The sequence below is a fragment of the Citrobacter sp. CK199 genome (assembly GCF_030333285.1).
Lineage (GTDB): Bacteria > Pseudomonadota > Gammaproteobacteria > Enterobacterales > Enterobacteriaceae > Citrobacter_B > Citrobacter_B koseri.
Map to the genome: position 1 here is coordinate 345214 of NZ_JAOWGF010000026.1, position 57671 is coordinate 402884.

The 57671-nt window shown below is 55.4% G+C and carries 56 protein-coding genes, 1 pseudogene and 1 riboswitch (1 of these 58 running past the window's edge); of the genes and pseudogenes, 32 read left to right on the top strand and 25 right to left on the bottom strand.

All coding sequences use genetic code 11. From position 1 onward, the window contains the following. Positions 1-15 precede the first annotated feature (15 nt). The gene (gene metC / locus OGX75_RS12730) at positions 16-1203 is read left to right on the top strand and encodes a cystathionine beta-lyase (RefSeq protein ID WP_024130955.1); all 1188 of its coding nucleotides are present in this window, start codon (positions 16-18) and stop codon (positions 1201-1203) included. 131 nt (positions 1204-1334) lie between these two features. Beyond that, positions 1335-1994, top strand: coding sequence for a DedA family general envelope maintenance protein YghB (yghB, locus tag OGX75_RS12735; RefSeq protein ID WP_012135142.1), 660 nt, complete (start codon positions 1335-1337; stop codon positions 1992-1994). 47 nt (positions 1995-2041) lie between these two features. On the opposite strand, the gene OGX75_RS12740 is transcribed toward yghB, so the two are convergent. Next, complete coding sequence (locus OGX75_RS12740) at positions 2042-2941, bottom strand: AraC family transcriptional regulator (RefSeq protein ID WP_137675730.1); 900 nt, start codon at positions 2939-2941, stop codon at positions 2042-2044. A 193-nt stretch (positions 2942-3134) separates the two neighbouring features. Here OGX75_RS12740 and yqhD point away from each other — a divergent pair, with 193 nt between their 5' ends. From yqhD to OGX75_RS12755, 3 genes are all read left to right on the top strand, one after another. Next, the gene (gene yqhD, locus OGX75_RS12745; RefSeq protein ID WP_012135145.1) at positions 3135-4298 is read left to right on the top strand and encodes an alcohol dehydrogenase; all 1164 of its coding nucleotides are present in this window, start codon (positions 3135-3137) and stop codon (positions 4296-4298) included. Positions 4299-4401: 103 nt separating this feature from the next. Then, positions 4402-5229 carry a 2,5-didehydrogluconate reductase DkgA gene (gene dkgA / locus OGX75_RS12750; protein ID WP_012135146.1) on the top strand — a complete coding sequence of 276 codons (828 nt, stop codon included), beginning with the start codon at positions 4402-4404 and terminating at the stop codon, positions 5227-5229. Positions 5230-5341: 112 nt separating this feature from the next. Further along, positions 5342-5803: an HIT family protein gene (locus tag OGX75_RS12755; RefSeq protein WP_012135147.1), complete on the top strand. Its 462-nt coding sequence runs from the start codon at positions 5342-5344 to the stop codon at positions 5801-5803. 57 nt (positions 5804-5860) lie between these two features. Here OGX75_RS12755 and OGX75_RS12760 read toward each other — a convergent pair whose 3' ends face one another. The 5 genes from OGX75_RS12760 to OGX75_RS12780 form a co-directional block, all read right to left on the bottom strand. Next, positions 5861-8032, bottom strand: a complete 2172-nt coding sequence (locus OGX75_RS12760; protein WP_286451112.1) for a YgiQ family radical SAM protein — start codon at positions 8030-8032, stop codon at positions 5861-5863. Between the two features lie 104 nt (positions 8033-8136). After that, positions 8137-9549 carry a cell division protein FtsP gene (ftsP, locus tag OGX75_RS12765; protein WP_012135149.1) on the bottom strand — a complete coding sequence of 471 codons (1413 nt, stop codon included), beginning with the start codon at positions 9547-9549 and terminating at the stop codon, positions 8137-8139. A 70-nt stretch (positions 9550-9619) separates the two neighbouring features. Beyond that, positions 9620-10357, bottom strand: a complete 738-nt coding sequence (gene plsC, locus OGX75_RS12770; RefSeq protein ID WP_047461176.1) for a 1-acylglycerol-3-phosphate O-acyltransferase — start codon at positions 10355-10357, stop codon at positions 9620-9622. A gap of 240 nt (positions 10358-10597) precedes the next feature. After that, on the bottom strand, positions 10598-12856 hold the full coding sequence (gene parC / locus OGX75_RS12775) for a DNA topoisomerase IV subunit A (protein ID WP_047461173.1): 2259 nt from the start codon (positions 12854-12856) through the stop codon (positions 10598-10600). A gap of 131 nt (positions 12857-12987) precedes the next feature. Next, positions 12988-13380 (bottom strand): YgiW/YdeI family stress tolerance OB fold protein, encoded by a 393-nt coding sequence (locus OGX75_RS12780; protein ID WP_012135152.1) that lies wholly within the window; start codon positions 13378-13380, stop codon positions 12988-12990. A gap of 153 nt (positions 13381-13533) precedes the next feature. Here OGX75_RS12780 and qseB point away from each other — a divergent pair, with 153 nt between their 5' ends. The 4 genes from qseB to OGX75_RS12800 all read left to right on the top strand — a co-directional run bounded on the left by qseB (position 13534) and on the right by OGX75_RS12800 (position 16575). Next, positions 13534-14193 (top strand): quorum sensing response regulator transcription factor QseB, encoded by a 660-nt coding sequence (gene qseB / locus OGX75_RS12785; RefSeq protein WP_012135153.1) that lies wholly within the window; start codon positions 13534-13536, stop codon positions 14191-14193. Next, entirely contained in the window at positions 14190-15539 is a 1350-nt protein-coding gene (gene qseC, locus OGX75_RS12790; protein WP_012135154.1) for a quorum sensing histidine kinase QseC, read from the top strand. The genes qseB and qseC overlap by 4 nt, the downstream gene beginning before the upstream one ends. Positions 15540-15648: 109 nt before the next feature. Further along, on the top strand, positions 15649-16230 hold the full coding sequence (locus OGX75_RS12795; protein WP_047461170.1) for an NAD(P)H-dependent oxidoreductase: 582 nt from the start codon (positions 15649-15651) through the stop codon (positions 16228-16230). 30 nt (positions 16231-16260) lie between these two features. Continuing rightward, positions 16261-16575, top strand: a complete 315-nt coding sequence (locus tag OGX75_RS12800) for a putative quinol monooxygenase (protein ID WP_012135156.1) — start codon at positions 16261-16263, stop codon at positions 16573-16575. 115 nt (positions 16576-16690) lie between these two features. Here the strand turns inward: OGX75_RS12800 and OGX75_RS12805 are convergent, their stop codons facing one another. From OGX75_RS12805 to OGX75_RS12815, 3 genes are read right to left on the bottom strand one after another with little or no spacing between them, the layout of a single operon-like run. Next, positions 16691-17881, bottom strand: coding sequence for a glycoside hydrolase family 88 protein (locus OGX75_RS12805; protein ID WP_286451111.1), 1191 nt, complete (start codon positions 17879-17881; stop codon positions 16691-16693). Between the two features lie 34 nt (positions 17882-17915). Beyond that, positions 17916-19184, bottom strand: coding sequence for an oligosaccharide MFS transporter (locus OGX75_RS12810; protein ID WP_012135158.1), 1269 nt, complete (start codon positions 19182-19184; stop codon positions 17916-17918). Between the two features lie 32 nt (positions 19185-19216). Next, positions 19217-21037, bottom strand: coding sequence for a DUF2264 domain-containing protein (locus tag OGX75_RS12815; protein ID WP_286451110.1), 1821 nt, complete (start codon positions 21035-21037; stop codon positions 19217-19219). Between the two features lie 165 nt (positions 21038-21202). Here OGX75_RS12815 and OGX75_RS12820 point away from each other — a divergent pair, with 165 nt between their 5' ends. Further along, the gene (locus OGX75_RS12820) at positions 21203-22054 is read left to right on the top strand and encodes a helix-turn-helix transcriptional regulator (RefSeq protein ID WP_012135160.1); all 852 of its coding nucleotides are present in this window, start codon (positions 21203-21205) and stop codon (positions 22052-22054) included. Positions 22055-22129: 75 nt separating this feature from the next. On the opposite strand, the gene parE is transcribed toward OGX75_RS12820, so the two are convergent. From parE to nudF, 5 genes are read right to left on the bottom strand one after another with little or no spacing between them, the layout of a single operon-like run. Further along, positions 22130-24022 (bottom strand): DNA topoisomerase IV subunit B, encoded by a 1893-nt coding sequence (gene parE / locus OGX75_RS12825; protein ID WP_012135161.1) that lies wholly within the window; start codon positions 24020-24022, stop codon positions 22130-22132. 28 nt (positions 24023-24050) lie between these two features. Further along, the gene (gene yqiA, locus OGX75_RS12830; RefSeq protein WP_012135162.1) at positions 24051-24632 is read right to left on the bottom strand and encodes an esterase YqiA; all 582 of its coding nucleotides are present in this window, start codon (positions 24630-24632) and stop codon (positions 24051-24053) included. Beyond that, on the bottom strand, positions 24632-25459 hold the full coding sequence (gene cpdA, locus OGX75_RS12835) for a 3',5'-cyclic-AMP phosphodiesterase (RefSeq protein ID WP_012135163.1): 828 nt from the start codon (positions 25457-25459) through the stop codon (positions 24632-24634). The genes yqiA and cpdA overlap by 1 nt, the downstream gene beginning before the upstream one ends. Positions 25460-25483: 24 nt before the next feature. Continuing rightward, on the bottom strand, positions 25484-25906 hold the full coding sequence (locus tag OGX75_RS12840; protein ID WP_012135164.1) for a DUF1249 family protein: 423 nt from the start codon (positions 25904-25906) through the stop codon (positions 25484-25486). Then, positions 25903-26535 carry an ADP-ribose diphosphatase gene (gene nudF / locus OGX75_RS12845; protein ID WP_024130957.1) on the bottom strand — a complete coding sequence of 211 codons (633 nt, stop codon included), beginning with the start codon at positions 26533-26535 and terminating at the stop codon, positions 25903-25905. Before nudF ends, OGX75_RS12840 begins: the two co-directional genes overlap by 4 nt. 199 nt (positions 26536-26734) lie before the next feature. Between nudF and tolC the strand changes: the two genes are divergently transcribed. From tolC to OGX75_RS12860, 3 genes are all read left to right on the top strand, one after another. After that, complete coding sequence (gene tolC / locus OGX75_RS12850; RefSeq protein ID WP_012135166.1) at positions 26735-28204, top strand: outer membrane channel protein TolC; 1470 nt, start codon at positions 26735-26737, stop codon at positions 28202-28204. 215 nt (positions 28205-28419) lie between these two features. Next, entirely contained in the window at positions 28420-29088 is a 669-nt protein-coding gene (locus OGX75_RS12855) for a DUF1190 family protein (protein WP_286451109.1), read from the top strand. 5 nt (positions 29089-29093) lie between these two features. Beyond that, positions 29094-30254: a glutathionylspermidine synthase family protein gene (locus OGX75_RS12860; protein WP_012135169.1), complete on the top strand. Its 1161-nt coding sequence runs from the start codon at positions 29094-29096 to the stop codon at positions 30252-30254. A gap of 85 nt (positions 30255-30339) precedes the next feature. Here OGX75_RS12860 and ygiD read toward each other — a convergent pair whose 3' ends face one another. After that, entirely contained in the window at positions 30340-31128 is a 789-nt protein-coding gene (gene ygiD / locus OGX75_RS12865; RefSeq protein WP_047461156.1) for a 4,5-DOPA-extradiol-dioxygenase, read from the bottom strand. A 141-nt stretch (positions 31129-31269) separates the two neighbouring features. On the opposite strand from ygiD, the gene zupT reads away from it, so the two are divergent. Further along, positions 31270-32043 (top strand): zinc transporter ZupT, encoded by a 774-nt coding sequence (gene zupT / locus OGX75_RS12870; RefSeq protein ID WP_024130960.1) that lies wholly within the window; start codon positions 31270-31272, stop codon positions 32041-32043. Between the two features lie 19 nt (positions 32044-32062). Here zupT and OGX75_RS12875 read toward each other — a convergent pair whose 3' ends face one another. Both OGX75_RS12875 and ribB read right to left on the bottom strand, forming a co-directional pair. Further along, complete coding sequence (locus OGX75_RS12875; RefSeq protein WP_012135172.1) at positions 32063-32239, bottom strand: hypothetical protein; 177 nt, start codon at positions 32237-32239, stop codon at positions 32063-32065. Positions 32240-32532: 293 nt separating this feature from the next. Continuing rightward, positions 32533-33186 carry a 3,4-dihydroxy-2-butanone-4-phosphate synthase gene (gene ribB / locus OGX75_RS12880; RefSeq protein WP_012135173.1) on the bottom strand — a complete coding sequence of 218 codons (654 nt, stop codon included), beginning with the start codon at positions 33184-33186 and terminating at the stop codon, positions 32533-32535. Between the two features lie 106 nt (positions 33187-33292). Then, positions 33293-33498: riboswitch (FMN riboswitch) on the bottom strand. A gap of 132 nt (positions 33499-33630) precedes the next feature. Between ribB and ubiK the strand changes: the two genes are divergently transcribed. After that, positions 33631-33927, top strand: a complete 297-nt coding sequence (ubiK, locus tag OGX75_RS12885; protein ID WP_024130961.1) for a ubiquinone biosynthesis accessory factor UbiK — start codon at positions 33631-33633, stop codon at positions 33925-33927. 34 nt (positions 33928-33961) lie between these two features. Here the strand turns inward: ubiK and glgS are convergent, their stop codons facing one another. The 4 genes from glgS to OGX75_RS12905 all read right to left on the bottom strand — a co-directional run bounded on the left by glgS (position 33962) and on the right by OGX75_RS12905 (position 40210). Next, positions 33962-34171, bottom strand: coding sequence for a cell surface composition regulator GlgS (gene glgS, locus OGX75_RS12890; protein WP_012135175.1), 210 nt, complete (start codon positions 34169-34171; stop codon positions 33962-33964). A 174-nt stretch (positions 34172-34345) separates the two neighbouring features. Further along, positions 34346-35779, bottom strand: coding sequence for a bifunctional D-glycero-beta-D-manno-heptose-7-phosphate kinase/D-glycero-beta-D-manno-heptose 1-phosphate adenylyltransferase HldE (gene hldE, locus OGX75_RS12895; protein WP_012135177.1), 1434 nt, complete (start codon positions 35777-35779; stop codon positions 34346-34348). Positions 35780-35838: 59 nt separating this feature from the next. Then, complete coding sequence (glnE, locus tag OGX75_RS12900) at positions 35839-38679, bottom strand: bifunctional [glutamate--ammonia ligase]-adenylyl-L-tyrosine phosphorylase/[glutamate--ammonia-ligase] adenylyltransferase (RefSeq protein WP_286451108.1); 2841 nt, start codon at positions 38677-38679, stop codon at positions 35839-35841. Between the two features lie 229 nt (positions 38680-38908). Next, on the bottom strand, positions 38909-40210 hold the full coding sequence (locus OGX75_RS12905; RefSeq protein WP_286451107.1) for a CYTH domain-containing protein: 1302 nt from the start codon (positions 40208-40210) through the stop codon (positions 38909-38911). 241 nt (positions 40211-40451) lie between these two features. Between OGX75_RS12905 and OGX75_RS12910 the strand changes: the two genes are divergently transcribed. From OGX75_RS12910 to OGX75_RS21310, 3 genes and pseudogenes are all read left to right on the top strand, one after another. Then, positions 40452-41072, top strand: coding sequence for a TIGR04211 family SH3 domain-containing protein (locus tag OGX75_RS12910; RefSeq protein ID WP_012135182.1), 621 nt, complete (start codon positions 40452-40454; stop codon positions 41070-41072). Between the two features lie 64 nt (positions 41073-41136). Beyond that, a complete protein-coding gene (locus OGX75_RS12915) occupies positions 41137-42378 on the top strand; it encodes a multifunctional CCA addition/repair protein (protein ID WP_058668122.1) in 1242 nt (413 codons plus the stop codon). After that, positions 42374-42487 (top strand): annotated as a pseudogene (locus OGX75_RS21310) (hypothetical protein); the annotation flags it as partial. The gene OGX75_RS12915 and the pseudogene OGX75_RS21310, both read left to right, overlap by 5 nt. Before the next feature lie 91 nt (positions 42488-42578). Here OGX75_RS21310 and bacA read toward each other — a convergent pair. Both bacA and folB read right to left on the bottom strand, forming a co-directional pair. Then, the gene (gene bacA, locus OGX75_RS12920) at positions 42579-43397 is read right to left on the bottom strand and encodes an undecaprenyl-diphosphate phosphatase (RefSeq protein ID WP_012135186.1); all 819 of its coding nucleotides are present in this window, start codon (positions 43395-43397) and stop codon (positions 42579-42581) included. 90 nt (positions 43398-43487) lie between these two features. Further along, complete coding sequence (gene folB, locus OGX75_RS12925) at positions 43488-43856, bottom strand: bifunctional dihydroneopterin aldolase/7,8-dihydroneopterin epimerase (RefSeq protein ID WP_012135187.1); 369 nt, start codon at positions 43854-43856, stop codon at positions 43488-43490. A gap of 106 nt (positions 43857-43962) precedes the next feature. Here folB and plsY point away from each other — a divergent pair, with 106 nt between their 5' ends. Further along, the gene (gene plsY / locus OGX75_RS12930; RefSeq protein ID WP_012135188.1) at positions 43963-44580 is read left to right on the top strand and encodes a glycerol-3-phosphate 1-O-acyltransferase PlsY; all 618 of its coding nucleotides are present in this window, start codon (positions 43963-43965) and stop codon (positions 44578-44580) included. Positions 44581-44683: 103 nt separating this feature from the next. Here the strand turns inward: plsY and ttdR are convergent, their stop codons facing one another. Further along, on the bottom strand, positions 44684-45619 hold the full coding sequence (gene ttdR / locus OGX75_RS12935; RefSeq protein ID WP_012135189.1) for an L-tartrate utilization transcriptional activator TtdR: 936 nt from the start codon (positions 45617-45619) through the stop codon (positions 44684-44686). A 210-nt stretch (positions 45620-45829) separates the two neighbouring features. Between ttdR and ttdA the strand changes: the two genes are divergently transcribed. The 10 genes from ttdA to ureG all read left to right on the top strand — a co-directional run bounded on the left by ttdA (position 45830) and on the right by ureG (position 53912). Continuing rightward, positions 45830-46741 (top strand): L(+)-tartrate dehydratase subunit alpha, encoded by a 912-nt coding sequence (gene ttdA, locus OGX75_RS12940; RefSeq protein ID WP_394817929.1) that lies wholly within the window; start codon positions 45830-45832, stop codon positions 46739-46741. Next, positions 46738-47343, top strand: coding sequence for a L(+)-tartrate dehydratase subunit beta (ttdB, locus tag OGX75_RS12945; protein WP_104868172.1), 606 nt, complete (start codon positions 46738-46740; stop codon positions 47341-47343). Before ttdA ends, ttdB begins: the two co-directional genes overlap by 4 nt. A gap of 48 nt (positions 47344-47391) precedes the next feature. Continuing rightward, on the top strand, positions 47392-48855 hold the full coding sequence (locus OGX75_RS12950; protein ID WP_058668123.1) for an anion permease: 1464 nt from the start codon (positions 47392-47394) through the stop codon (positions 48853-48855). A gap of 123 nt (positions 48856-48978) precedes the next feature. Continuing rightward, positions 48979-49803, top strand: a complete 825-nt coding sequence (locus OGX75_RS12955) for an urease accessory protein UreD (protein ID WP_200029912.1) — start codon at positions 48979-48981, stop codon at positions 49801-49803. Between the two features lie 10 nt (positions 49804-49813). After that, a complete protein-coding gene (locus OGX75_RS12960; RefSeq protein WP_042289336.1) occupies positions 49814-50116 on the top strand; it encodes an urease subunit gamma in 303 nt (100 codons plus the stop codon). Between the two features lie 10 nt (positions 50117-50126). After that, complete coding sequence (locus OGX75_RS12965; RefSeq protein ID WP_012135195.1) at positions 50127-50447, top strand: urease subunit beta; 321 nt, start codon at positions 50127-50129, stop codon at positions 50445-50447. Beyond that, entirely contained in the window at positions 50440-52143 is a 1704-nt protein-coding gene (ureC, locus tag OGX75_RS12970; protein ID WP_047461135.1) for an urease subunit alpha, read from the top strand. The genes OGX75_RS12965 and ureC overlap by 8 nt, the downstream gene beginning before the upstream one ends. A gap of 9 nt (positions 52144-52152) precedes the next feature. Then, a complete protein-coding gene (ureE, locus tag OGX75_RS12975) occupies positions 52153-52611 on the top strand; it encodes an urease accessory protein UreE (RefSeq protein ID WP_200024199.1) in 459 nt (152 codons plus the stop codon). Continuing rightward, complete coding sequence (locus tag OGX75_RS12980; RefSeq protein ID WP_047461132.1) at positions 52611-53285, top strand: urease accessory protein UreF; 675 nt, start codon at positions 52611-52613, stop codon at positions 53283-53285. Before ureE ends, OGX75_RS12980 begins: the two co-directional genes overlap by 1 nt. Before the next feature lie 9 nt (positions 53286-53294). Continuing rightward, entirely contained in the window at positions 53295-53912 is a 618-nt protein-coding gene (gene ureG / locus OGX75_RS12985; protein WP_200053356.1) for an urease accessory protein UreG, read from the top strand. An 87-nt stretch (positions 53913-53999) separates the two neighbouring features. On the opposite strand, the gene tsaD is transcribed toward ureG, so the two are convergent. Then, positions 54000-55013: a tRNA (adenosine(37)-N6)-threonylcarbamoyltransferase complex transferase subunit TsaD gene (gene tsaD, locus OGX75_RS12990; protein ID WP_047461129.1), complete on the bottom strand. Its 1014-nt coding sequence runs from the start codon at positions 55011-55013 to the stop codon at positions 54000-54002. A 237-nt stretch (positions 55014-55250) separates the two neighbouring features. On the opposite strand from tsaD, the gene rpsU reads away from it, so the two are divergent. The 3 genes from rpsU to rpoD all read left to right on the top strand — a co-directional run. Next, the gene (gene rpsU / locus OGX75_RS12995; protein ID WP_001144069.1) at positions 55251-55466 is read left to right on the top strand and encodes a 30S ribosomal protein S21; all 216 of its coding nucleotides are present in this window, start codon (positions 55251-55253) and stop codon (positions 55464-55466) included. Positions 55467-55630: 164 nt separating this feature from the next. Next, on the top strand, positions 55631-57376 hold the full coding sequence (gene dnaG / locus OGX75_RS13000; protein WP_012135203.1) for a DNA primase: 1746 nt from the start codon (positions 55631-55633) through the stop codon (positions 57374-57376). A gap of 200 nt (positions 57377-57576) precedes the next feature. After that, positions 57577-57671, top strand: the beginning of a protein-coding gene (gene rpoD / locus OGX75_RS13005; protein ID WP_256372597.1) for an RNA polymerase sigma factor RpoD. Its footprint extends 1780 nt past the window's final position; the window shows 95 of its 1875 coding nt (coding positions 1-95); the start codon lies at positions 57577-57579; the stop codon falls past the right edge of the window.

Genomic DNA, 57671 nt, shown 5'->3' on the forward strand with positions numbered 1-57671 from the left:
AATGGGTACTCCAACATGGCAGAAAAACATCTTGAAACCAAACTGGTGAGCGCAGGACGCAGCAAAAAATACACGCTGGGATCGGTGAACAGCGTCATTCAGCGCGCCTCTTCGCTGGTATTTGACACCGTAGAAGCCAAAAAGCACGCCACCCGCAACCGCGCCAATGGCGAACTTTTCTATGGCCGTCGCGGAACGCTAACCCATTTTTCGCTACAGGAAGCCATGTGCGAACTGGAAGGCGGCGCCGGATGCGCGCTCTTCCCCTGCGGCGCGGCGGCTGTCGCCAACACGATTCTGGCCTTTGTGGAACAGGGCGATCACGTCCTGATGACCAACACCGCTTACGAACCCAGTCAGGATTTTTGCACCAAAGTTCTCGCCAGACTCGGCGTGACGACCGGCTGGTTTGATCCGCTGGTCGGCGCGGATATCGTGAAGCATATTCAGCCCAATACGAAAGTAGTGTTTCTCGAATCCCCTGGCTCCATCACGATGGAAGTGCATGACATCCCGGCGATTGTCGGCGCGGTAAGACGCGTTGCGCCAGACGCTGTCATTATGATTGATAACACCTGGGCGGCGGGCGTGCTGTTTAAGGCGCTGGATTTCGGGATCGATATCTCCATCCAGGCAGGAACGAAATATCTGATTGGTCACTCGGATGCGATGGTCGGCACAGCCGTGTCTAATGCGCGTTGTTGGGAGCAATTGCGTGAAAACGCCTATCTGATGGGGCAAATGCTGGACGCGGATACCGCTTATATGACCAGCCGTGGGCTACGTACGCTGGGCGTGCGCTTGCGCCAGCATCATGAAAGCAGCCTGAAAGTCGCCGAGTGGCTGGCGAATCACCCTCAGGTCGCCCGCGTTAATCATCCCGCCCTTCCTGGCAGCAAAGGCCACGAATTCTGGAAGCGCGATTTCACGGGCAGCAGCGGGTTGTTCTCGTTTGTGCTGAATAAAAGGCTGAGTAATGAGGCGCTTTCCGCTTATCTGGATAATTTCAGCTTGTTCAGCATGGCTTACTCCTGGGGCGGCTTTGAATCCTTAATTCTGCCTAACCAGCCGGAACATATCGCCGCCATTCGTCCCGAAGGCGACGTTGATTTCACCGGCACGCTGATCCGTTTGCACATCGGTTTAGAGAATGTTGACGATCTGATTGCAGATTTAGCCGCAGGATTCACGCGTATTGTGTAAAGTTTCCAGTCATGGACAGAATTGCAGACACTCCGGGCAGAAAAGTCTGCATTTGTTGCGTCCGGGATCAAGGCATCCCGGGCAATTCAGGAGTACAATAGCCCCATAAACGCGGTTCCACAGGAAAGTCCATGGCTGTCATTCAAGATATTATCGCTGCGCTCTGGCAACACGATTTTGCCGCGCTGGCGGACCCACACGTTGTTAGCGTTGTCTACTTTGTGATGTTTGCCACGCTATTTTTAGAAAATGGCCTGCTCCCGGCCTCTTTTTTACCCGGAGACAGCCTGCTCTTACTGGCAGGCGCGCTGGTTGCACAAGGTGTCATGGACTTTGTCCCCACGATCCTTATTCTGACGACAGCCGCCAGTCTCGGCTGCTGGCTGAGCTATATTCAGGGGCGCTGGCTGGGAAATACGCAAACGGTGAAAGGCTGGCTGGCGCAGCTTCCCGTTAAATACCATCAGCGCGCGACCTGTATGTTCGACCGGCACGGCCTGCTGGCGCTGCTTGCCGGGCGCTTTCTGGCGTTTGTGCGCACCCTGCTGCCCACAATGGCGGGGATTTCAGGGCTGTCCAGCCGCCGGTTTCAGTTTTTTAACTGGCTGAGCGGGCTGCTGTGGGTCGGCGTGGTGACCAGTTTCGGCTACGCGCTCAGCATGATCCCATTCGTGAAACGTCATGAAGATCAGGTGATGACGTTTTTGATGATCCTGCCGATTGCCCTGCTGGCCGCCGGTTTGATCGGCACATTATTCGTCGTGATCAAGAAGAAGTATTGCAGCGCCTGATTTGCTGATTGCCGGATGGCGCTTACGCCTATCCGGCTTACACATGATTAGCTTCCCTGCATCATTCTCATTCGTGCCGCATCCTCCCCCGGCGTTACGCCAAAATAGCGTTTGAACTCCCGACTGAACTGCGACGCGCTCTCGTAGCCAACGCGCATCGCAGCGGCGCTGGCTTTCATCCCGTCGTGAATGATCATCATCCGCGCTTTATGCAGACGATAGGTTTTCAGGTACTGCAACGGCGAGGTACTGGTAACGGATTTAAAATTATGATGGAACGCCGAGACGCTCATGTTGGCTTCCGCAGCCAGTTGCTCAACGTTCAGGTTCTCGGTGTATTTGGTTTCAATCCGCTTCAGCACCCGGCTAATCAGGCTGAAATGGGTCTGACGGCTGACCAGCGCCAGCAGCGCGCCGCCACGCGGCCCCATCAGAACGTGATACAGAATTTCGCGAATAATCTGTTTCCCCAGAATACGCGCATCCAGCGGCCTTTCCATCACATCTAACAGGCGTTCCGCCGCACAAAGAATGTCATCCGACAGCGTGGCGGAGTTAATCCCGCTTGCCGCCATCGACGGTTGAAACAGATCGTCCTCGCCAATGTCCATCAGCAACTCCTGCAATTGCAGGATATCAACATTCAGACGAATCCCCGCGAGCGGTACTTCCGGCGTCGCATAAGTTTCACATTCAAAGGGTAAAGGTACGGTCAGCAGCAGATATTCATTGGCATCGTACTGAAATACGCGTTCATTGATATAACCGATCTTATGCCCCGAAAAGAGAAATATGATGCCAGGCTGATACATCACAGGCGTACGCAGCCCCGGCTCCGTGCCGTAGAGCAGACGCACGTCGGGCAGGCAGTCATTCAGGTTATTTTGATTGTTTATCAGCTGCTTAATTTTATCTGTCAGCAACAGGCAGATGGCTTCACGGTTCATGGCGCGCTTTTTTCTCATCGGTTTACGACGCGTTGATTGTGCGCAAATTTATCTTTTTTCTCCAGCGCTCTGGAGAAATGGGCAAGACATTGGCAGAAATGAGCATTGAGAGGAAGGCGGCTGGCGACCACAATGTTCACCATCAGGCAGACATTCGCCTGCCCACTTTTTTACCCACATAAGGGAACGAGCAATGAACAACTTTAATCTGCATACCCCAACCCGCATTCTGTTTGGTAAAGGCGCGATTGCCGATCTGCGCGATCAAATCCCTCAGGGCGCCCGCGTATTGATCACCTACGGCGGCGGCAGCGTGAAAAAGACCGGCGTACTGGATCAGGTACATGACGCGCTGAAAGGTCTGGACGTGCTGGAATTTGGCGGCATCGAGCCAAACCCGTCTTATGAAACGCTGATGAACGCCGTCAACATTGTACGTGATGAGAAAGTGACGTTCCTGCTGGCGGTCGGCGGCGGTTCCGTGCTGGATGGCACTAAATTTATCGCGGCGGCGGCGCAATATGACGAAGGCGTGGACCCGTGGCGCATTCTGGAAACCCGTGGCAACGACGTGAAAAGCGCCGTACCGATGGGATCGGTGCTGACGTTGCCGGCAACGGGTTCAGAATCTAACTCCGGGGCGGTGATTTCCCGTAAAACCACCGGCGATAAGCTGGCCTTTATGACACCGTTCGTCCAACCCGTGTTTGCGGTGCTCGATCCGGTTTATACCTACACCCTGCCGCCGCGCCAGGTTGCTAACGGCGTTGTGGATGCATTCGTTCACACCGTTGAGCAGTATGTCACTTATCCGGTTGACGGAAAAATTCAGGATCGCTTTGCCGAAGGTATCCTGCTGACGCTTGTCGAAGAAGGCCCGAAGGCGCTGAAAGAGCCGGAAAACTACGATGTTCGCGCCAACGTAATGTGGGCGGCCACTCAGGCGCTGAACGGTTTGATCGGCGCGGGCGTCCCGCAGGACTGGGCAACGCATATGCTGGGTCATGAGCTGACGGCGATGCACGGCCTTGATCACGCGCAGACGCTGGCTATCGTCCTGCCTGCGCTGTGGAATGAAAAACGCGATACCAAACGCGCCAAACTGTTGCAGTACGCAGAGCGAGTCTGGAATATCACCGACGGTTCCGACGATGCGCGTATTGATGCCGCCATCGCCGCCACCCGCCGCTTCTTTGAGCAAATGGGCGTACCGACTCGCCTGTCTGATTACGGTCTGGACGGCAGTTCCATTCCGGCATTGCTGGCAAAACTGGAAGCGCACGGCGGCACAAATCTGGGTGAACATCAGGACATTACGCTGGATGTCAGCCGTCGGATTTACGAAGCGGCTCGCTAAGGTTTTTTCGCCTCTGGCTTTCGTTTTTGGACATTTCGTCCAGACTTAAGTCACACAACCTCACCGGAGTTTGCTCCGGTGAGATCGCATAAAGGAGGAACGCATGGCTAATCCAACCGTTATCAAGCTACAGGATGGCAACGTAATGCCACAACTGGGCCTGGGAGTCTGGAAGGCAAGCAACGAGGAAGCAATTTCCGCCATTCATAAGGCGCTGGAAGTGGGATATCGCTCCATTGATACCGCTGCGGCGTACAAGAATGAAGAAGGCGTCGGAAAAGCGTTAAAAGATGCCGGTATCGACCGGGAAGAACTGTTTATTACCACCAAATTGTGGAATGACGATCAGAAACGCCCTCGAGAAGCCTTGCAGGAAAGCCTGGATAAGCTCCAGTTGGATCACCTCGATCTCTATCTGATGCACTGGCCCGTTCCGGCTATCGACCATTATGTTGACGCCTGGGAAGGGATGATTGAACTGCAAAGAGAGGGGCTGGTGAAAAGCATCGGTGTGTGTAACTTCCAGGTAAACCACCTCCAGCGTCTGATCGATGAAACCGGCGTTACACCGGTGATCAACCAGATCGAATTGCATCCGCTGATGCAACAGCGTCAGCTGCATGCCTGGAATGCGACGCACAAGATCCAGACCGAGTCCTGGAGCCCGCTGGCGCAAGGCGGCGCAGGCGTTTTCGATCAGAAAATCATTCGCGATCTGGCGGATAAGTACGGTAAATCTCCGGCGCAAATTGTGATCCGCTGGCATCTGGATAACGGGCTGGTGGTGATCCCTAAATCCGTCACCCCTTCACGTATTGCGGAAAACTTCGACGTCTGGGATTTCCGTCTCGACAAAGACGAATTAAGCGAAGTGGCCAAACTTGACCAGGGTAAACGCCTGGGGCCGGACCCGGATCAGTTCGGCGGCTAACCTTCCTTTCCGGCCCGACATTTCTGTCGGGCTTTTTGACTACCTGGCGGGTTTGGTAGAAAGTGTTGAGTCGGTACGACGCGAATTGTGAACTCAGCAACGGAGAAAAGGAATGAGCTGTATTTTTTGCCAAATCGTTGAGGGTAAAGCCCCCTGCCATAAGATCTGGGAAGACGAGCATCATCTGGCCTTCCTCTCCATCTTCCCGAACACCGACGGTTTTACGGTGGTGATCCCGAAGAAGCATTATCCCAGCTATGCGTTCGACTTGCCGCCGCAGGCGCTGGCCGATCTGATGCTTGCCACCCAAAAAGTGGCGAAAAAGCTGGATAACGCCTTCCCGGACGTGGGGCGTACGGGAATGTTTTTTGAAGGATTTGGCGTGGATCATGTGCACAGCAAGCTCAGCCCCATGCACGGCACCGCTAACCTGAGCGAATGGAAGCCTATTGAATCGCGGCAGGCGAAATTCTTTGAACAGTACGAAGGTTATTTGTCATCGCATGACCACGAACGGGCGGATGACGAAAAACTGGCGGCGCTGGCCGCCAGAATTCGTGAAGCGAACGCGTAATCCGTCCGTTTGCCGGATAGCGGTGCAGGCACCTTATCCGGCAAACAGCTAACGGGTTTAACGTCCGGCTACCTTGCTGCGTTTTTTATTGCTTGCAGGCGTCTGACGCTGATGCGCCACTGGCGTATGCTTAGTCAACGCCGGGCGCGTGTTGCGGTTCTGACGACGGGCTTCACGCATCTCGTCCAGCGTAGGCGCCGGAACCAGACACTCGCGACGACTGCCAATCAAATGCTTTTTCCCCATCTCTTCCAGCGCCTGGCGAATCAGCGGCCAGTTCGCCGGATCGTGGTAACGCAGCAGCGCTTTATGCAGACGACGCTGTTTGTCGCCTCTCGGCACCACCACGTCTTCACTCTTATAGCCAATTTTACCCAGCGGGTTTTTCCCGGTGTAATACATGGTCGTCGAGTTCGCCAGCGGCGACGGATAGAAGTTCTGCACCTGATCCAGACGGAAGCGATGGCGTTTCAACCACAGCGCCAGATTCACCATATCTTCGTCCCGCGTACCGGGGTGCGCAGAGATAAAATACGGGATCAGGTACTGCTCTTTCCCGGCCTGTTTTGAGTAAAGGTCGAACAGTTCTTTGAAGCGATCATAGCTGCCCATGCCCGGCTTCATCATCTTCGACAGCGGCCCTTCTTCGGTATGCTCCGGCGCAATCTTCAGATAGCCGCCCACATGATGGCTCGCCAGCTCTTTGATATAACGCGGATCTTCAACGGCAATGTCGTAACGCACGCCGGAGGCGATCAGGATCTTCTTGATGCCTTTCAGATCGCGGGCGCGGCGATAGAGGTTGATCGTCGGCTCATGGTTGGTATCCATATGCGAGCAGATATCCGGGTACACGCACGACAGGCGGCGGCAGGTTTGTTCCGCGCGCGGCGACTTACAGCGCAGCATATACATGTTGGCCGTCGGCCCGCCGAGATCGGAAATCACGCCGGTAAAGCCCGGTACGGTATCGCGGATCGCTTCGATCTCATTGATGATCGAATCTTCTGAACGGCTCTGAATAATGCGGCCTTCGTGTTCGGTAATCGAGCAGAACGAGCAGCCGCCGAAACACCCGCGCATGATGTTAATCGAGAAGCGGATCATTTCGTAAGCCGGAATGCGGCTGTCACCGTATGCCGGATGCGGCACGCGCTTATACGGCAGCGCAAAAACGCTGTCCATCTCTTCGGTAGAGAGCGGAATGGCGGGCGGGTTGATCCAGATATAGCGATCGCCATGCTTTTGCATCAGCGCACGCGCGCAGCCAGGGTTGGTTTCGTGATGCAGAATACGCGACGCGTGCGCATACAGCACCTTATCGCCCTTCACCTTCTCAAAGGACGGCAGCAGCACGTAGGTTTTCTCCCACGGCTTCGGACGCGGCGGCTGAACGGTCACGGCTTTGGCTTCCTGCTTTTTCGGCGCAACCGGTTTGTTATCCGCGCACGGCAGATCTTCGCCATACGGATGGGGGATCGGATCAATTTTCCCCGGCGTATCCAGACGCGTGGAATCAACCCCACTCCAGCCCGGCAGGGCTTCTTTAACAATAATCGCGGTGTTACGCACATCGCGGATCTGGCCGATCGGCTCCCCCATTGCCAGGCGGTGCGCAACTTCAACCAGCGGGCGCTCGCCGTTGCCGAACATCAGCATATCGGCTTTCGCATCCACCAGCACCGAGCGGCGTACGGTATCAGACCAGTAATCATAGTGCGCGGTACGACGCAGGCTGGCTTCAATACCGCCGAGGATCACCGGCACGTCTTTCCAGGCCTCTTTACAGCGCTGGGTATAGACCAGCGTCGCACGATCCGGGCGCTTGCCCGCCACGTTATCCGGCGTATAGGCGTCGTCATGGCGCAGTCGGCGATCGGCGGTATAACGGTTGATCATCGAGTCCATGTTGCCCGCTGTGACGCCGAAAAACAGATTCGGTTTCCCCAGACGCATAAACTCATCTTTGCTGTTCCAGTCCGGCTGGGCAATGATGCCGACACGGAAACCCTGCGCTTCCAGCATACGACCGCAAATCGCCATCCCAAAGCTCGGATGATCGACATACGCATCACCGGTAACCAGAATAATGTCGCAGCTATCCCAGCCAAGTTGATCCATTTCGTCGCGTGACATCGGCAAAAAAGGCGCGGGGCCAAAACAGGCCGCCCAGTATTGAGGCCAGGAGAAAAGATCTCTGTCTGGCTGGATCAGGGATATTGCGCTCATAATGCTTCCAAAAAAATGGTAAAAAAATAATCAAAGGCCGGGGATTATATGCCGGAACGAAAGAGAAAGGTATTCACTTCTCGCCCTTGCGGGCGAGGGAAGATTTACGGCGCCGGGTTCACCAGCATTTGTCCGATAGACCCCCGGTCGGCCATTTCCAGCGTCTGGCTGTTGAAGTAGAACGGGAAGTGCGCCCAGGAAGGCTGTCCGTAATAAACCAGCAATTCCACCTGTCCGTCCACCCATACCGTATCTTTCCAGCCCCGATCTTCCGGGAACGGCATGGCGCCATTGACGTTGCGGATCAGGAAAGAGACACCCTCAATATGGAAGGGCTGCGGCATATCGGCGCGAACGGTCCAGCGCTCCCAGGAACCTTGCTGGGCGGTGATATCAATGCGGTTGACGTCCCACAATTGCCCGTTGATGCCGGGATCATCCCCGAGGCTGATATCCCGACTGCGAATCGGCGCGCCGCTGACAATCTCCGTTGGCAATAAACGCATCGGCAGGCTGTCAGTCACCAGCGGCAGCAACCCGGTTGGCCGTAAGGTCAGCACCAGCGTAGAGACCAGAATGCTGGAAGGTTCAAAGAAGCCACGGATGCGATCGACAATACTGGCCGCTTCCCCGCAGGTGATCGACACCTCATCGCCATTGGTCATATCGACCAGAATTTCCCGGCGTTCACCGGGCGCCAGCGACAGTTGTTTGACGGACACCGGCGCGGGTAAAAGGCCCTGATCGCCAGAAATAACATGCAGCGCGCGACCGTCGCTCATTTGCAACTGGTAACGGCGAGAGTTTGACGCATTCAGCAAGCGCAGGCGTACCCAGCCGCGGGAAACTTCCACGTAAGGACTTTGCGCGCCGTTGACCAGCAGCGTATCGCCAACAAACCCGCCGCTGCCCGGTTCGCTGTACTCCGGCGTACCGAAATTATCCAGCCGCTTATCCTGGATAATGATCGGGAAATCATCCACGCCGTAATGATTGGGGATCGGCAGCGATTTGCTGACCTCATCCTCGATCAGCCACATCCCGGCAAGGCCGTTATAGACCTGCTGCGCGGTACGGTTTGGCGTATTGGCGTGATACCACAGCACGGCGGCGTTCTGACGAATCGGCAATACCGGCGCCCAGTCAGCGTTGGGCGACATCATCCGCGCAGGGCCGCCCATCAGCGGCCCCGGCACCTGCAATCCGCTGACGGTCATAGAGACATTTTCAGTCAGGCGGTTGCTGTAGATGAGCTTAACGTCATCCCCTTTCCAGACGCGAATCGTCGGCCCCAGGTAACGCCCGTTAATCCCCCAGACGGGCGCGCGCGTACCCTGCGTAAAGGACCAGTGCGCGCGCTGCAACGTCATAAACAACGGCTGCCCGCGACGGGACTCCAGCAGCGGCGGAACGGGCAGAGGCTGCTGCTGACCGGCTGCATTAGCCTTCAGCGGAACGGCACCGGCACACAGTGCGATCCCCGAAGCCTGAATGAACTGACGCCGACTGAGTGACATATAAGCTCCATTTAAAACAGACAAAGAGTGCGCAGGAAGTCGTTTCCCACAAAAACGCGATCACACTGATTCAGACTTTGCCGGTCGCTTCGCGCTCTGCAATTTCCTGATCGAGTTCTGCAATTTTTTGTTCCATCAACGAGCGGCAATGCGCCGCCAGTTCACGAACCTGATCCTTACCAAACTGGCTGATGTCCACCGGCGGCAGCATCTCTACAATCACCAGACCGTTATTCAGTCGGTTAAGCTTAATTTTATTCGATGTATTGGAAACACACACTGGAATCACCGGAACACCGGCGGCGATAGCGGCATGAAAGGCGCCGGTTTTAAACGGCAACAGGCCACGGCCACGGCTGCGCGTTCCTTCCGGGAACATCCAGATAGAGATACGGCGCTTTTTAAAATGGCTCACCACTTCCGCGATTGTGCCGTGCGCTTTGGCACGATTATTTCGGTCAATCAACAAGTTACCGGTTAACCAGTACAACTGGCCAAAAAACGGGATCCAGACCAGGCTCTTTTTGCCGACCGTCACCGTAGGCGGTTGCACAATGTTTGCTGCCGTCACCATATCGTAGTTGTTCTGATGGTTAGCGATATAGATAGCGTTGCCATAGCTTTCGGCATCAGCAGGCTTACGGCACTCCACCTTCAGGCCATAAAGCGGCGCCAGACGGCCAAACATATGGCCAAACGTCGCGACGTGCTTCGGGTTACGCGGGCTGAAAAGGCAGTAGATCGAACCGAAAATGCAGACAAGAATGCAGTAAATAACGGTAATGATTAGACGAAAGATATATAGCATAACAACCTCTGAAGGCCTAAGAGCGTCGCATTCTACGTCACCTGATATCAGGTTAGGGCTTTGTTAAGAGCGGCTCTCTGGAAAAGCGTATTGTTAATCGCAATGCGCGAATAAACAACGGTTTTACGGGAAATTTTATTGTTAATCCGGCCTGACAGCATCGTTAAAACCGCAGGCCGGACAAGGCGTTTACGCCGCCATCCGGCACAATGAGATGGCCTGATGGCGCTTAAAATCGCCTTATTCTTCGCTGTCGCCGTCGCGGGCGCGTCGTGGCGAGTCAATCTCAATACGATCGATGCGCTGCAAACCGCGCATCAGCGTACCGCGACGACCGCGCTCGCCGGTCACTTTTTGCAGCTCTTCAGGGCGCAGTTTGATTTTGCGCTTGCCGACATGAATCGTGAGCGTGCTTTGCGGCGGCAGAACGTAGAGCTGGGCCAGCGTATCGTCGCCTCTGGCCGCTTCCGCAGACGGAATGTTGATGATCTTATTCCCTTTCCCCTTCGACAACTGCGGCAGATCGCTGACCGGGAACATCAACATACGCCCGGCGGCGGTGATCGCCAGCAGCATATCGGTTTCATCTTCAATCACCACCGGCGGCATAACGTGCGCGTTTTCCGGCAACGTGATCAGCGCCTTACCCGCGCGGTTGCGGGCCACCAGATCGTTAAAGGTACAGACGAAACCATAGCCGGCATCCGAGGCCATCAGCAGTTTCTGCTCATCCCCTTCCATCAGCATATGCTCTACGGTCGCGCCCGGCGGCAGCGTCAGTTTACCGGTCAACGGCTCGCCCTGACCACGCGCCGACGGCAGCGTAATCGGGTCGATGGCGTAGCTGCGCCCGGTCGTGTCGATAAACACCACCGGCTGGTTGCTCTTGCCTTTCACCGAGGCTTTCCAGCTGTCGCCCGATTTATAGTTCAGACCCTGCGCGTCAATATCATGGCCTTTGGCGCTACGCACCCAGCCCATCTGCGACAGCACGATCGTCACCGGTTCAGACGGCAGCATGTCATGCTCGCTCATCGCTTTAGCTTCTTCACGCTCGCGCAGTGGGGAGCGGCGATCGTCGCCATACGCGTCTGAATCCGCCTGCAACTCTTTCTTCAGCAGGGTGTTCATTTTGCGCTCGGAGGCCAGAATGCCCTGCAATTGATCGCGTTCTTTCGCCAGCTCATCCTGTTCGCCGCGAATCTTCATCTCTTCCAGTTTGGCGAGATGGCGCAGTTTCAGTTCGAGGATGGCTTCGGCCTGAGTTTCCGTGATGCCAAAACGCGACATCAGCGTCGGTTTCGGTTCATCCTCATGGCGGATTATCTCAATCACTTCGTCGATATTGAGAAACGCCACCAGCAAACCTTCCAGAATATGCAGGCGCTTGAGGACTTTCTCCAGACGATAGTTCAGGCGACGACGCACGGTATCGCGACGGAACGCCAGCCATTCGGTCAGAATCTCCAGCAGGTTTTTCACCGCCGGGCGACCGTCCAGACCGATCATGTTCAGGTTGATGCGGTAGCTCTTTTCCAGGTCCGTGGTCGCAAACAGGTGGTTCATCACCTGCTCCATATCCACGCGGTTGGAACGCGGCACGATCACCAGACGGGTCGGATTTTCGTGATCGGACTCGTCGCGCAGATCGTCAACCATCGGCAGCTTTTTGTTCCGCATCTGGGCGGCGATCTGCTCCAGTACGCGAGCGCCGGATACCTGGTGCGGCAGCGCGGTAATCACCACCGCGCCATCTTCTTTTTTCCATACCGCGCGCATACGCACGGAGCCGCGACCATTTTCGTAAATCTTACGGATTTCCGCACGGGAGGTGATGATTTCCGCTTCGGTCGGGTAGTCCGGCCCCTGCACGATATCCAGCACCTGCTCAAGCGTTGTTTTCGGCTGCTCAATCAGGGTGATCGCGGCTTTCGCCACTTCGCGCAGGTTATGCGGCGGAATGTCTGTCGCCATCCCAACGGCGATGCCGGTGGTGCCGTTGAGCAGAATATTGGGCAGACGCGCAGGCAGCATCTTCGGCTCTTGCAGGGTGCCATCAAAGTTCGGCACCCAGTCCGCCGTCCCCTGACCGAGTTCACTCAGCAGGACTTCCGCATATTTCGACAGGCGGGATTCGGTATAACGCATCGCCGCGAAGGATTTCGGATCGTCCGGCGCGCCCCAGTTCCCCTGCCCGTCAACCAGTGGGTAACGGTAAGAGAACGGCTGCGCCATCAGCACCATCGCTTCATAACAGGCGCTGTCGCCGTGCGGATGGTATTTACCCAGCACGTCGCCGACGGTACGGGCGGATTTTTTAAATTTGGCGCTGGCGTTCAGCCCCAGTTCAGACATCGCGTACACGATGCGACGCTGAACCGGCTTCAGTCCGTCACCAATAAACGGCAACGCCCTGTCCATGATGACGTACATGGAGTAGTTCAGATAGGCGTTTTCCGTGAATTCATGCAGCGCAAGGCGCTCTGCCATATCGCTCATTAATCGTGGTTCCTCAACTGTTAGCCTGAACAATAACCCAGTATCCGTCAGGCAATATTGCCGCAGATACTACCTTATCTGGCGCGTTGAGTCACAAAGAAAAAGGGCCGCGAGTGCGGCCCTGATGGGGTTTATTTGGCGACTTTGGTGATTTGCTTCACGTCGATTTCAACGGAATTCCAGTCTTTATCCACTTCGCCCTGGATTTCAACCAGGTCCTGCGGCGTTACGGTAACGCCGTTCCAGCGTTTGTGGTCGATATCGACATTCACCGTCCCGGTGGCATCCTTGAACAGATACAGATCGTCGGAGATACGCTCAACGATGTTACCGCGCAGGGTGACCCAGGCGTCATCACGCATTGATTTCGCGCTTTCTACGGTCGTATTACTCCCGTTCGGGCCAACAAACCCGCCGCCCTGACTTTGCGTCGCCGTCGGGCCAGAAAATCCACCTTGCTGAGCCGCCAGAACCGGAGCGGAACACAACGCCATTACGGCAACCATTGCAGCCAATTTTTTCATGACTCTCTCTCCCTTTTTACGCTGTTTCGTCTCAATTAAATAAGGTAATCCTTAACAACTTCTTAAGGCAAAAAAAGATACTTTTTTTTCTGTACAACGCGCGCCGCGACAGGGTTTACTGGCGAGAGAAAGAGTCACCGCAGGGATGAACATATGCGTATTTTACTGGTAGAAGATGACGCGCTGATTGGCGACGGCATCAAGGCGGGTTTAAGCAAAATGGGATTCAGCGTCGACTGGTTCACCGAAGGTCGTCAGGGTAAAGAAGCGCTCTACAGCGCGCCTTATGATGCGGTGATCCTCGACCTTACGCTACCGGGGATGGACGGGCGGGATATCCTGCGCGAATGGCGTGAACAGGGAAAACGCGAACCCGTATTGATTCTGACGGCGCGCGATGCGCTGGCGGAGCGCGTGGAGGGGCTGCGTCTGGGAGCGGACGACTATCTGTGCAAACCTTTCGCGCTGATTGAAGTCGCCGCCCGCCTGGAGGCGCTGTTACGCCGCGCTAACGGCCAGGTGAGCAACGAACTGCGCCACGGCCAGGTTACGCTCAATCCCGGTAATCTGGTCGCGACGCTGGCAGGCGATCCGCTGCCCCTGAAGCCGAAAGAGTTTGCCCTGCTGGAGCTGCTGATGCGCAACGTCGGGCGCGTGTTGCCGCGTAAGCTCATCGAAGAGAAGCTGTATACCTGGGACGAAGATGTCTCCAGCAATACCATTGAGGTACATGTTCATCATTTACGCCGTAAGCTGGGCAGTGATTTTATCCGCACCGTACACGGGATCGGCTACACCCTGGGCAACCCATGAAACTCACACAACGTCTCAGCCTGCGCGTCAGGCTCACGCTTATTTTTCTGATCCTGGCCGCCATCACCTGGGTGGCCTCCAGCTTCGTGGCCTGGAAACAGACGACCGACAACGTCGACGAGCTGTTTGATACCCAGCTCATGCTGTTTGCGAAGCGCCTTATTACTCTGGATGTCAACGAAATCTCGGCGCCTGAACGGATGGCGCAGACGCCGAAAAAATTGAAGCATGGTCATGTCGATGACGATGTGCTGGCCTTTGCGGTGTATACCGCCGACGGCAGAATGGTGCTGAACGATGGCGATAATGGCCGGGATATTCCCTACAGCTACCGTCGGGAAGGTTTTGATGACGGATACCTGAATGGCGATGATGATAAATGGCGTTTTGTCTGGCTGACCTCTGCGGATGGCAAGTACCGTATCGTCGTCGCTCAGGAGCTGGAGTACCGCGAGGATATGGCGCTGGCGATTGTCACCGCGCAGCTAACGCCGTGGCTGATCGCGCTTCCGCTGATGCTGCTCATCCTGATTGTACTGCTTAGCCGGGAACTCAGGCCGCTGAAAAAGCTCGCCCAGGCGCTGCGTTTGCGCTCCCCGGAATCGGAAGAGCCGCTTGACGATAAGGGTGTGCCAAGTGAGGTTCGTCCGTTAGTCAGCGCGCTCAACCAGTTATTTGCCCGTACGCATTCGATGATGGTGCGCGAGCGGCAATTCACGTCGGACGCAGCGCATGAGTTACGCAGCCCGCTCACTGCACTGAAAGTACAAACCGAGGTGGCGCAACTCTCGGACGACGACCCGCAGGCGCGTCAAAAAGCGCTCATGCAACTGCATACGGGGATTGAGCGCGCCACGCGCCTGGTGGACCAGCTCTTAACCCTTTCACGGCTCGACTCGCTCGATAACCTGCAAGATGTCGCGGAAGTCTCGCTGGAGGCGCTATTGCAATCCGCCGTAATGGATATCTGGCAACCGGCCCAGCAGGCGCATATTGACGTGCGTCTGCACGTTAACGCCCACAACGTCACGCGCACGGGCCAACCGCTGCTGCTCAGCCTGCTGGTGCGCAATTTGCTGGATAACGCCATTCGTTACAGTCCACAGGGCAGCGTGGTGAACGTGACGCTGAATGCCCGGTATTTTACCGTCCGGGATAATGGCCCCGGCGTTTCGCCAGCGGTGCTGGCGCGTATCGGCGAACGATTCTATCGCCCGCCAGGTCAGAGCGTCACCGGCAGTGGTCTGGGTTTGTCGATTGTCCGCCGCATCGCCTCGCTGCATGGGATGAGCGTCTCGTTTGGCAATGCGCCGGAAGGAGGCTTTGAAGCCGTAGTAACCTGGTGATCGCAAGATTATTGCGCGATGAGCAAAAGACTTTGCACATTTTGCTCATTTCGCCGGGCCGCTCATCTGCGTAAAATCTGTTTCAAACGCATTCCTGAGAGGACAAATAATGAGCAACATTCTGATTATCAACGGGGCGAAAAAATTTGCGCACTCCAATGGTCAGTTAAACGACACCCTGACCGAAGTGGCGGATGGCCTTCTGCGCGACCTCGGGCATGATGTCAAAATCGTCCGCGCTGAAAGTGATTACGATGTCAAAGCCGAAGTACAGCACTTCGTCTGGGCTGACGTGGTTATCTGGCAGATGCCCGGCTGGTGGATGGGCGCACCGTGGACCGTAAAAAAATACATGGATGACGTCTTTACCGAAGGCCACGGTACACTGTACGCCAGCGATGGCCGCACCCGTTCGGACGCGTCAAAAAAATACGGTTCCGGCGGTCTGATTCAGGGGAAAAAATACATGCTTTCTCTGACCTGGAACGCACCGATGGAGGCTTTCACCGACAACGATCAGTTCTTCCACGGCGTTGGCGTGGATGGCGTATACCTGCCGTTTCACAAGGCCAATCAGTTCCTCGGAATGGAAGCGCTACCGACCTTTATCACCAATGACGTCATCAAAATGCCGGATGTCCCGCGTTATATCGCAGAATATCGCAAGCATCTGAGCGAGATTTTTGGTTAACTAGTAGCCTGGAATTAGAAGGAGTTAACCATGCTTACTGTCATTGCTGAAATCCGTACCCGTCCAGGTCAACATCACCGTCAGGCGGTACTGGATCAGTTTGCCAAAATCATTCCGACCGTGCTGAAAGAAGAGGGTTGCCACGGCTACGCGCCGATGGTCGATCACGCTGCGGGCGTGGCCTTTCAGACGACCGCACCTGACTCAATCGTGATGGTTGAACAGTGGGAAAGCGTTGCGCATCTCGAAGCGCATTTGCAAACCCCACATATGAAAGCCTACGCCGAAGCCGTTAAAGGCGACGTGCTGGAAACAAGTATCCGTATTCTGGAGTCAGGCGTTTAAGTTTTGCGCTAAATGCCGGATGGCGCTTCGCTTATCCGGCCTACAGCACGACAGCGCATTCCCCGAATGTAGGCCCGGTAAACGCAGTGCCACCGGGCAATTCCGGGCAATATGGTTACCAGTACAGCTTCCAGCACTGGGTAAACCGCGTTAACGCTTCCACGTAGAAATAATCCCCCCAGCTTGCACACTCATCGACCCCTTTGTTGCTCGAAAGGTGGTACACCGAATGTTTCAACAGCCCGTTCCCCTTCTCATTTTTCGCCATCAGATAGCGCTTCGTTAGCGATGACATGATTCCCATCGCCCACTGCTGATAACGCTCACGATCCGGATCGGTCACGGGCAGGTGTTTGATCAACTCCAGCAGGCCGCACACGGCAATCGCCGCCGACGAGGCGTCACGCAGCGCGTCTGTCCCCACCAGCGCCAGATCCCAATGGCAGACCGCGTCTTCCGGCAGGCGATTAAGGAAATAGTTCGCCAGCTTTTTCGACAGCGCCACCATCTCTTTGTCTCCCGTGTAGATATAGCTCAGCAGGAAGCCATAAATCCCCCACGCCTGACCGCGCGACCAGCATGAATCATCCGCATAACCCTGCTGGGTGTTGCCGTAACGCGGCGCGCCGGTTTTCACATCCATGTAGTAAGTATGGAAGGTAGACGCATCTTCACGAATCAGGTATTTCGCGGCCTGCGCCACATGGGCTTTCGCCGCCTCGGCAAAACGCGGATCGCCCGTCTGCTCGCTCGCCCAATACAGCAGCGGCAGGTTCATGTTGCAGTCGATGATCATCCGCCCGGCCTGTTCGGGATCGTTAAGATCGCCCCACGCCTGGATAATCTGCGCCTTTTCATGGAAACGCTCCAGTAGCGCTTCCGCCGCCATCAGCGAAAAACCACGCGCATCACGGTTGCCCGTCAGTCGCCAGGCTGCGACGCAGGACAGGGTATAAAGGAACCCCAGATCGTGGGTGTTGGTGTCGTGGCGTCCGGCAATACGCAGGCCAAAAGAACGCACATGTTTTTCCGCCAGTTCACGATATTTCGCCTCGCCGCTTATCTCCCACGCCAGCCACAGCTGCCCGGTCCAGAAGCTGGTGGTCCACTCAACGTTGTCAGTTAACGGGTAATAACCTTTAACGCAGGTTTCGGCAGGAAATTTTTCACCGAATTCCGTTAAATGACGGCTAATCAGTTCGAGGACGTGTTCACGCGCACCGATCATTTCATCCTGAAAAGTTCCGGCGTCAACCGGGCTGCCAGGAAATGCGCGCAACGTTTCCTCAACGATATGATTTAACATATTTCGGTTCCTTCTAAATTAAACCCAATGAAATTTAATGCGCCGTATTATTTTCGGCGATCTCAATAGCAGTACGATGGCGGGATTTACTCTGACATGCCGATAAGGTAAATGCCGAAATAAGCGTAAAGGTCAGCGCAATAATCCCCATGATGATATACGTTTTCTCAAAACCAATTCGGTCATACATTAATCCGGCAGGTGAAGAGATCACCACATTGCCGACATACAGCATCGCCTGATAGCCCAATAAATACATGGTCGCATTGACGCGTTTATCAAAGTGTTCAGCAATGTATTTAAAGACCGAAACCAACAGCAGACAGATTTCCAGACCATACAGCGGCTTCAGTACGGAGATGAGCAGGTGTGAATCACACAGCCCGGAAATAATCAGACGCGCGCCAACCAGCGCCCCCACAATCAACAAACCGCGTTTAGCGCCGATCGCGTTAACAAATAATGGAACCACCATATACATGACAAATTCCATTCCCGACTGCACGGTTCCCAGATAGCCAAACACCGCGTTGCCTTCATGAACGTCAGAGAAGAAGGTGACAAAGTAGCGGGAGAACTGCTGCTCTGCGATAAACATCATCCACGCCACGCCGGCGACATACAGACAGAACGCCCAGAACTTACGGCTGCGCAACAGAGCGTAGACATCCGCCGGGACGATTTTCTCTTTTGTCAGCACGTCCGCTGCGTTTGCCGCATTCACATTCACTTTCAGACTCAGCAGTACCACCAGCATCACCACCGACGCCACGCTGCCCATAATGAAGTTATACGCCGGAGAGAGGTTAAACAGCAGGCCGGAAAACGACGACGCCACCGCCCACCCCAGCGAGCCCCACATGCGTATTTGGCCAAACTCCATGCCGTTAAGACGGCTGAAGCGGTCAGAGTAGGATTCACAAGCCGCCACGCCAGCATACCAGGCAAAGCTCAGGTAAATCGCGCCGATAACAATGCCCAGCATGGTGTTTGAAAGCAATAATGGCTGATAAACATAAATAAAGAATGGCGCCATTAGTGCCGACATCATCACAACAAAATAGAGCAGGTATTTGCTCATGCCGATTTTATCGAGAATGTAGCCATAAATGGGCTTCAGAATGACCGCAAAAATACCGTTTACCGCAAACACCGTACCAATAACCGTGCCGCTTAGCTGTGCTTTCTGCCCCAGCCAGATGGCCAGTAAACCAATACTGGCAGACCAGGTAAAGAAATAGAGGAATATAAAGCTACTGATTTTATAATATTCAGTTCTGTTATTTGTTGAACAATTTTTCATACCATCCTCGCCAACGTGTAGGGGCCAGAGTTTTATAAAAAGAACGATAACTGGCGTGCGCTTTCTGGTTCGCGAATAACCACCTGGTTATCGTTTATTTGCAGTTGCGGAATTGCCGTATATTTTTTCTGTTGCCCGGAAGCAGAAACCGCGCAACACAGCCAGCTTTCGCCCTGTGCAATTTCTGCGGTAAGCAGTGGAATCGCGGCGCATTGTGCAAACATAATGCTGCTGTTCGGCGGCGTAATAATGCTGTCCGGTTGGCGGGCCAGCGCGGGCGACAGATCGACGATCGTGCTGCATCCGTTTTCCGCCGCCAGGTAGCATCCGCGCTCACTGAGCTGATGCGCCGTTTTCATCACCGCAAAGCCGCCTTCCACGGTTTGCAACGTTCGCGCGCTGTGGATGCGGTGCAGGCGGAGATGCCACTCGCCGAAGGGCGCCAGCCAGGTCTCGACAGTGACGTCATGCCACGGAGACCAGCGGGAAAAAATAAAATTCTCATCGACCCGCACTTCGTCGCAGCGACGGCGGCCACGGAAATAGTTGTCGCTATCCGCCAGCAGCAGCATGGAGTCGCACGCCGCATGTTTAAGGCCATAGCGTCCGCGTTCAATGGTGAAACCAAAACGGCTGGAGTAGGCAAACTTCGTGTATTTCGCTTCGGTGTTAACGTAGTTATTCAGTTCAAGCTGGCCCGAAGTCAGCATCGTGACATGGTCTGAATTCTCACTGTGCTGCAAAATTTGTGCGGCATGGGGAATAACGTGTTTTTCTGCGCATTGCGGCAACGGGAGTTCTTCGGCCTGCCAGAAGGCGTGATCGTCCGGCAAGGCGAGGATCAAAAAGACCTTCAGCGCCCAGTAAGGGGAGCCCGGCGAGTTGTAATCTTCACACATCGCCAGATTCGGATAAGCAAACCCCAGCGTCAGAATGCCGTCACGATCGACAATCGGCTGCTGCTGCCACCAGCGCAGATGCCGCAGGATCACCCCTTTAATCACGCCCGGCGAGAAGACATCCAGCTCAGCAAACGCCGCCGCGCTCCAGAACGCGACCATCGCAAAGCGATAGGTCAGACTGCGGCCAAACGGTACGGATGCGCCATCTGCTGCCGACATGTAGATAAAATCAGCGGCAAACAGGCGAGCGCGTTCGCGCAGGGTGGCGGCACGGGCAGCATCTTCCGGGTTCAGCGTGGCGTACAGCAGTCCGTAAAAATGGAAAGCCATCGAGATGTAGTAATCTTTTGGGCGACCGGGGCCATCGGCATACCAGCCGTCACCCAGGTAGTACGCTTCCATCATCGTAAAACGGCGGTCGATCGCTGCCTGATCGAACGGCAGCCCGGCACGTTTGAAACCCAACTGGACGATAATCGCAAAGTAGTTCCAGTTGCTGTCCGGCATTTGCGCGTCGGTGATCTGGTTTAGCCAGCGATGAAGATTCGCCAGTTCCGTTTCGCTGAACTTGTCGGTTAAACGCGTTTGCAGCAACGCCAGGCCGAGGCCGTAGGCGGCCATCTCAACCAGGCGCTGATCGTAAGGGTCGGTATCGCCCCAGTAGTGCGGACTGAGTGGATCGGTGCCGAGTTTAATCGCCTGAATATACTTATCAGCAAACGGCACCTCAGCGCCGCCAGCCATCAGAGGAAACAGACCCCATAACGCTCTGGAGAGCCCTTCCATGCAGGCGATATCCACACTGTAGTGCGCGCAGGTGTCACCCAGTGAAAACTGCGCCGCTCCTGCGGGAAACTGTTTATCCAGCGCGCTCAGCATCGTTGTGACGGCGCTGATTACGTCTTCACGGAATGACAATGGATTTGATTTTTCTTCAGTTGCCGACCACATACTCTGCCCCTCTGAATTAAGTGGCTAAAGGATAGTGAATCGCCGACAAGCGGAAATGTTATCTCAATCACACCAATAGAATTAAAATAAAACAGTGATTGAAAAAATTTAAAAACAAGGTTTATAAACCAGAATTCAGCGGCAAAAATTTAAATCTGTTGCACTATGAATGCACCCTCATCTCAGGAACATCTGGAGCTGATCGCGCTCAATGACGCCATTGCGTCATTTAGTCGATTATTTGCTAACTCGGTTCGCTATCACCACTGGCATCAGTGTCTGGAGGTGCTGTATGTGGAGGAAGGATTTGGCGTGGTGATCGTCGATCACCAGCAATACACCATGCGGCCAGGTCGATTGTTCTTTTTCCCGCCCTTTACCCTGCATAAAATCATGGTGGATGAGCAGGCGCAAGACCACTACCGCCGAACCATTATTCACCTCGATCAGCATGCGGTACTGAAAGTGCTGCGCGATTTTCCGCTTAATCAACAGCGTCTGCAAAGTCTGACCGTACGTGGCGGCGAGGCCAGAGTATTCGATGTGGCGGATATTCACCCGCACGTTGATTTTCTCTTCAGCCGTTACGAGAAAATGGCAGCGCTCAAACCGCTTAACGCCGAACAGATTTCCTGCCTGTTATTGAGTTTATTTAGCCTGTTGCCCGAAGATAACGTCAATATGACGGAGATTGGCACCGGAATAGCAAGCCAGGTGATGTTCTGGCTGGATGAGAATTACACCCGTAAATTCAGCCTCAGCGAGCTGGCAGAAGAGTCAGGAAAATCAAAAAGCTACATTTCCCGGCGCTTTCATTTTGAAACCGGTGAAAGCATCCTCAATTACCTCAATACCCTTCGGTTACGCAAAGCCTGCGAAGCGTTGTTACACAGCGAGGAGAGTGTGCGGGAGATTGCCCGACAGGTGGGGTTTTCAGACGTGACGTACTTTATTAGCGCCTTTGGCAAAGGGATTGGCGAAACGCCGTTACAGTATCGCAAGCGGCATAGACAGTAACGCCGGATGACGCTTCGCTTATCCGGCCTACGGGCACAATGCGAGCGTAGGCCGGATAAGGCATTCAATGGTCGATTACGCGTCGAGATCCGCCATATCGCCTTTTTCCTGCAACCAGTTGCGACGGTCTTCGGAGCGTTTCTTCGCCAGCAGCATATCCATCATGGCGTTGGTACGCTGATCGTCTTCGTCGCTGATAGTGAGCTGCACCAGGCGACGGGTGTTCGGATCGAGCGTGGTTTCGCGTAGCTGCATCGGGTTCATTTCACCCAGACCTTTAAAGCGCTGCACGTTCGGCTTGCCTTTCTTACGCTTCAACTGTTCCAGCACGCCCGCTTTCTCTTCTTCCGTCAGCGCATAGTAGACCTCTTTGCCGAGATCGATACGGTACAACGGCGGCAGCGCAACGTAGACGTGCCCGTGCTTCACCAGCGTGCGGAAGTGCTTCACAAACAGGGCGCAGAGCAGCGTGGCGATGTGCAGACCATCGGAGTCCGCATCCGCCAGGATACAGATCTTGCCGTAACGCAGTTGGCTCAGATCGTCGCTGTCTGGATCGATGCCAATCGCCACAGAAATATCGTGTACTTCCTGCGATGCCAGCACTTCATCGGAAGAGACTTCCCAGGTGTTGAGGATCTTACCTTTCAGCGGCATGATCGCCTGATATTCACGATCGCGCGCCTGCTTGGCGGAACCGCCCGCCGAGTCCCCTTCCACGAGGAACAGTTCGGTACGATTGAGATCCTGCGCGGTACAGTCCGCCAGTTTACCCGGCAGCGCCGGGCCGCTGGTCAGCTTTTTGCGCACCACTTTCTTCGCCGCGCGCAGTCGACGCTGGGCGCTGGAAATGGCCATCTCCGCCAGCAGCTCCGCAGACTGAACGTTCTGATTCAGCCACAGGCTGAAGGCGTCTTTCACCACGCCCGACACAAACGCCGCACACTGGCGCGAAGAGAGACGCTCTTTGGTCTGCCCGGCGAACTGCGGGTCCTGCATCTTCACCGAGAGCACGTAAGCGCAGCGATCCCAGATATCTTCCGCAGACAGCTTCACGCCGCGCGGCAGAATATTGCGGTATTCGCAGAATTCACGCATCGCGTCCAGCAGACCCTGGCGCAGCCCGTTCACATGAGTGCCGCCCTGCATCGTCGGAATCAGGTTAACGTAGCTTTCTGTCAGCAGCTCGCCGCCTTCCGGCAGCCACAGCAGCGCCCAGTCTACAGCTTCCGTATCACCGGCAAAATTACCGATAAACGGTTTTTCAGGAAGGGTCGGCAGGCCGTTAACCGCTTCGCCCAGATAGTCGTTCAGGCCATCCTGATAGCACCAGCGCTGCTCGCTATTGTTGACCTCATCTTTAAAAGTGATTTCAACGCCAGGGCACAGCACCGCTTTCGCTTTCAGGATATGGGTTAAGCGAGAGACGGAAAAACGCGGGCTGTCGAAAAAGGTTTCATCCGGCCAGAAGTGAACGCTGGTGCCGGTATTACGTTTACCGCATGTCCCGACAACCTGAAGATCCTGCACTTTCTCGCCGTTTTCAAAGGCGATGCTATAGACCTGAGCATCACGACGCACGGTGACTTCCACGCGTTTTGACAAGGCGTTGACGACGGAAATCCCCACCCCGTGCAGACCGCCGGAGAACTGGTAGTTCTTGTTGGAGAACTTACCGCCCGCATGCAGTCGGCAGAGGATCAGTTCAACCGCCGGAACGCCCTCTTCCGGGTGGATATCCACCGGCATCCCACGGCCGTCATCAATCACTTCCAGTGACTGATCGGCATGTAAAATCACATCCACGCGTTTTGCGTGACCCGCCAGTGCTTCATCCACACTGTTATCAATCACTTCCTGCCCAAGATGGTTCGGGCGGGTTGTATCGGTGTACATCCCCGGGCGGCGGCGTACCGGCTCTAGCCCAGTGAGTACCTCAATGGCATCAGCGTTATAAGTTTGCGTCATGATTTAAATTAGCAATTCGAATTGATTGTCAGAAACTGTGCAGTCCAAGGAAATCGACAATCTGGTTGAAATAATCTTCGAAGCCCGTGAATGCATGGTTTCCGCCCTCGATAACGGTCTGGCGGCAGGAGGCGTAATACGCCACCGCCTGGCGGTAGTCCAACACTTCATCCCCCGTCTGTTGCAGCAGCCAGATCAAATCCGGCGCTTCCAGCGGGTCAATCTGCATGACTTTAAGATCGTAAATATGGCGAGACTCTAGCACATATTGCTGCCCGGTGTAGGGGTTCTCGTTCTGACCGAGGTAGTCGGTCAACAGTTCAAACGGCCGCACCGCCGGGTTCACCACCACCGCAGGCAACATAAAACACTGCGACAGCCAGGTGGCGTAATAGCCGCCCAGCGACGATCCAACGACGCCGAGCGGCGCTCCACCGTGTTCAAGCACGATAGATTCCAGCAACTCTGCCGCATCAGCAGGATACGGCGGCAGTTGCGGCACGATCATCTCAACATGAGGGTGGCGCTCCGCCAGCCAGCTTTTAAGCTGACATGCCTTTGCCGAACGCGGAGAGCTATTAAACCCATGCAGATAAAGAAGCGTAGACATCAGTATCCTTCCGAAGCGGTATCGGGTCGGAATTGAGTCCCCGGCAGACGATGCACTTGCGTTTCCAGAGAACCCTCGGCGTACAGTTCCAGCGTCCGCCAGCCTGGCCCTATCGTGTCCAGCGTGAAGTTTGCGCAGTGCGGCTTGAACTGGACGCAGGTGGACGGCGTCGCCAGCAGGCGGCGGCCATTCCAGTCAAGATCCAGCTCCTGATGAATATGACCGCACAGCAGGTATTTGACGCGTGGATAGTTCGCCAGCACACTGTCCAGTTCGGCCGCGTTACGCAGGCTGTGCTGATCCAGCCAGCTGCATCCCGAAGGCAATGGATGGTGATGCAGAAGCAGCAAGGTGTGGCGCTCCGGCGCATCGGCAAGTTTACGCTCCAGCCATTCAAGCTGAAAGTCGCTCAATTCACCATGCGGTACGCCAAAAACCTGGCTATCCAGCAGCAAGATTTGCCATTGATCGCCGATAAACACGCGTTTGGCCGGGGAGATCCCCGCTTCCTGCAACGCGCTGTACATCGCGGGCTGAAAGTCATGGTTACCCGGCAACCAAACGCAAGGCGCACGAAAGCTTGCGATACCTTCAGCAAAGTGCTGATAGGCCGCAGCCGTTTGATCCTGCGCTAAATCACCTGTCGCCACGATCAGATCGTATTCGTGCTGCCCGGCATGAATCGCATCCAGCACCGCCTGGTAACTTTCCCAGGTATTCACGCCCAGCAGCGTTTCATGTTTTTCGGCAAACAGGTGAGTATCGGTAATTTGTAAGATCCTGACTCTGGCCTCACCAGCCAGAGGAAGGGTTAACAGGCTTTCCAAATGGTGTCCTTAGGTTTCACGACGCTAATAAACCGGAATCGCCATCGCTCCATGTGCTAAACAGTAACGCAGCCAGTCGGCCAGAAACTGATTAATTTGATGCTTTTCGTCGCGTTGATGCAACTTTTTATTTGGATAATCATACCGCGCTTTGAAGCGAAAGATCTGCTGACTTGAACACACTTCGGCCACCATCGCGTCATGGTACAGGCGCACCGTAAGTGACGGCAGGCTCCAGTACGTAATGGCTGGCGCCGTCTGCTCGATCGCAACAAGCGTAGTGTATCGGGTCGATTCAACGATCGTTAACCGATATTGCGCGTTGGCCACCTGATAGCTTACTGTTTCGCCGGGTGCGTCATTGCGCGGCAACAGGCGGCGCAATTGCGAAAAATTAGTTTCGCACAGGCGCATCATTTCAGGGAAGTCAGGTGTGTAACGCTTCATTTTTTCCACTCGTGTTTTAACTCTTGATAGTGCAGTTGCAGCCATTGCAAAGCGATGACAGAAGCCGCGTTGTCGATTTTCCCCTCTTCTACCCACTGGTAAGCCTGCTCCCGACTTACCACATGAACACGAATATCTTCGTTTTCATCGGCCAGACCATGAATCCCGTTTGCGGTCGTGGCATCCACTTCGCCCACTAAAATAGAAAGACGCTCGCTGGTGCCGCCGGGGCTTGCCAGGTAACTCATGACCGGTTTCGTCCGTTTGACCTCAAGTCCGGCCTCTTCCATTGCTTCGCGACGAGCGACCTCCTCAACGGTTTCGCCCTCTTCGATCATCCCGGCGACCATTTCCAGCAACCACGGCGTCTCGCTGGTGTCATACGCCGCGATACGAATCTGTTCGACCAGTACAATTTCGTCGCGCTCAGGGTCAAAGGGTAGCAACACTGCGGCGTGGCCGCGCTCAAAAATTTCGCGTTTCACTTCACCGCTCATTTCACCGTTGAACAGGCGGTGGCGGAAACGATAGAGATCCAGTGAAAAAAAACCGCGATATAGCGTTTCTCGTGCAATAATTTCTACATCGTTTTTGGAGAAAGTCATTGGCGAGTTGTCTGGTTTATGCATTGTGCTGTCCTGGTACCAATAGTGATTAAAATGTGAATTTCAAGGGCGTTTGACTGCCGTTTCAGCGACCTTGTGATAAATTGGTGCAAATTAACGCCGGATGGCACGTAACGCCAACTTTTTGCAGTGGCGGATTCTGCTAGAATCAGCAATTATTTTTACAATTTGATCAGCGCTAAATACTGCTTCACAACAAGGAATGCAAATGAAGAAATTGCTCCCCATCCTTATCGGCCTGAGCCTGACGGGGTTCAGCACACTGAGCCAGGCAGAGAACCTGATGCAAGTTTATCAGCAAGCACGCCTGAGCAACCCGGAATTGCGTAAATCCGCCGCCGATCGCGATGCTGCATTCGAAAAAATTAACGAAGCGCGTAGTCCTTTACTGCCGCAACTGGGTTTAGGTGCCGATTACACCTACAGCAACGGCTATCGTGATGCGAATGGCATCAACTCCAACGCCACCAGCGCCTCTCTGCAATTAACCCAGACCCTTTTTGATATGTCAAAATGGCGCGCGCTGACGTTGCAGGAAAAATCCGCAGGTATCCAGGACGTCACGTTCCAGACCGATCAGCAAACGCTGATCCTCAATACGGCGAGCGCCTACTTTAAAGTCCTGAACGCCATTGACGTTCTCTCTTATACGCAGGCGCAGAAAGAAGCCGTTTATCGTCAGTTAGATCAAACCACCCAGCGTTTTAACGTCGGCCTGGTCGCTATCACTGACGTGCAAAACGCCCGTGCACAATACGATACCGTGCTGGCGAACGAAGTCACCGCCCGCAACAATCTGGATAACGCCGTAGAAGAATTGCGCCAGGTCACCGGTAACTACTACCCGGAACTGGCTTCGCTGAATGTCACGAACTTTAAAACTGACAAGCCGCAGGCCGTTAACGCGCTGCTGAAAGAGGCCGAAAACCGTAACCTGACGCTGTTACAGGCGCGTCTGAGCCAGGATTTGGCGCGCGAGCAAATCCGCCAGGCGCAGGACGGTCATCTGCCAACGCTGGATTTAACCGCTTCTACCGGCGTGTCTGACACCTCTTATAGCGGCTCTAAAACCCATAACAGCACGCAGTATGACGACAGCAATATGGGCCAGAACAAAATTGGCCTGAGTTTCTCGCTGCCGCTGTATCAGGGTGGGATGGTCAACTCTCAGGTGAAACAGGCGCAGTACAACTTTGTTGGCGCGAGCGAACAGCTGGAAAGCGCGCACCGCAGCGTCGTGCAGACCGTGCGCTCCTCCTTCAACAACATTAATGCTTCTATCAGCAGCATTAACGCTTACAAACAGGCCGTTGTTTCCGCGCAAAGCTCTTTGGATGCAAACGAAGCCGGTTATTCCGTGGGTACGCGTACCATTGTTGACGTGCTGGATGCCACCACCGCGCTGTATGAAGCGAAGCAACAACTGGCGAATGCGCGTTATAACTATCTGATTAACCAGCTGAACATCAAGAATGCTCTCGGTACGTTGAACGAGCAGGATCTGGTGGCGCTGAACAATGCGCTGGGTAAACCGATCTCGACATCCCCGGACAACGTCGCGCCGGAAACCCCGCAGCAGGATGCAGCGGCGGATGGCTATAATGCCAGTACGGTTCAGCCTGCTTCAGCACGTTCCACCAGCAGCAACGGTAACAACCCGTTCCGTAACTGATGAATTGCCCGATGGCGCTTCGCTTATTGAGCCTACCTGATCGCAGGCAGGGTAAGCGTCGCGACACCGGGCGCTAAACCTTGTCTGAACGTAAGGCAACGTAAAGATCCCGCCATTCTGCCGCATTCTCGCCTCTTCTCGCTTCAATTTCGACCAGCCATCCACTATCCTGAGCATTATTTATTGTGTTTACCACTGGGTCCTGGAAGACAAAAATGAAACGGACAAAATCTATACATCACGCCTCGTTCCGCAAAAGCTGGAGCGCACGTCATCTTACTCCGGTTGCTCTGGCGGTTACCGCTGTCTTTATGCTGGCCGGCTGTGAAAAAAGCGACGAAACGGTTTCGCTGTATCAAAACGCCGACGACTGCTCGGCGGCGAACCCGGGCAAAAACGCTGAATGTACTACCGCATTCAACAATGCCCTGAAAGAAGCGGAACGTACCGCGCCGAAATACGCGACGCGTGAAGACTGCGTGGCTGAATTCGGCGAAGGCCAGTGCCAGCAGGCGCCGGCTCAGGCAGGCATGGCGCCGGAAAATCAGGCGCAGGCGCAATCCAGCGGCAGCTTCTGGATGCCGCTGATGGCGGGCTATATGATGGGCCGAATGATGGGCGGCGGCGCGGGCTTTGCTCAGCAACCACTGTTCAGTTCAAAAAACCCGGCCAGCCCGGCCTACGGTAAATACACCGACGCCAGCGGCAAGAACTACGGCGCCGCACAGCCTGGCCGTACCATGACCGTACCGAAAACCGCGATGGCGCCGAAGCCCGCCACAACCACAACCGTTACCCGTGGTGGTTTTGGCGAATCAGTGGCAAAACAAAGCACAATGCAGCGTAACGCCACCGGCACCTCGAATCGTTCGATGGGCGGCTAAGACGCATGGAAAGAATCAGTATTACTGAGCGCCCGGACTGGCGCGAGAAAGCCACCGAATACGGTTTTAATTTTCACACGATGTACGGGGAACCGTACTGGTGTGAAGACGCGTACTACAAGCTGACGCTCGACCAGGTTGAGAAGCTGGAAGACGTCACCGCTGAACTGCACCAGATGTGCCTTAAGGTCGTGGAGAAAGTGATCGCCAGCGACGAGCTGATGACGAAGTTTCGCATTCCTAAGCATACCTGGGGCTTTGTTCGTCAGTCCTGGCAAACGCAGCAGCCGTCGCTCTATTCCCGCCTCGATCTGGCGTGGGATGGCACGGGTGAGCCTAAGCTTTTAGAAAATAACGCCGATACGCCGACTTCACTGTATGAGGCCGCGTTTTTCCAGTGGATCTGGCTGGAAGACCAGCTCAATGCGGGCAACCTGCCGGAAGGCAGCGATCAGTTTAACAGTCTGCAAGAAAAGCTGATCGAACGCTTCGCCGAGCTGCGTGAGCAGTATGGCTTCCAACTGCTGCACCTCACCTGCTGTCGCGACACCGTGGAAGATCGCGGGACGATCCAGTATCTACAGGACTGCGCCGCCGAAGCTGAAATCGCCACCGAGTTCCTCTACATTGAAGATATCGGCCTGGGTGAAAAAGGTCAGTTTTCGGACTTGCAGGATCAGGTGATTGCCAACCTGTTTAAGCTCTATCCGTGGGAATTTATGCTGCGTGAAATGTTCTCCACCAAGCTGGAAGATGCTGGCGTTCGCTGGCTGGAACCGGCCTGGAAGAGCATTATCTCCAATAAAGCGCTGCTCCCAATGTTATGGGAAATGTTCCCGGATCACCCTAACCTGCTGCCGGCTTATTTTGCGGAAGATGACTATCCGCAAATGGAAAAATTCGTCGTCAAACCGATCTTCTCGCGTGAAGGCGCTAACGTCTCCATCATTGAGAACGGGAAAACGATCGAAGCGGTGGAAGGCCCTTACGGTGAAGAAGGCATGATTGTGCAGCAGTTCTGCCCGCTGCCGAAGTTTGGCGACAGCTATATGCTGATTGGCAGCTGGTTGATCAACGATCAACCCGCCGGGATCGGTATTCGCGAAGACAGAGCGTTGATCACCCAGGATCTGTCCCGCTTCTACCCGCATATCTTTGTCGAATAGTCTCTTGTGCCGGGTGGCGGCTCCGCTTTACCCGGCCTACGGCACGAACGGTAGGCCCGATAAGCGTAGCGCCATCGGGCATTAATCATCCCACTTGTACCGACAGCATACTCAGGCTGCCCATCTCGATGCCGTCAACCGGGATCGTCACCGGCTCTTTGCCATCCCATGCGCCTAACACATACAGCAGCGGCAGATAGTGATCCGGCGTTGGGTTCGACAGCGATCCTCCTTCATGATCGAGGTAATTAACCAGCGGATGCTGTTCTACCGGCCCCTGCCATGTCAGATTCGCTTTCACATACTCATTGAATGACGTTGCCCACGGATAGGGCGTATTCTCGCCATGCCAGCGCGCCGTGCGCAGGTTATGCACCACGTTGCCACTGGCGACCAGCATAATGCCTTCGTCCCGCAACGCCGCCAGTTTGCGCCCTGTTTCAAAATGCCAGGCCGCCGGTTTGGTGCTGTCGATGCTCAACTGCACCATCGGGATATCCGCATTCGGGTACATCTTGATCAACACGCCCCAGGAGCCGTGATCAAAGCCCCACGCCTCTTTATCCAGCGCGACCGGCGTCGGCGACAGCAACTCAACCAGATGTTGCGCCAGTTCCGGCGAACCGGGCGCAGGATAGTGCGTGTCATACAATGCCTGAGGAAAGCCGCCAAAATCATGGATCGTCTTTGGCGCTTCCATCGCCGTCACGCCCGTCCCTCGCGTGAACCAGTGCGCCGAAACAACGACAATCGCTTTTGGACGCGGCAATGTATCCCCCAGATGCCGCCAGGCGCGGGTATACACATTATCTTCCAGAACGTTCATCGGGCTACCGTGACCTAAAAACAATGCTGGCATACGTGTTGAAGACATGATGATATCCTTACTGAGGGAGTCATTTTGATATCATCACAATACGCTTTTTCGATGGATGAAGAACTCAGATAACCATGATGAAGATCATCAGTTATTTTGAAGGTCAGGTTCGGACAGTTGAATCATAAGGAGTTGTCGATGTCAGTACCTTTAATTCTGACCTTACTGGCGGGCGCCGCCACCTTTATTGGCGCGTTTCTTGGCGTGCTGGGGCAAAAACCGTCCAACCGCGTGCTGGCGTTTTCACTGGGATTCGCCGCAGGCATTATGCTGTTGATCTCGCTGATGGAGATGCTGCCAGCCGCGCTGGCGGCAGATGGCATGTCTCCGGTGCTGGGTTACGGCATGTTTATTATCGGCTTGCTGGGTTATTTCGGTCTCGACAGGCTGCTTCCCCACGCCCACCCACAAGATTTAGTGCAAAAAACCGCGCGTCCTCTCCCCGGCTCGATAAAACGCACCGCCATCCTGCTGACGCTGGGCATCAGTCTGCACAACTTCCCGGAAGGTATCGCCACCTTCGTCACCGCCAGCAGCAACCTCGAATTGGGTTTTGGCATTGCCCTGGCGGTCGCCTTGCACAATATTCCTGAAGGATTAGCGGTCGCCGGGCCAGTCTACGCCGCAACCGGTTCAAAACGGACAGCAATTTTCTGGGCCGGTATCTCCGGGATGGCGGAAATTCTTGGCGGTGTAATGGCGTGGCTTATTCTGGGCAGCCTGATCTCACCGGTCGTTATGGCGTCCATCATGGCCGCCGTCGCGGGAATTATGGTGGCATTATCCGTTGATGAGCTGATGCCGCTGGCAAAAGAGATCGACCCTAATAATAATCCCAGCTACGGCGTACTGTGTGGAATGTCGGTGATGGGGTTGAGTCTTGTCGTGCTTCAGGCGATGGGAATCGGATAACAGAGGCAGCAGGAAGCGTTTATTCCTGCTCTTTGGTCATAACGCGTTCTTCATCATCGCGACGAAGTAATTTATTGCGGATTTCCAGCAGCGCATCTCTGTCCTGCCGAAACGCCTTACAATAGCGTTTCATATGGCAAAAATACCCTACGATCACCAGAAAAATTAAGACGAGCCAATACCAGGCGATAAACATCCTTTTACCCTTAAAATCTAATATTACCAAACAATTAGCGTTAAAACCTTTTCTACCTATATTGAGGTAGCCCTATATACTGGCACAGTATGAAATCGAGAATATGATTTTGATCATAGAGAAAAAGGTTGGGCTTTTATTAACAGATGGGATGTTTAAAAAAGCAAAATATAAGGGATAAACGGCGGGATTAATGACCTCTGTAAACACAAAAAACCGAAGCCTGCGAATCGGCTTCGGTTTTTATTATCATCTCATCGCCTGATGGCGCTTCGCTTATCAGGCCTACAGAATTAGCTGGCTTTACGCTCGTGCGCCTGGCGGTAAGCCACCAGATCTTCGATCGTCACTACTGCCATGTTGTGTTTACCGGCAAACGCGATGCATTCCGGCGCGCGCGCCATTGTGCCATCGTCATTCGTCAGCTCGCACAGTACGCCAGCAGGTTTGAACCCGGCCAGCGTCACCAGATCGATGGTGGCTTCAGTATGGCCGCCACGGGTCAGAACGCCGCCCGGCTGCGCGCGCAGCGGGAAAACGTGGCCTGGACGGTGCAAATCGGCAGGTTTCGCGCCATCGGCAATGGCTGCGCGAACGGTCGTTACGCGGTCTGCGGCAGAAACGCCGGTAGTCACGCCTTTTGCGGCTTCAATGGTCACGGTAAAACCGGTGCCGTAGGCGCTGGTATTGTTCTCCACCATCATCGGCAGATCGAGCTGCTTGCGACGATCTTCAGTGATGCACAGACAAACAATGCCGCTGCCGTGGCGAATGGTCAGCGCCATCTGCTCAACGGTCATGGTTTCGGCCGGGAAAATCATATCGCCTTCGTTTTCGCGATCTTCATCGTCAAGCACCATCACACCGCGTCCTTCACGCAGCGCGGATAGCGCATGTTCCACACGTTCAAAAGGCGTACCAAAAGAGGAAAGTAGCGTCTGATTCATGGTAAAAAAAACCTCATTAAAATTATGGTTACCAGAATCAGGGCAGTCTTAGGAGTACCGACAAGCGGCAAAAAAATAACGTGAGCGGGCCCATGCCCGACTGGATCGTTACTCTCTCCCATCCGGACTTTAACCGTCGGCCCCGGAATTACACCGGATCTGCTGACCTTCAGATTTGCACCTGAAGCGCTCGCGGGCTTTCAACCTGTCCTTCATCTTTCACGCCGCTGCCGCATTGCCGCAACGCGAAATCTTTTGGACATACGCTGATTTACCGCCGGTGGGGAATTTCGCCCCGCCCTGAGAATAAGCGAGTTAACTATAACGCTATTGATTACCTTCATCAACGCCTTTACTCCGCTAAGCGACACACAATTCTGGTTTATGACGCCTGCATATCGCACTACAATGTGTTCTGACACTTACCAGTTCAGGGAAACCACAATGATTGACCCGAAAAAAATTGAGCAACTCGCTCGTCAGGTTCACGAGTCGATGCCGAAAGGGGTCCGGGAGTTCGGGGAAGATATCGAGAAGAAAATCCGTCAGACGCTGCAATCGCAGCTGACGCGTCTCGATCTGGTGAGCCGTGAAGAGTTTGACGTGCAGACTCAGGTCTTACTGCGCACCCGCGAAAAGCTGGCGCTGCTGGAGCAACGCCTCAGCGAGCTGGAAGCGCGTGAGAAACCTGTAGATGTTAAACCTGCGCCCGCCATCCCGCCTGTCGATCCGCAAGAGTAAAAACCACAACGGGCCGTAAGGCCCGTTGATATTTTCAGTGTTCGAGTTCTAGCTTCTTAGCCTGTGTCGCCTGTTGGCAGTAAAGCGCATAGCGTTTGCAAAACCAGCTGCGGTGCGCCTCATCCATATTTCCGGTAACGGCCTGGATATCAACAGGATGGCCCTCAGCCTGCATCCTGGCGAAACTGCGCGCCAGAAAATCAAAATTGTTTAACGAATATACGTTCTTGTCGTTCATCAGCATACCCTCCAGTTATCAAATATCTGTTAAGGCCATATGCTTTTTCTAATTTCAGTATTCTCTTATATGTGTTGAACGGTTGTGCAAAAAGTGCGCATATCAGTTGCCTGACATCACACTTTGGGAACAAGCCAGATGCCCGATGGCGCTGTGCGTATCGGGCCGTCTGTTCAGCGGTTATTTATCGCTGTCTTTCTGGATTTTCTTGATGATATTGGTGGTCGAACAACCGTCTTCGAAGTTAAGCACCAGCACTTCGCCGCCGTTGGCCCAGACTTCTTCGCTACCGGCAATCTCTTCTGGCTTATAGTCACCGCCTTTCACCAGCAGATCCGGCAGCACGCCAGCAATCAGCCGCTGCGGGGTGTCCTCGTCGAAAGAAACCACCCAGTCAACGGACTCCAGCGCACCCAGCACGATCATTCGCTGTTCCAGCGGATTCACAGGGCGAGTTTCGCCTTTCAGACGTTTGGTGGAGGCATCGCTGTTCACCGCGACGATCAGGCGATCGCCCAGCTTGCGGGCGTTCGCCAGGTAAGACACATGTCCGGCATGCAGAATGTCAAAAACGCCGTTGGTCATGACCACTTTCTCGCCGCGTTTACGCGCGCTGGCCACGGCCTGTTTCAGTTCGGCTTCCGTCATCACGCCGAAGCCGGTATCCGCACGACCGCGCACCGCATTTTCCAGTTCGATTGGCGAAACGGTTGATGTTCCCAGTTTACCGACGACAACGCCTGCTGCCGCGTTCGCGAAATAGCAGGCCTCTTCCAGGGAGTTCCCCGCCGCTAATGTGGCCGCCAGTACGCCGATCACCGTATCCCCGGCACCGGTAACGTCATACACTTCCTGCGCCTGGGTCGGCATATGCAGCGGCGCTTTACCCGGTTGCAGCAGCGTCATTCCCTGCTCGGAACGGGTCACCAGCAGCGCAGAAAATTCGAAATCGGCAATCAGCTTCATGCCGCGTTCGACAATCTCTTCTTCACTTTTACATTTACCCGCCACCGCTTCGAACTCAGACAGGTTCGGCGTCAACAGCGTGGCGCCGCGATAACGTTCGAAATCGGTGCCTTTCGGGTCGATCAGCACCGGGACGCCCGCTTTACGCGCAAGCTGAATCATCTGCTGAACGCTGGCCAACGCGCCTTTGGCGTAATCAGACAACACCAGCGCGCCAATTGAGCCCAGCGCCTGGTTAATACGCTCGTGCAATGGCAGCGGATCGACGCCTTCAAAGCCTTCTTCAAAATCCAGGCGAATCAGCTGCTGGTTACGGGAAAGTACACGCAGTTTGGTAATCGTCGGATGCGTAGGCACAGAAACGAAGTCGCATTTTACGTTCACATCCGCCAGCGTTTTGCTCAGCGCGCGCGCCGCATCGTCAATACCGGTCAGACCCACCAGACGCGAATTTGCGCCCAGAGAAGCGATGTTCATCGCCACGTTCGCCGCGCCGCCCGGACGTTCTTCAATGGTGTCCACTTTGACAACGGGCACCGGCGCTTCGGGGGAAATACGGCTGGTCGGCCCGTACCAGTAGCGATCCAGCATCACATCACCAACAACCATGACTCCTGCACGTTCAAACTCTGGCAGCGTTACTTTCATTCCTGTCTCCTGAGAGATTCTCTGAGGGTCTTAAAATTTGCGCGCGATAATAGCACACTTCACCCGGCAACCAGCCACTTCTGCCAGCTTGCCCGTACCAGCGCGCGTTCCTTGCTGAAGCACTCTTGCGCCACATGCCCCGGAAGCTCCTGTAGCGCAAGGTGATGAAGCTCATCGCGCAGCGTGGTATAGGCCTGCGTCAGCGCCTGCGCTTCCTGTTCATCCATAATGTCGTTTTGCGCCAGCAGTTCCAGAATGCGCACGTTATCGGACCAGCGCGTCAGCTTCGGCTTTTCATGCGCATAGCGCAGCACCAGATATTGGGTAATAAATTCAATATCGGTGATCCCGCCTTCGTCGGCTTTGATATCAAAACGATCGCGATGCTTGTTGCCCAGATGCGCGCGCATTTTCTCACGCATTTCGCGCACCTCGGTCTGCAACGTTTTGCCTTCGCGGGCGAGAGTCATGATATCGCGACGCACGGCGTCAAACTGCGAGGTCAGTTGCGGGTCGCCATAAACCACACGGGCGCGCACCAGCGCCTGATGCTCCCATGTCCAGGCTTCGTTTTTCTGATAATCGGCAAAGGATTCCGCCGACGTGACCAGCATTCCCGCCGCGCCAGACGGGCGCAGCCGCGCGTCCACTTCATACAAGATACCGGAAGAGGTGCGAGTGCTGAACAGGTGCATAATGCGCTGCGCCAGGCGTAAGTAGAACTGGCGGCCGTCGATTTCACGCTCGCCGTCGGTCATCACGTCCATTGGGCAATCGTGCAAAAAGATCAGATCAAGATCGGAGCTGTAGCCCAGCTCCCAGCCGCCCAGCTTGCCATAACCCACCACCGCAAACCCGCGTCCGGTGCGCTCAGCAAGGTGCGTCGGCTGCCCATAGCGCGCCACCATTTGCCCCCACGCCTGCTGGACAACGGCGTCGATAATGGCCTCCGCCAGCCAGGTCAGGTGATCGCTGACCTTCATCACCGGTAGCGTACCGGCGATATCCGCCGCCGCAATGCGCAACAGTTGCGTTTGTTTAAACTGGCGCAGCGCTTCCAGCTGCTGCTCTTCGTCATCTTCCGGCACACGCAGCAAATACTGGCGTAACTCATCGCGATAAGCGTCGGTCGCCGTTGGCTGATACAGCGTATTCGGGTCCAGTAGTTCATCGAGCAACAGTGGATAACGCGCCAGCTGGCTCGCCACCATCGGCGAAGCGGCGCACAGCGAAATCAGGTGCTTCAGCGCGCCGGGAAATTCGCTCAGTAATTCAAGGTAGGTGGTACGCGTAACGATCCCCACCAGCAGCGGCGTAATACGCGACAGCGGCACAGAAGCATCTTCGCGCGAGCACACGTCGCTAAGCAGATGTGGCATCAGATGGTCGAGCACCTGCCGCCCGCGCGGGCCAATGGTGCGCTTATCCAGCTCTTTACGGAAGTCGGCGATTAACGCCAGCACGCGTCCGCGATCGTCGTCAGACAGATGCGCCAGCACCGGCGTGGTATCATCTTCCTGTAGCGCATCCTGCCACAGCTCGCGCCAGTGTTCCGACAGCGTATCTTCCTGGGTATCGGTTTCGTCATCGCCAATCAGTTCGTTAAATACCCGACGCACGTTAGCCATGTGCGCCGCCAGAATGTCGGTGAGCTGCGACCAGTCATCCGTGCGCATTCCCCAGGCCAGGCGCGCCCGGTTCAGTTCATCGCCCGGCAGCGTCTGGGTCTGCTCATCATTGATGCTTTGCAGCAGGTTTTCCAGACGGCGCAGGAAGAGATAGGCCGCGCGTAACTGTCCGGCGTCATTTTCTGGCAACAGGTGCAGCGCATCAATCGCGCTCAGCGTCGGCAGCAACGAGCGCGATTGCAGCGAGGGTTCCCGTCCGCCGCGAATCAACTGGAACACCTGCACGATAAACTCAATTTCACGAATACCGCCGGCGCCAAGCTTAATATTGTCTTTCAGACCGCGACGACGCACTTCACGGGCAATCATCCCTTTCATATTACGCAGGGACTGGATCACGCTGAAATCGATATAGCGGCGGAACACGAAAGGTCGCAACATGGCGCGCAGTTCATCGACATACGCACTGTCGGCAGCGCCCATAATGCGCGCTTTGACCATCGCATAACGCTCCCAGTCGCGCCCTTGTTCCTGGTAATAATCTTCCAGCGCGGCAAAACTCAGCACCAGCGGGCCACTGTCGCCAAACGGGCGCAGACGCATATCCACCCGGTACACAAAGCCGTCCATCGTCGGCTGGTCCAGCACTTTGATCAAACGCTGCCCCATGCGGGTAAAGAACTGCGCGTTATCCAGCTCGCGCCGACCGCCCCGGGTGGAACCGTGCTCCGGCCAGGCGAAGATCAGATCGATATCCGAGGAGAAATTCAGCTCGCCGCCGCCCAGTTTTCCCATCCCCAGAATCAGCAACGGTTGAGGTACGCCATCATGGTTGCAGGGCGTACCCCATTCGCGACAGCAGGCGTCATACAACCAGTCGCGCGCGGCGACGATCAACGTTTCCGCCAGATGGCTTAGCTGTTGCAGAATGTTTTCTTCTTCCACCAGCGACAGCGCCTGCGCCCAGGCGATACGTACCATGATGCGGCGACGGAATATGCGAAGCTCGCGCATCAGCGCCGCTTCATCAGTCACCTGCGCCAACGCGTCCTGTAGCCACGCGGCATAATGCCGCCACTCATCGGCCTGCGGCGGCGCGCTTTCCAGCTCAGTCAGCCATTCGGGATGCGCAATCACGCTGTCCTGCACAAAGTCACTAAATGTAAGTACTGACTTCGCCTGAACGCTAAGCGTGGCTTCAGCCAGGATTTCTGGTAACCGCTCAACCACGGTCTGCCAGTGCTGCTGTAACGGTGAAGAAAGCGGCTTCATTTAAGGTGTGTCCTCAGATGGCTAACTAATCCCGATGAGTGTTGCCGGATGGCGGCGTAACGCCTTATCCGGCCTACAAAACCTGTGCGTCGTAGGCCTGATAAGATGCGCAGCATCGCCATCTGGCGTCTGACATTGCCGGATGGCGGCGTAACGCCTTATCCGACCTACAAAACCTGTGCGCCGTAGGCCTGATAAGATGCGCAGCATCGCCATCAGGCGTTACTGGTTATCGTTTTCCGCTATGCAGCCAGAACGGTTCCTGGAAGATCGCCTCATTGCGGAAGTGTTCAACTTCAATGCGCTGCCCTGTCACAATCGCGTGGCGCAGGCCCTGCCAGTTCTCCAGCCAGGCCTGTACCGCATTCGCGTCGTAATAACCTGCCAGCAGCAAAATGCTGTCGATATCGCGGGTCAGGCGCGGAAGCTGATCGCGATACCGATCGCCCAACGGCTGCCCGAAAGTCGCTTTCAGCTCCGCCGCGTGGCGCGACAGGTGAATATCGGCAAAGCGTTTGAAAGAATCGGCCATTTTCGTCTGCGCTTTGGCATCAAGGAACGGTTGCCAGGCTTTGGTGACCAGCCATTCGGTCAGCGCCAGTTTAGCCATCGCCGTTTGCGTGCTATAGATAGCCGTGATGGCTGAAACCTCAGAGACAAGGGTCGCTTCCGACTGCGTCAGCAAATCGCGTAAGTGAGCGCTTGCTTTACGCGGTACAATGCCGCCAAACAGCATCAGCGCATGGCGAACCAGCCCCATCGCCGCCAGTACATCCGCTTTGGCGGCGTCATTTCCACGCACCCACAGCTCTTCATGGTACTGCCATTGCGACAATGCCAGCTCCAGCGCCGCTTCCAGCCCCTGCTCAATGCTGGCTTTGGCTGGCGCTTTCAGCACCGCAGTAGGTCTGATCCCACGCGGAGCATTCCCCTGCGCCAGATGATATCCCCGTGCGGCTTTGCTCAGGCTGCCCTGACGCAGACCCGCTTGCGACACCAGTTGGTTTGCCAGTTTCAACACCGCACGGGTCTCGCCGCTTAACAGTTCCAGCTCCAGCTCGCAAATTGGCTCGGCACATTCTCCGGCCTTCACTTCGCCAAGATCGAGCGCGATTTCAATACGGCTGCCGTCAACGTCCACCAGCCATTTCTCACGGTAAAAATCGGTGCTGAACAGCGGCTGCACGCGTGAAGCGAGATCCGCGGGCAGCTCGCCGTTCGGCCAGACCTCCTGCGGGAGCCGTGCGAGATCCAACGTCGGCTCGCTCAGCGCAACATTGTATTCCGGCCGTTGATGCAGGCCCCCCGTAACCCGACCGGCGATTTTCATGGTCATTTCATAACGACCATTCTCGCCACGGATGCGCAGACCCATATCATGGCCACGCAACCACTTGTCCGGCGTTTCGTAGTAAATGTTCTGTAACTGGCTGGGCGCATGGTGCTCGCCGCCGAGTGTTTGCAGATGGTCACGCAACGCGTCTACAGCGTCGTGATTAACGATAAACTTTAATTCGATTTCCTGAGCCATTGCCTTGTACTTATGGGTTATGTCACATATGGGAAGAATGACGGCGAACTTAACGCGTTCTTTTTTGTCAGTAGATAGTATTTTGCGCCAAATTGCCATGCAACGAGCAATTTGACGGGCGTAAAAGTTTAAAACAGTGGCAAAGATGACACAGATGATTCCGATTGATGTCGAATGCTTTGCGTAGAGACACTGATGCCACTACTATCGTTCCACTTTTTATGACAAAAACGACAGCCTGATGCCAAAATTACGCCTGATTGGATTAACTTTACTTGCACTTAGCGCCACTGCCGTCTCCCACGCAGAAGAGAAGCGCTATGTCTCTGACGAACTGAATACCTGGGTCCGCAGCGGTCCGGGAGATAATTATCGCCTCGTGGGTACGGTGAATGCCGGCGAGGAAGTGACATTATTACAGACTGACGCCAACACGAATTACGCTCAGGTGAAAGACAGTACAGGTCGTACTGCCTGGATCCCGATGAAAGAGCTGAACAGCTCGCCCAGCCTGCGTATCCGCGTACCGGATCTGGAAAATCAGGTTAAGACGCTGACCGATAAGCTGAACAATATTGATACCACCTGGAATCAGCGCACGGCCGACATGCAGCAAAAAGTGTCGCAGAGCGACAGCGTGATTAACGGGTTGAAAGAAGAAAACCAGAAGCTGAAAAACGAGCTGATCGTGGCGCAGAAGAAAGTCAGCGCCGCCAATCTGCAACTTGATGACAAGCAGCGCACCATCATTATGCAGTGGTTTATGTATGGCGGCGGCGTTCTGGGGCTCGGCCTGCTGCTCGGTCTGGTTCTCCCGCACATGATCCCAAGCCGTAAACGCAAAGACCGCTGGATGAACTAAATCGCCTTCTCTGCCGCACTGACATATGATTAAGGGATGATTTTTTTCAGGAAGGGAAAGTGGCGTGAAGATTTATCTGGTCGGTGGTGCTGTTCGGGATGCGTTGTTAGGGCTACCGGTCAAAGATAAAGATTGGGTGGTGGTTGGCGCCACGCCGCAGGAGATGCTTGACGCGGGCTACCAGCAGGTAGGCCGCGATTTTCCCGTGTTTCTTCATCCGCAAACGCGTGAAGAGTATGCGCTGGCGCGCACCGAGCGTAAATCCGGTTCAGGCTATACCGGCTTTACCTGCTATGCCGCGCCGGACGTGACGCTGGAAGAAGACCTGCAACGTCGCGACCTCACCATTAATGCCCTCGCGCAGGATGACGACGGCCATATCGTCGACCCCTATCAGGGGCGTCGCGATCTGGACAATCGCCTGCTGCGCCATGTTTCCCCCGCCTTTAGCGAAGATCCGCTGCGCGTGTTGCGCGTGGCGCGTTTTGCCGCCCGCTACGCGCACCTCAGTTTCCGCATCGCTGATGAAACCCTGGCGTTGATGCGCGACATGACCGCCGCAGGCGAACTGGAACACCTCACGCCGGAGCGCGTATGGAAGGAGACCGAGAACGCCTTAACCACGCGCAATCCGCAGGTTTTCTTTCAGGTGCTGCGCGACTGCGGCGCGCTACGCGTTCTGTTCCCGGAAGTGGACGCGCTGTTTGGCGTTCCGGCTCCGGCAAAGTGGCACCCGGAAATCGATACCGGCATCCACACATTAATGACGTTATCAATGGCCGCCATGCTCAGCCCGAACGTTGATGTGCGTTTCGCCACGCTCTGTCACGATCTTGGCAAGGGGTTGACGCCCAAAGCGCTCTGGCCGCGCCATCATGGCCACGGCCCGGCAGGCGTAAAGCTGGTCGAGCAGTTATGCCAGCGTCTGCGTGTGCCGAATGAGATTCGGGATTTAGCCAAACTGGTGGCGGAATTCCACGATCTCATCCATACCTTCCCGATTTTGCAACCGAAAACGATCGTGAAGCTGTTCGATTCGATTGACGCCTGGCGTAAGCCGCAGCGCGTAGAGCAAATCGCCCTGACCAGCGAGGCCGACGTGCGCGGTCGTACCGGTTTTGAGGCGTCTGACTATCCGCAAGGCCGCTGGCTGCGCGAAGCGTGGCAGGTCGCGCAGGCGGTGCCGACAAAAGAGGTGGTGGAGGCAGGCTTTAAAGGCGCGGAGATCCGCGAAGAACTCACCAGACGGCGAATTGCAGCGGTGGCTAACTGGAAAGAACGGCGTTGCCCGAAACCCGAGGCGTAAGCTCACCGTTTTGTTGCCGGATGGCGCTCCGCTTATCCGGCCTACAAAATCCAACCGTAGGCCAGATAAGGCATTTACGCCGCCATCCGGCAACAAAATCGAACCGTAGGCCGGATAAGGCATTTGCGCCGCCATCCGGCAACAAAATCGAACCGTAGGCCGGATAAGGCGTAAACGCCGCCATCCGGCATCAAGCGTTATCAGAAGAAAACAACGTAGACCGCAGCAGCCACGATAAAGCGGTAAATCGCAAACGGAATGAACGAAATACGCTTAATCAATTGCAGGAAGGTTTTGATGGCGATCAGCGCCACAATGAACGCAGTCACAAATCCCACGGCGAACATGGGGATATCTTCCACCGTCAGGAACGACCAGCTCTTGTAGAGATCCAACGCCGTCGCGCCCATCATCATCGGAACAGCCAGCAGGAATGAGAATTCCGATGCGGCATAGCGACTCACCCCCATCAACATCCCACCGGAAATGGTCGCGCCGGAACGGGAAAAGCCCGGCCACAGCGCCAGACACTGGAAGCAGCCAATCATAAACGCCTGACGATACGTCATATCGTCCAGGCCCGGCGCGCGCGGCTCTTTCGGCTTCAGGCATTCCGCGGCAATCAGCAGCAGACCGCCCACGACCAGCGCATACATCACGTTAACGGGATTAAACAAAGACTTAATGGTGTCATGGAACACCAGGCCCAGCACCACGGCCGGGATCATCCCCAGCACAATATGCCCTAACGTCAGGCGTCCTTTTCCGGTGCCTTCATGCGGTTGTTTGCCAAAGTGAATGCCGATCAGGCCGAACAAACGCCGCCAGAACATCACCACCACCGCCAGGATCGATCCCAGCTGAATTACCACCTCAAACGTCTCTGCCGTATCGCCTTCAAAACCCAACAGGTGACCGACAATGATCATATGGCCCGTGCTGGAGACGGGCAAAAACTCCGTCAATCCTTCGACCACACCCAAAATTGCCGCCACCAGCAGCGAGTGTATATCGCTCATCAATAAACCCCTAAATCAAAAAAAACGAACAGCAGTTATGACTCCAGCTTTAAGACCCATATATCGCCGTTTGGTTTAAAAACTATGAAGTTAATTATTTTCTTTCAGATTATTGCCACGCTCAATGATAACGCCAACATTCGCCGCACGCGCTACGGCGCCGGGCTTGCTGAGCTTGATGCGCACCCACGGAGAGTTAAAGCGGCTGAGCAGCAGATCCGCCACCTCTTCCGCTACGCGTTCGACTAACGCAAAACGGCCGCCCTCCACATGGCTGACTACCGTATCGGCAATGTCGGCGTAGCTCAGACAATCCGCAACGTCGTCGCTTCTGGCTGACTTACGGTTGTCCCACGCCATTTCGATATCGAACACCAGTTTCTGTTCGATAGTTTGCTCCCAGTCGTAAACACCGATAGTGGTGATTACCGAAAGTTGCTCTATAAATACAATATCCATCACGACCTGCCTGCTTTTTGGCTAACCCGGATACCACTTCCGGCGAAATATGCGTATTATCCACAGAAGTAGCGTTTAACACGACATTTTCAAAACGGAACAGCTTATGAGTGCAATCGCGCCTGGAATGATCCTCTTCGCGTACCTCTGCGGCTCAATTTCCAGTGCCATTCTGGTCTGCCGCATTGCAGGTTTACCCGACCCGCGTCAGAGTGGCTCCGGTAACCCTGGCGCGACCAATGTGTTACGCATAGGGGGCAAGGGAGCAGCCGTAGCGGTACTGATTTTCGACGTCCTCAAAGGCATGCTGCCGGTCTGGGGCGCTTATGCATTAGGTGTAACCCCTTTCTGGCTGGGCCTGATTGCCATCGCCGCCTGTCTGGGGCACATCTGGCCGGTCTTTTTTGGCTTCAAAGGCGGGAAAGGCGTCGCGACCGCATTCGGCGCGATCGCGCCCATCGGCTGGGACTTAACTGGCGTGATGGCGGGCACCTGGCTGCTGACCGTCTTACTGAGCGGTTACTCGTCATTGGGCGCGATCGTCAGCGCGCTGATTGCGCCATTCTACGTGTGGTGGTTTAAACCCCAGTTCACCTTCCCGGTCTCTATGCTGTCTTGCCTGATTTTGCTGCGCCACCATGACAACATCCAGCGCCTGTGGCGTCGTCAGGAGACGAAGATCTGGACGAAACTCAAGAAGAAGCGCGAGAAAGATCCGCAGTAGTTTTTTGCACCACGCCGTAGGCCAGGTAAGGCGAAGCCGCCATCAGGCACATACGCATCGCCGGATGGCGACGCAAAGCGTCTTATCCGGCCTACAGATTGGTTCACCACGCCACCTGATATCCCTCGTCTGGCTTGCCGAGTCGCTTCTGGCACCATGCCGCCAGAAACTCCACACATACCCGTAACTTTACGCTGCGGTACAGCGGTTCCTGATAGACCGCCCAGATATTGGCGCTCTGCGCATACTCCGGCAATACCCTCACCAGTTTACCGCTCGCCAGAAACGGCTGCACATCCCACTCTGAACGCAGCATGATCCCTTTGCCCTCCAGCGCCCACTGCAAAACAATTTCACCGCTATTGGAAGAGAGGTGTCCGGTTACTTTCACTGATTTTTTCTCTTGCCCGTTCCCCAGTTCCCATATGCCGTGGGTCATATCACGTTCTTTTGTCACCAGACAATCATGACCGCTTAATTCTTGTAAGGTTTTTGGCTCAGGATATTTCTGGAGATATGCGGGAGACGCGCATAATATTCTTTTATTCTTTGTTAACAAATGCGCAATATAATAATCAGGAATTTCATCGTTAATCCGAATATCCAGATCGATATTATCCTGTACCAAATCAATTTGCCGATCGAAGAGTTCAAAGTGAACCTGTAATTCAGGATAATTGCGCATCAGGTCGGTAATGGCAGGTGCAATATAACTGCGGCCAAAACCAAAACTACAGCCAATGCGAATCATTCCCTCCGGGCGCGTTTTAATTTGCGTCACCTCATCCACCAGCCGCTGATAGTGCGTGAGGAGCTTCAGCGCATGTTCATAGCAGCGTTGCCCGCTTTCCGTCAGCGCAACACCTCTTGCCGAGCGGTTCAACAGCGTGGTGGCAAGGGTTGTCTCAAGAATCTGAATCCGTTTCGTCACGAACGCAGGCGTTTGCCCCAGCGCCGCCGCTGCCGCGCTAAAGCTTCCCGTATGGACAATTTCAACCAAAACCTGTAGGTCTTTGGCTAAGGGATAGTTGTTCAGCATCTGTCGGTTATCCGTGATTTTAATACGCGCAGTGTAAATCTCTTAACGTTGTTAAACCCTGCCTTTGCTCAATTTTCATCACCTTTCTGTGGTGTGATTCACGAACTGTTAATTGCATATACACAGTGACAAAAAATATAAAACCACACCTTTAGTGGTAGTTTACTCCAGAGAATTTATTTCCAGATTAATAAAAGAACTGGAGTTGATATGATGAGCAATCAAAATAACCAAAATGCGGTTACTACGTTGACGGATATTGTCGCTAATTTTACCGCCATGATCTCCACCCGAATGCCCGACGACGTCGTCGATAAATTAAAACAGCTGCGTGATGCCGAAACCTCATCGATGGGAAACATTATCTACCACACGATGTTCGATAACATGCAGAAAGCAATCGACCTGAACCGCCCGGCCTGCCAGGACACGGGTGAAATTATGTTCTTCGTAAAGGTCGGTTCCCGCTTCCCGCTGCTGGGCGAGCTGCAAAGTATTCTTAAGCAGGCCGTGGAAGACGCCACCGTAAAAGCGCCGCTACGCCATAACGCGGTCGAAATTTTCGACGAAGTGAATACCGGCAAAAACACCGGCAGCGGCGTGCCGTGGGTCACCTGGGAGATTATTCCCGATGGCGACGATGCGGAAATTGAAGTTTATATGGCGGGCGGCGGTTGCACGCTGCCGGGGCGTTCCAAAGTGCTGATGCCTTCCGAAGGCTACGAAGGCGTGGTGAAATTCGTCTTTGAAAACATCTCCACGCTGGCGGTCAATGCCTGTCCACCGGTACTGGTCGGCGTGGGCATCGCAACCTCCGTCGAAACCGCCGCCGTGCTTTCCCGCAAAGCGATTCTGCGCCCGATAGGCACCCGTCATCCGAATCCAAAGGCGGCAGAGCTTGAGCTACGGCTGGAAGAAGGGCTAAACCGCCTGAGAATCGGCCCACAAGGGCTGACCGGCAACAGCTCGGTGATGGGCGTACACATCGAATCCGCCGCCCGTCATCCGTCAACCATTGGCGTGGCTGTCTCCACCGGTTGCTGGGCGCACCGTCGCGGTACGCTGCTGGTTCATTCTGACCTCTCCTTCGAAAACCTGTCCCACACCCGGAGCGCGTTATGAAAAAGATCCTCACTACCCCGATCAAAGCCGAAGACCTGGAAGATATCCGCATTGGCGATGTGATCTACCTGACCGGAACGCTGGTGACTTGTCGCGACGTTTGTCACCGCCGCCTGATCGAACTCAAGCGCCCTATTCCTTACGATCTCAACGGCAAAGCGATTTTCCACGCCGGGCCGATTGTGCGTAAAAACGGTGATAAATGGGAGATGGTCTCCGTCGGCCCGACCACCAGCATGCGTATGGAAGCCTTTGAAAAAGAGTTCATTGAGCAGACCGGCGTGAAGCTGGTGGTCGGAAAAGGCGGTATGGGGCCGCTGACCGAAGAAGGCTGCCAGAAATTCAAAGCGCTGCACGTCATCTTCCCGGCTGGCTGCGCGGTGCTGGCGGCAACCCAGGTCGAAGAGATAGAAGAGGTGCACTGGACGGAACTCGGCATGCCGGAATCGCTGTGGGTTTGCCGGGTGAAAGAGTTCGGGCCGCTGATTGTTTCTATCGATACCCACGGCAACAACCTGATCGCCGACAACAAAAAACAGTTCGCCGAGCGTCGCGGTCCCATCGTTGACGAGATCTGCGAGTACGTGCACTACATCAAATAACCCTTCAGGAGAGGCGCTACGCCTCTCCCTTTTCTCAGGGATACGACAATGGCACCTTTATCTGGTTGGTGGCGATACCTGGCTCCACTGGTGGTCATCGCCATTATTGCTGTTTTGCCCGTCCCCACCGGTCTTGAGAGCCACACCTGGCTCTATTTTGCGGTCTTTACCGGCGTCATTGTGGGACTCATTCTGGAACCTGTGCCGGGCGCGGTCGTGGCGATGATCGGGATTTCGATCATTGCCGTTTTGTCGCCGTGGCTGCTGTTCAGCCCCGATCAGCTCGCGCAGGAAGGCTTCAAATTTACCGCCAAAGCCCTCTCGTGGGCGGTGTCTGGTTTTTCTAACTCGGTTATCTGGCTGATTTTCGCCGCCTTTATGTTTGGCACCGGCTATGAAAAAACTGGTCTCGGTCGGCGAATTGCGCTGATGCTGGTAAAAAAGATGGGCCATCGCACGCTGTTTCTTGGCTATGCGGTGATGTTTTCCGAGCTAATCCTCGCCCCGGTCACGCCGTCTAACTCCGCGCGCGGCGCCGGGATCATCTACCCGATTATCCGCAACCTGCCGCCGCTCTATAACTCGCAGCCTAACGACGCCAGCTCCCGCTCCATTGGCTCGTATATTATGTGGATGGGCATCACCGCCGACTGCGTTACCAGCGCCATTTTCCTGACGGCGATGGCGCCTAACCTGTTGCTGATTGGCCTGATGAAAAGCGCATCCCATACGGCGCTAAGCTGGGGCGACTGGTTCTCAGGAATGCTGCCGCTAAGCATTCTGCTGGTCTTGCTGGTTCCGTGGCTGGCCTACGTGCTGTATCCGCCGGTGCTGAAATCGGGCGACCAGGTGCCGCGCTGGGCGGAAGCTGAGCTAAAGGAGATGGGCCCGCTCTGCTCGCGCGAGAAAAAGATGCTGGTGCTGATGGTCGGCGCGCTGGTGCTGTGGATCTTCGGCGGCGATTACATTGATGCCGCAATGGTCGGTTACAGCGTGGTGGCATTGATGCTGGTATTACGCATCATCTCCTGGGATGACATCGTCAGCAATAAAGCGGCATGGAATGTTTTCTTCTGGCTGGCTTCGCTGATTACGCTCGCCACCGGACTGAACAATACCGGCTTTATCACCTGGTTTGGCAAACTGCTGGCAAACGGGCTAAGCGGCTATTCGCCGATGATGGTGATGGTCGCGCTCATCGTGGTGTTTTATCTGTTACGCTACTTTTTTGCCAGCGCCACCGCTTATACCTCCGCGCTGGCGCCGATGATGATTGCCGCTGCGCTGGCGATGCCGGACATCCCCTTACCGGTGTTTTGCCTGATGGTCGGCGCCGCCATTGGTCTGGGCAGCATTCTCACCCCCTATGCGACCGGCCCAAGCCCCATCTACTACGGTAGCGGTTATCTGCCGACGGTGGATTACTGGCGGTTGGGCGCTATTTTTGGCCTGATCTTCCTGGTTCTGCTGGTAATAACCGGCCTTGTCTGGATGCCTCTCGTTTTGCTGTAAACCTCGTTGGGGCGGCATGACGTCGCCTCTTTTTTCCATAAGCTTCTCGTATGACCGTTTTCCCGATGCGCTGAGGCATACTTTTTTGTATGCACCTCCCCTCACGCTGATAAGGGAAACGCTCTGGACACCGTTGCGCACAAGACTCTCACACGGGGCTGGCAGGCCGAACTGGATCTGCGGTTTACCCGCGCCGCGCATAAAACAGTGCTCACTTCGGCGCGACACGTCGGCCCGCTGACGGTACAGCGTCCGTTTTACCCGGAAGACGACGTTTGCCACCTCTATTTGCTTCATCCGCCGGGCGGTATTGTCGGGGGCGATGAACTCACGATTTCCGCCACGCTTGCAACAGACAGCCATGCGTTAATCACCCAGCCTGGCGCAGGGAAGTTTTACCGCAGTCGCGGCCCTCAGGCGCAGCTGCGGCAGGATTTTTATCTCGCCCCGCAGGCCACGCTGGAGTGGCTGCCGCAGGATACGATCCTTTTTCCCGGCGCGAACGCTAACATCCAGTCGGTCTTTCATCTGGCGCAAGAGAGCCGACTGCTGGCCTGGGATCTGCTCTGTCTGGGGCGACCGGTGATGCAGGAGACCTTCAGCCACGGCACGCTGCGCAACCGCCTGGAAGTATGGCGGGACGGTACGCCGCTATTAATAGAAAGGCTGCACCTTGAGGGAGGAAACCTGCACACCGTCGCCAGACATCCCTGGAGCGGTACGCTGCTCTGTTATCCCGCCACGGAAAAGATGCTGGACGGCGTACGCGAGCAAATTGCCCCCCTCGGCGACTACGCTGGCGCGACGCTGATTGATTCACTGCTGGCCCTGCGCTTCCTCGGGCATGACAACCTGCTTATCCAGCGCGTTATGCGCGCCGTCTGGCAATCCTTACGACCACAACTGACCCAAAAACCGCCACTCCTGCCCCGTATCTGGCAGACATAAGAGAATCACTATGGAACTGACTCCCAGAGAAAAAGACAAGCTGTTGCTCTTTACCGCCGCGCTGGTGGCGGAGCGTCGTCTGGCGCGCGGACTAAAGCTGAACTACCCGGAATCGGTGGCGCTGATCAGCGCTTTCATTATGGAAGGCGCCCGCGACGGCAAAAGCGTGGCGTCACTGATGGAAGACGGTCGCCATGTGTTGACCCGCGATCAGGTGATGGAGGGCGTGCCGGAAATGATCCCGGATATTCAGGTTGAAGCCACCTTTCCAGACGGCTCGAAACTGGTCACCGTTCATAACCCGATCGTATAAAGGAGGAACCATGATTCCAGGCGAATACAGGATCTCCACGGGAAACATCGCGATCAATACAGGCAGAGAAACCTGCACGATCGTGGTTGAGAATCATGGCGATCGCCCGGTTCAGGTCGGATCGCACTATCACTTTTACGAGGTCAACCCCGCATTACGCTTTGACAGGCAAGCCGCACGCGGTTTTCGCCTGAACATCCCCGCAGGCACGGCGGTACGTTTTGAGCCGGGGCAAAAACGCGAGGTCGAACTGGTGCGCGTCGCCGGGGCACAGCGTATTTTTGGTTTTCGCGGCGAGGTAATGGGCTCTCTGGAGGCAGACAATGACTGAGATTTCCCGGCAGGCTTATGCCGACATGTTTGGCCCGACGACCGGCGACCGGGTGCGTCTGGCGGATACCGAACTGTGGATCGAAGTCGAAAACGATCTCACGACCTACGGCGAAGAGGTGAAATTCGGCGGCGGTAAAGTGATCCGCGACGGTATGGGCCAGGGGCAAATGCGTGCTCGCGCGTGTGTGGATCTGGTGATCACCAACGCGCTGATCGTCGATCACTGGGGGATCGTCAAGGCGGACATCGGCATCAAAGACGGCAGGATCTTCGCCATCGGCAAAGCCGGTAACCCGGATATTCAGCCCAACGTGACGATCCCGATTGGCGTCGGCACGGAGGCGATCGCCGGTGAAGGAAAGATCGTTACCGCTGGCGGCGTGGACACGCATATTCACTGGATCTGCCCGCAGCAGGCGGAAGAGGCGCTGGTCTCTGGCGTGACGACCATGATTGGCGGCGGCACCGGCCCGGCGGCGGGCACCAATGCCACCACCTGTACGCCTGGCCCGTGGTACATCGCCCGCATGTTGCAAGCGGCGGACAGCCTGCCGGTGAATATCGGTTTTCTCGGCAAAGGGAATGGCTCAAACCCGGACGCGCTGCGTGAGCAGATTGCCGCCGGCGCGATCGGCCTGAAGATCCACGAGGACTGGGGCGCGACGCCTGCGGCGATCGACTGTGCGCTGACCGTGGCTGAAGAGATGGATATTCAGGTCGCGCTGCACAGCGACACGTTAAACGAGTCCGGTTTCGTCGAGGACACGCTGGCGGCAATTGGCGATCGCACGATCCATACCTTTCACACCGAAGGGGCGGGCGGCGGTCACGCCCCGGATATTATCACCGCCTGCGCGCATCCCCATATCCTCCCCTCCTCCACCAACCCGACGCTGCCTTATACCGTCAACACCATTGACGAGCATCTCGATATGCTGATGGTCTGCCACCATCTCGACCCGGATATCGCCGAAGATGTGGCGTTTGCCGAGTCGCGTATTCGTCGGGAAACCATCGCCGCCGAAGATGTGCTGCACGATCTCGGCGCCTTTTCCCTGACCTCGTCGGATTCCCAGGCGATGGGACGGGTGGGCGAAGTCATTCTGCGAACCTGGCAGGTGGCGCACCGGATGAAAGTACAACGCGGCCCGTTAGCGGAGGAGACGGGCGATAACGACAACCAGCGCGTAAAACGCTACATCGCCAAGTACACGATAAACCCGGCGCTAACCCACGGCATCGCCCATGAGGTCGGTTCTGTTGAGGCGGGAAAGCTGGCGGATCTGGTGCTCTGGTCTCCGGCCTTTTTTGGCGTAAAACCCGCAACACTCATTAAAGGCGGGATGATCGTCTGCGCGCCGATGGGTGATATCAACGCCTCGATTCCCACACCGCAACCGGTGCATTACCGGCCGATGTTTGGCGCGCTTGGCGCGGCGCGTCATCACTGTCGCCTGACCTTTCTTTCTCAGGCTGCGGTTGAAAACGGCATTGCGCAGCAGCTCAACTTACGCAGCGCCACCGCCGTCGTGAAAGGCTGCCGGACGGTAAAAAAAGCCGACATGATCCACAACAGCCTGCAACCCAACATCACCGTTGACGCCCAGACTTACGAGGTGCGCATTGACGGTGAGCCGATCACCAGCGAACCGGCAGACGTGTTGCCGATGGCCCAGCGTTATTTTTTATTTTGAGGAGACGACATGCTGTATCTGACGCAACGTATTGAAACGCTCGCCGCCGTCACGGCAACGCTGACGCTCCCCATTGATGTCCGCGTCAAAAGCCGGGCGAAGGTAGTGCTGGGCGACGGACGCGAAGCCGGTTTACTGCTGCCGCGCGGTTTGCTGTTACGCGGCGGCGATCGCCTGAGCACGGAGGATGGCGCAGAGGTGGTGGAGATCATCGCCGCAAACGAAGCCGTTTCGGTCGTGCGCTGCGCCGATCCGTTCCTGCTCGCCAAAGCCTGCTACCACCTGGGCAACCGCCACGTTCCGCTGCAAATTCTGCCTGACGAGCTGCGCTATCACCACGATCACGTACTCGACGACATGCTGCGCCAGTTCAGCTTAGAGGTGACTTTCGCGCATCTGCCCTTTGAACCGGAGGCGGGGGCATATGCCAGCGAATCTCACGGCCATCACCACGGCCACGCCCACTGATGACTGACGCCAGACAACGGCTACGCCTGATGCAGCTCGCCAGCAGCAGTTTACCGGTGGGATCGTTTACCTGGTCTCAGGGGCTGGAGTGGGCGGTGGAGATCGGCTGGGTGAAAAACGCGGAAGACTTTGCGCACTGGCAAACGCAACAGCTGGAGCAGAACTTTTTTACCGTCGACCTGCCGATTTTCGCCCGGTTGTACCACGCCTGTGAACGGAATGACGTTACCGCCGCTCGCCGCTGGAGCGCATATCTGCTGGCCTGTCGGGAAACCAGGGAACTGCGCGAAGAAGAGCGCAGCCGGGGGGCGGCGTTTACACGCCTGGTGGTGGACTGGGTGCCGGACTGCCCGCAGACGTGGCGTCCACTTTTTGCCGACAGCCAGCTCTGCGGTATGGCGTGGCTGGGCGTGCGCTGGCGCATCCCGCTGACGGATCTGGCGTTAAGCCTCGGCTACAGCTGGTTAGAAAGCGCGGTGATGGCGGGGGTGAAACTGGTGCCCTTCGGACAACAGGCGGCGCAGCAGCTCATTCTTTCGCTTTGCGACCATTACGCGCAGGGTATGGCGCAGGCGCTGGCTCGCCCGGATGCGGATCTGGGCTCATCCACGCCGCTGGCCGCCATCGCTTCTGCCCGTCACGAAACACAATATTGCCGATTATTTCGCTCCTGAGGAGACACGATGAACGACTATAAACATCCCCTGCGCGTCGGCGTGGGCGGTCCGGTGGGTTCCGGTAAAACCGCCCTGCTGGAAGCGTTATGCAAAGCGATGCGCGATACGTATCAACTGGCGGTGGTGACTAACGATATTTATACCAAAGAGGATCAGCGCATTCTTACCGAAGCGGGCGCGCTGGCGCCGGAAAGGATTGTCGGCGTGGAAACCGGCGGTTGTCCGCATACCGCCATTCGCGAAGACGCCTCAATGAACCTGGCGGCGGTGGAAGCATTAAGCGAGACATTCGGCAACCTGGATCTGATCTTTGTCGAGAGCGGCGGCGATAACCTGAGCGCCACCTTCAGCCCGGAACTGGCCGATCTGACGATCTATGTGATCGACGTGGCCGAAGGCGAGAAGATCCCGCGTAAAGGCGGACCGGGGATCACCAAATCCGATTTTCTGGTGATCAACAAAACGGATCTGGCGCCGTATGTGGGCGCGTCGCTGGAGGTGATGGCGCGCGATACAATGCGTATGCGCGGGGATCGGCCGTGGGCGTTTACCAACCTGAAAGCCGGTGACGGCCTGGCGACGATTATTGCGTTTCTGGAAGATAAAGGGATGTTGCGGGCGTAGCGTTTTTTATCGCCGGGTGGCGGCTTCGCCTGACCCGGCCTACGGTATTGTAAACCCGGTAAGCGAAGCCGCCACCCGGCAAAAAAATCACGCCGCAGGCAGCTCCGCCAGCGGCCAGCGAGGACGCACGCTCACGCCTAAATCCGCCGTTGCGCCGGCTTTGAAGCGCACCATACCGGCGTAGGCGATCATCGCGCCGTTATCGGTGCAAAACTCTGGCCGCGCGTAGAACACTTCGCCACGCCGTTTTTGCATCATTTCCGCCAGCTTCGCACGCAGCGTGCGGTTGGCGCTCACCCCGCCCGCCATCACCAGACGCTTAAAGCCGGTCTGATCCAGCGCTCGCTTACACTTGATCATCAGCGTATCCACCACTGCATCTTCAAACGCACGGGCAATATCGGCGCGGGTCTGTTCATCATCACCGTTGCTGCGGATCGTGTTTGCGGCGAACGTTTTCAGCCCGGAGAAGCTGAAATCCAGCCCAGGACGGTCGGTCATCGGACGCGGAAAGACAAAACGCCCTGCGGTGCCCTGCGCCGCCATTTTCGACAGCATCGGGCCGCCAGGGTAATCCAGTCCCAGCAGTTTGGCGGTTTTATCAAACGCTTCACCGGCCGCATCGTCAATGGATTCGCCTAACAGCGCATACTGACCAATCCCGGTCACGCTGATAAGTTGGGTATGACCGCCGGAGACCAGCAGCGCCACGAACGGAAATTCCGGCGGATTGTCTTCCAGCATCGGCGCCAGCAGGTGCCCTTCCATATGGTGTACCGGAATCGCCGGAACATTCCAGGCAAACGCCAGCGAACGGCCAACGGTCGCGCCGACCAGCAGCGCCCCCACCAGACCCGGCCCTGCGGTATAGGCCACGGCATCAATCTCTTTCGCCGTCAGACCCGACTCTTTCAACGCCGCCTGGATCAGCGGCACGGTCTTGCGTACGTGGTCGCGCGAGGCCAGTTCAGGCACTACGCCGCCGTAGTCAGCGTGCAATTTCACCTGACTATACAATTGGTTGGCTAACAGACCTTTTTCGTCGTCGTAAATAGCGATGCCGGTTTCATCGCAGGATGTCTCAATACCCAGTACACGCATGACTTGTTTTACCTCACTCTGATACCGCGCAGTGTAGGGCCAATGCGGGTTGATGTAAAACTTTGTTCGCCCCTGGCGACAGCCTCGTGTATACTCCTCACCCTTATAAAAGTCCCTTTCAAAAAAGGCGTCGGTGCTTTACAAAGCAGCAGCAATTGCAGTAAAATTCCGCACCATTTTGAAATAAGCTGGCGCTGATGCCAGCGGCAAACCGATTTAATCAAAGGTGAGAGGCACATGCCGGTAATTAAAGTACGTGAAAACGAGCCGTTCGACGTAGCTCTGCGTCGCTTCAAGCGTTCCTGTGAAAAAGCAGGTGTTCTGGCGGAAGTTCGTCGTCGTGAGTTCTATGAAAAACCGACTACCGAACGTAAGCGCGCTAAAGCTTCAGCAGTGAAACGTCACGCGAAGAAACTGGCTCGCGAAAACGCACGCCGCACTCGTCTGTACTAATGCGTTGAGGGCGTAAGCTCTCGATTCAGACCGAGTTGTAGTTGTAAGGCCGTGCTTCCGAAAGGAATGCGCGGCTTATTTTCGTTTATGCATTGGCATATATACAAAATCATTCAGGATGCGGCAAAGCGGCGCCTGAAGGATGAAGTGTATAAAAGGGGCATATGGCTGGACGAATCCCACGCGTATTTATCAATGACCTGCTGGCACGCACCGACATCATCGATCTGATCGATGCGCGGGTGAAGCTGAAAAAGCAGGGCAAGAATTTTCACGCGTGCTGTCCGTTCCATAACGAAAAAACCCCCTCTTTCACCGTGAACGGTGAAAAACAGTTTTACCACTGCTTTGGCTGCGGCGCACACGGCAACGCGATCGATTTCCTCATGAACTACGACAAGCTCGATTTCGTGGAAACCGTCGAAGAACTGGCTGCAATGCACAACCTGGAAATTCCCTACGAAGCAGGGACAGGTCTTAGCCAGATAGAGCGCCATCAACGGCAAAACCTCTATCAGTTAATGGACGGGCTGAATGCGTTTTATCAACAGTCGCTCGCCCATCCCACAGCAGAGCCTGCGCGCCAATATCTGCAAAAACGCGGCCTTAGCGCTGAAATCGTTCAACGCTTCGCGATTGGTTTCGCTCCGCCAGGCTGGGATAACGCATTAAAACGTTTCGGTAATAATAGCGACAACAGAGCGCTGTTACTGGATGCCGGAATGCTGGTCAACAATGACCAGGGCAGAACCTACGATCGTTTCCGTAATCGGGTGATGTTCCCGATTCGCGATAAACGAGGACGGGTGATTGGTTTTGGTGGTCGCGTACTCGGTAACGATACGCCGAAATACCTGAACTCCCCGGAAACCGATATTTTCCATAAAGGTCGACAGCTGTATGGCCTTTATGAAGCTCAGCAACATAACGCTGAACCGCAGCGACTGCTTGTTGTTGAAGGCTATATGGACGTTGTCGCGCTGGCGCAGTACGACATTAACTACGCCGTGGCATCGTTGGGGACATCGACAACAGCCGACCATATCCACATGTTATTCCGGGCGACTAACAATGTGATTTGCTGTTATGACGGCGATCGGGCCGGGCGCGATGCGGCATGGCGAGCGCTTGAAACGGCAATGCCCTATATCACCGACGGACGGCAGTTGCGCTTTATGTTCCTGCCTGATGGCGAAGACCCGGATACGCTGGTGCGTAAAGAGGGCAAAGAAGCATTCGAAGCACGGATGGAGCAGGCTCTGCCGCTCTCTCTGTTTCTCTTCAATAGCCTCTTGCCGCAGGTTGATTTGAGTACGCCGGATGGAAGTACGCAGCTTGCCGCGCTGGCGCTGCCGCTGATTAACCAGGTTCCCGGAGATACGCACAGGATCCAGCTACGACAGATGCTGGGGCTGAAATTAGGCATCTTTGACGATAGCCAGCTTGACCGCTTAATGCCAAAACAGGCAGAAAGTGGCACGGTACGCCCAGCTCCGCAGCTAAAACGCACGACCATGCGTATACTTATAGGGTTACTGGTACAAAACCCGGATTTAGCGCCGTTAGTACCACCGCTAGGCGGTCTGGATCAAAAAAAGCTGCCCGGGCTTGGCTTATTTGAAGAACTGGTCAACACTTGTTTGTCTCAACCAGGTCTGACCACCGGCCAACTTTTAGAACATTATCGCGGCACAAATAGTGCTGCGACCCTTGAAAAATTGTCGATGTGGGACGATATAGCTGATAAGGACATTGCTGAAAAAACCTTCACCGACTCACTCAACCATATGTTTGATTCGATGCTTAAGCTGCGCCAGGAAGAGTTGATTGCTCGCGATCGCACACACGGTTTAAGCAACGAAGAACGCCGGGAACTCTGGACGCTGAACCAGGAACTGGCCAAAAAATGAATTGATAGACAAAACCATTCAAGTTGTATTAAGGCAGCAAGAGAACGCAGCTAACGCAGAGACAACTTGAAGGATGACGTATTTAACGGCTTAAGTGCCGAATAGCGATCGGGAAGCCCCCGACAGCCGCACTGAGAGGCAGCGGCAAAAATATAAGTACGCCCTCGCTTTAAAGGTTGGCAGATACACCGCCGACACCAATCAAACGAAATAAGTGTGGATACCGTCTTATGGAGCAAAACCCGCAGTCACAGCTGAAGCTTCTTGTCACCCGTGGTAAGGAGCAAGGCTATCT

Coding starts and splice junctions, on each gene's coding strand:
- metC (WP_024130955.1), top strand. CDS start 16: ATGGCAGAAAAACATCTTGAAACCAAACTGGTGAGCGCAGGACGCAGC.
- yghB (WP_012135142.1), top strand. CDS start 1,335: ATGGCTGTCATTCAAGATATTATCGCTGCGCTCTGGCAACACGATTTT.
- OGX75_RS12740 (WP_137675730.1), bottom strand. CDS start 2,941: ATGAACCGTGAAGCCATCTGCCTGTTGCTGACAGATAAAATTAAGCAG.
- yqhD (WP_012135145.1), top strand. CDS start 3,135: ATGAACAACTTTAATCTGCATACCCCAACCCGCATTCTGTTTGGTAAA.
- dkgA (WP_012135146.1), top strand. CDS start 4,402: ATGGCTAATCCAACCGTTATCAAGCTACAGGATGGCAACGTAATGCCA.
- OGX75_RS12755 (WP_012135147.1), top strand. CDS start 5,342: ATGAGCTGTATTTTTTGCCAAATCGTTGAGGGTAAAGCCCCCTGCCAT.
- OGX75_RS12760 (WP_286451112.1), bottom strand. CDS start 8,032: ATGAGCGCAATATCCCTGATCCAGCCAGACAGAGATCTTTTCTCCTGG.
- ftsP (WP_012135149.1), bottom strand. CDS start 9,549: ATGTCACTCAGTCGGCGTCAGTTCATTCAGGCTTCGGGGATCGCACTG.
- plsC (WP_047461176.1), bottom strand. CDS start 10,357: ATGCTATATATCTTTCGTCTAATCATTACCGTTATTTACTGCATTCTT.
- parC (WP_047461173.1), bottom strand. CDS start 12,856: ATGAGCGATATGGCAGAGCGCCTTGCGCTGCATGAATTCACGGAAAAC.
- OGX75_RS12780 (WP_012135152.1), bottom strand. CDS start 13,380: ATGAAAAAATTGGCTGCAATGGTTGCCGTAATGGCGTTGTGTTCCGCT.
- qseB (WP_012135153.1), top strand. CDS start 13,534: ATGCGTATTTTACTGGTAGAAGATGACGCGCTGATTGGCGACGGCATC.
- qseC (WP_012135154.1), top strand. CDS start 14,190: ATGAAACTCACACAACGTCTCAGCCTGCGCGTCAGGCTCACGCTTATT.
- OGX75_RS12795 (WP_047461170.1), top strand. CDS start 15,649: ATGAGCAACATTCTGATTATCAACGGGGCGAAAAAATTTGCGCACTCC.
- OGX75_RS12800 (WP_012135156.1), top strand. CDS start 16,261: ATGCTTACTGTCATTGCTGAAATCCGTACCCGTCCAGGTCAACATCAC.
- OGX75_RS12805 (WP_286451111.1), bottom strand. CDS start 17,881: ATGTTAAATCATATCGTTGAGGAAACGTTGCGCGCATTTCCTGGCAGC.
- OGX75_RS12810 (WP_012135158.1), bottom strand. CDS start 19,184: ATGAAAAATTGTTCAACAAATAACAGAACTGAATATTATAAAATCAGT.
- OGX75_RS12815 (WP_286451110.1), bottom strand. CDS start 21,037: ATGTGGTCGGCAACTGAAGAAAAATCAAATCCATTGTCATTCCGTGAA.
- OGX75_RS12820 (WP_012135160.1), top strand. CDS start 21,203: ATGAATGCACCCTCATCTCAGGAACATCTGGAGCTGATCGCGCTCAAT.
- parE (WP_012135161.1), bottom strand. CDS start 24,022: ATGACGCAAACTTATAACGCTGATGCCATTGAGGTACTCACTGGGCTA.
- yqiA (WP_012135162.1), bottom strand. CDS start 24,632: ATGTCTACGCTTCTTTATCTGCATGGGTTTAATAGCTCTCCGCGTTCG.
- OGX75_RS12840 (WP_012135164.1), bottom strand. CDS start 25,906: ATGAAGCGTTACACACCTGACTTCCCTGAAATGATGCGCCTGTGCGAA.
- nudF (WP_024130957.1), bottom strand. CDS start 26,535: ATGCATAAACCAGACAACTCGCCAATGACTTTCTCCAAAAACGATGTA.
- tolC (WP_012135166.1), top strand. CDS start 26,735: ATGCAAATGAAGAAATTGCTCCCCATCCTTATCGGCCTGAGCCTGACG.
- OGX75_RS12855 (WP_286451109.1), top strand. CDS start 28,420: ATGAAACGGACAAAATCTATACATCACGCCTCGTTCCGCAAAAGCTGG.
- OGX75_RS12860 (WP_012135169.1), top strand. CDS start 29,094: ATGGAAAGAATCAGTATTACTGAGCGCCCGGACTGGCGCGAGAAAGCC.
- ygiD (WP_047461156.1), bottom strand. CDS start 31,128: ATGTCTTCAACACGTATGCCAGCATTGTTTTTAGGTCACGGTAGCCCG.
- zupT (WP_024130960.1), top strand. CDS start 31,270: ATGTCAGTACCTTTAATTCTGACCTTACTGGCGGGCGCCGCCACCTTT.
- OGX75_RS12875 (WP_012135172.1), bottom strand. CDS start 32,239: ATGTTTATCGCCTGGTATTGGCTCGTCTTAATTTTTCTGGTGATCGTA.
- ribB (WP_012135173.1), bottom strand. CDS start 33,186: ATGAATCAGACGCTACTTTCCTCTTTTGGTACGCCTTTTGAACGTGTG.
- ubiK (WP_024130961.1), top strand. CDS start 33,631: ATGATTGACCCGAAAAAAATTGAGCAACTCGCTCGTCAGGTTCACGAG.
- glgS (WP_012135175.1), bottom strand. CDS start 34,171: ATGCTGATGAACGACAAGAACGTATATTCGTTAAACAATTTTGATTTT.
- hldE (WP_012135177.1), bottom strand. CDS start 35,779: ATGAAAGTAACGCTGCCAGAGTTTGAACGTGCAGGAGTCATGGTTGTT.
- glnE (WP_286451108.1), bottom strand. CDS start 38,679: ATGAAGCCGCTTTCTTCACCGTTACAGCAGCACTGGCAGACCGTGGTT.
- OGX75_RS12905 (WP_286451107.1), bottom strand. CDS start 40,210: ATGGCTCAGGAAATCGAATTAAAGTTTATCGTTAATCACGACGCTGTA.
- OGX75_RS12910 (WP_012135182.1), top strand. CDS start 40,452: ATGCCAAAATTACGCCTGATTGGATTAACTTTACTTGCACTTAGCGCC.
- bacA (WP_012135186.1), bottom strand. CDS start 43,397: ATGAGCGATATACACTCGCTGCTGGTGGCGGCAATTTTGGGTGTGGTC.
- folB (WP_012135187.1), bottom strand. CDS start 43,856: ATGGATATTGTATTTATAGAGCAACTTTCGGTAATCACCACTATCGGT.
- plsY (WP_012135188.1), top strand. CDS start 43,963: ATGAGTGCAATCGCGCCTGGAATGATCCTCTTCGCGTACCTCTGCGGC.
- ttdR (WP_012135189.1), bottom strand. CDS start 45,619: ATGCTGAACAACTATCCCTTAGCCAAAGACCTACAGGTTTTGGTTGAA.
- ttdA (WP_394817929.1), top strand. CDS start 45,830: ATGATGAGCAATCAAAATAACCAAAATGCGGTTACTACGTTGACGGAT.
- ttdB (WP_104868172.1), top strand. CDS start 46,738: ATGAAAAAGATCCTCACTACCCCGATCAAAGCCGAAGACCTGGAAGAT.
- OGX75_RS12950 (WP_058668123.1), top strand. CDS start 47,392: ATGGCACCTTTATCTGGTTGGTGGCGATACCTGGCTCCACTGGTGGTC.
- OGX75_RS12960 (WP_042289336.1), top strand. CDS start 49,814: ATGGAACTGACTCCCAGAGAAAAAGACAAGCTGTTGCTCTTTACCGCC.
- OGX75_RS12965 (WP_012135195.1), top strand. CDS start 50,127: ATGATTCCAGGCGAATACAGGATCTCCACGGGAAACATCGCGATCAAT.
- ureC (WP_047461135.1), top strand. CDS start 50,440: ATGACTGAGATTTCCCGGCAGGCTTATGCCGACATGTTTGGCCCGACG.
- ureE (WP_200024199.1), top strand. CDS start 52,153: ATGCTGTATCTGACGCAACGTATTGAAACGCTCGCCGCCGTCACGGCA.
- OGX75_RS12980 (WP_047461132.1), top strand. CDS start 52,611: ATGACTGACGCCAGACAACGGCTACGCCTGATGCAGCTCGCCAGCAGC.
- ureG (WP_200053356.1), top strand. CDS start 53,295: ATGAACGACTATAAACATCCCCTGCGCGTCGGCGTGGGCGGTCCGGTG.
- tsaD (WP_047461129.1), bottom strand. CDS start 55,013: ATGCGTGTACTGGGTATTGAGACATCCTGCGATGAAACCGGCATCGCT.
- rpsU (WP_001144069.1), top strand. CDS start 55,251: ATGCCGGTAATTAAAGTACGTGAAAACGAGCCGTTCGACGTAGCTCTG.
- dnaG (WP_012135203.1), top strand. CDS start 55,631: ATGGCTGGACGAATCCCACGCGTATTTATCAATGACCTGCTGGCACGC.